Consider the following 57671-nt stretch of genomic DNA (forward strand, 5'->3'; position numbering starts at 1 on the left):
ACTATACCCAGATGGTATTCCCATTTATTCACAAGATGAATTACCAGAGTTGATTAAGGAATTACAAGTGGATGAATGTGTTTTTGCGTATAGTGATATTAGTTACGAGGATGTTATGAGCGTGGGGGCAATCGTGAATGCAGCGGGCGCCAACTTCACATTGCTCGGTCCAAACAGCACGATGTTAAAAAGTAATAAGCCCGTCATTTCTGTTTGCGCAGTGCGAACTGGAACTGGAAAAAGTCAGACGTCGCGAAAAATAATTGAAACGCTGTTGGAGCATGACTTGAAAGTCATTGCAGTGCGACACCCGATGCCGTATGGCGATTTAAATGCGCAACGTGTTCAGCGCTTTGCGACAGTCGAAGATTTAAAGAAACATCATTGTACAATCGAAGAAATGGAAGAATATGAACCACATGTGGCACGAGGAAATGTTGTGTATGCGGGCGTTGATTATGCAGACATTTTGGCAGCAGCTGAAAATGATCCAGATGGCTGTGACGTTATTTTATGGGATGGGGGAAATAATGATTTCTCTTTCTTTGAGCCTGATTTAGCTGTTACTGTCTTGGACCCGCATCGCCCGGGTCATGAGCTGAAATACTATCCTGGCGAAGTTTGTTTAAGAACAACTGATGTAGCCATCATTAACAAAGTGGATAGTGCGTCAAAGGAAGCCATTCAAATTGTAGAAAATAATATAAAATTTGCAAGTCCCCATAGCACGATTATAAAGGCTGAATCAAAGATTACAGTCGATCATCCGGAAAGTATTATTGGAAAACGCGTGTTAGTCGTTGAAGACGGTCCGACGTTGACACATGGAGAAATGAAAATTGGTGCAGGTACCGTCGCGGCAGAGCGTTTGGGAGCGAAAGAAATCATTGACCCACGTCCATTCGCGGTAGGTACATTAACCGAAACGTTAAATAAATACAAACATATTGGAAACGTCCTTCCAGCAATGGGATACGGCGAACAACAATTAAAAGATCTTGAAGAAACGATTAATAAGGCCGACTGTGACGCAGTGATCATTGGGACACCGATCGACTTAACTCGCGTCATTTCAATTAATAAGCCGTGTACACGTGTACACTATGATTTAGCTGAAATGGGCAGTCCGAATTTAAAAGATATCGTAACAGATTTTATCCAACACCATAAGCTTGTGTGAAGTGACTTTCAAAAACTCCTAAAAAGACTAGCGACCGATTAGTTGTGTACTGAACCCCAAACATACAACATTAGTAGCACAAAACCAAGGCCATGGTTTTGTGCTACTTTTTTTATAGAGGAAGTGAAGAAAAGCCGATCCCTGTCTGCCTTTGGGATCAATATAGAGTCCGCACCTGAAACAGGCTCATTTTCACATCCTTATTTGAACCAATTGAGTATGTTGGATCCGTAGAGAGCTTGTACAAGAAAGTGGAATCGATAAAGTTGAAGACTTCTATGATTGACTAGGGAGGAGTAGAGATTATGAATCAAAAATTAAATAATCATCTATTGGCAAATTAAAAACGCAACCTCAGAGAAAGCCTCATAAGGTTGCAATGATCCACGTGTATAAATAAGTTTTTTCCTTTGTACGTACCACGGACTTATGTGTGGTAATCCTTGGAGTTTTTCCGTAATTTTGCAATAACTTCCCTTGCGTAATTCCATATCAATTCTACGACAGCATTCATTTCCATGCTAATCCCCCAACCATAATATGGAAAAAATGTATGAAAAGTAAGCATTTTCACCTATAAAAATGATAATATCTAAAAAGTATAATCCTGAAAATAGATATGTATGGTATATTTTGGTTAGGTCATTATTACTACATATTAGGAGGGTTTTTTTGTGAAAGAAAAAGGAAGGATGGTTGAAAGGTTTGGTAAAGGTTTTGTATTTTTTATTATTGCAACAGTAATAGTTATTATCGCTTCTTCATATGTTGCACATAAAATTGGCTACCAAAATGCAACAACACTACTAGAAGATAAAAAGCTTACAATTGAAGAAATGGAAAATGAACTTTCAGAAATCAAAAAAGAACAAAAACAAAAATCTGAAGAACTTGAACAGTTAAAAGATGAATATCAAGAAGCAACAGCACTTGTAGATCAAAAAGATGAATTGCAAACAAACGTAGATCAATTACAAGTTAATACAAAGCAAAAAAGTGAAGAAGTAGCTTCTTTAGATACTCAAATAAAAGAAAAACAGAAGGAACTAGAGAAGTTGGAAAATGGCGTTGTTGAAAAAAAAGAAGAGCCTAAAACTTTAGCTGCCGGACAATTTGAAGTTGGAAAGGATATTCCAGAAGGACGATATAAAGTTCAGCCAAATGGTGGAAGAGGGAACTTTTTTGTCAACGATGGACTAAAGGTTAATGTAATACTTGGACATTTCTCCGATGAAATGTATCTTAAAGAATATGTTATAAGTTTAAGTGAAGGTGATATTATAAAAAGTACCTTACCTACAAAATATATACCAATTGAATAAATAGGGATCATTTTTATTCCAATAATAAGTGTGGGACTTCTTTTAGTTGCCCAGCTTTGGTCTTTACTTGGCGCCCTTATGTAAGGGCAACCAAAAACGGTGTTTAAACAAGGGTATGATCAGGTTCCATTAAAGATCATTAATATATTTCATACAGCGGGTAACAGCGAACTTGGAGGGGGAACCATGTACGAACACTATGCTTCTTGTATTGCTCTGTTTAAGCCTTTTGCATTAATAGGTGGAGGCGTTATGGGAGAGGGCAGGCGTACGTATGGTCTTTGATCCTTATTCAGATATGTATACATCAGATAAGTGAAACCCCAAGGCCTCCCGTTTTTCATCATCAGGCTTCAAGGGATCCGGCGGAATTCCTTTTTGCCATTTTTTCATTTAGTCAATAAAATCAAAAGCGAAACTGTGTAAGTAAGAGTCGTAATCACTCTTACTTCACAGTTTCATGTACATTCCCTATCCCTTTCTCAACAATAACATCTTACACTACGCTTTTTTAACTTCTAAATAATGAATTTGATGCCCATCTTTGTTTTGTACTTTAAATGTATAGCCTTCATGCTCTATTTCTGAATCGAGGTCTGCATCGATGCTTTGGGTCAGGAACCAACCGCCGATTGTGTCCACTTCTTCGTGTTCTAAGTTTGTTCCCAGTAAATGATTTACATCTTCAATTAGTAATTTTGAATCTAAAATAAAGTGATTTTCACTTAATTTGCGGATTTCGGGTACTTCGTTTTCATCAAATTCATCTCGTATTTCTCCGACAATTTCTTCAAGTATGTCTTCGACGGTAACTAATCCAGACGTACCCCCATATTCATCCATCAGGATCGCAATATGGATCCGTTCTTTCTGCATTTTTACTAGTAAATCATGTATGGGGATCGTCTCAATGACTCGAATGACGGGATTGATGAAATCTTCAATTTGAAACTCTTTATCTGTTTGTTGGGCCAGAAGGTTGGCCGCTAAAAATTCTTTCACATTGATAAAGCCTTTAATATGGTCTTTATCACCGTCAACGACCGGATAGCGTGTAAAATTTTTCACTTTAATCGTATTCAAAATTTCTTCATAGCTATCGTCAATCGAGATGGCCGCAATCTCTGTTCGCGGGACCATAATTTCTTTTGCGATTCGTTCATCGAATTCAAAGATATTATTCATATATTTGAGTTCATTCTTGTTGATTTCCCCACTCTTATAACTTTCAGACAGCAGTATGCGCAGTTCCTCTTCCGAGTGGGCTACTTCATGCTCTGAAGCAGGTTTTATGCCAAATAGTCCAATAAGCAAGCGGGCCGACCCATTTAGCGACCATATGAAAGGGTACATTAATTTATAGAACCAAATAATGGGTACGGCGAAAGCAAGGGTTACCGCCTCAGCTTTCTGAATCGCGACTGTTTTTGGAGCCAGTTCCCCCACCACTACATGTAAAAACGTTACGAGGGAAAAAGCGATTGCGAATGACAAAATACTTGTCAGTGATTCATTTAATTCAAAATGCTCGAATACAGGATGCAATAATTTTTCGACGGTCGGTTCTCCCAGCCATCCTAATCCTAAAGCAGTCATGGTAATCCCCAATTGACATGCGGATAAATATTCATCCAGATGTGTGACAACCCTTTTTGCAGCAAGAGCGCCTTTTTTTCCTTCAGCAATTAATTGATCTATTCTTGATGTACGGACTTTTACAATGGCAAATTCCGTCGCCACGAAAAATGCGGTTAAAGCAATTAATACAGCAATTAAAATTAAGTTTATGGTTGTCAATGAACAGCCTTACGAAAGTAAGACTTACACCTCCCAATAAAAGATCGTTCTATTCTTCAGCATTTCCTTGAAGAAAGATCATGACAAATTTCAATAGTTCAAATACAGCCATCAGTGCTCCCGCGACGTATGTCAATGCGGCTGCATTTAGTACTTTCTTTACACCGTGTTCTTCATCATTAAACAATATACCTTCAGAAAGCATTAAGTTTTTGGCGCATTTACTTGCATCAAATTCCACTGGGAGTGTAATTAATTGAAAAGCCACTGCTGCCGAGAAGAAGACAATGCCAATACCGATTAAAGATAATTGTTGTAAAAGAAATCCCCCAATAAATAAAAAGGGAGCAACGCCAGAAGCAAAATTCGCCATAGGAAAAATCCGGTGCCGCAGGACAAGAGCTGTATATGATTGTTGATGTTGAATGGCATGACCCACTTCGTGGGCTGCGACGGATACAGATGCGATAGAACGTCCATAATAAACTGGTTCCGATAAACGAACGACACGTTTAATGGGGTCGTAATGATCGGAAAGCATGCCGGGCACGACCTCGATCGGAACGTTGTGCAGCCCGTTGCTGTCCAGAATTTGCCGAGCGGCCTCCGCACCAGATAAACCCGTCCGGGTTTTCACCTCTGACCACTTATTAAAATTTCCTTTTACCTTAAATTGTGCCCAAATGGAAATCCCTAATGCCAAGAAAATGAAAATGTCCATTGGATGAAAAAACATGGAAGTATCACCCCCAAAGATTTAACTAAGCAATAAAAGTAATGTTTGTATCAATGACAAACTTTCATGAGAGATTTTTTTCTTAATATCGTCAAATTTCTTTTTGTCGGTTTTCTCTAATTGAGCCAGAATTTCAGAAACTTCCTTTTCCAACCCTTTTATTTTCAGTCGCAGTTCTAATACGTCAACTTCTTCTGAATATTTTGCAATGATTTCTTTCTTAATGTCATCTAGTGACATTCCATCTTGTTTTCGTTTTTCAATAAATTCAATTCTTTCAATGGAAGACGGGTCATAGTAACGGTAATTTGAAGCGGAACGTTCCGCTTTCAACAAACCAAGATTCGTATAATAATCGATAGTCCTCTTGGTAACATTAGTTTTATCAGCTAATTCACCGATTCTTAATTTTTCTGTCCCAACTAAACCCCTCCTAACCAAAACGTTATGGTTACAAGACAAATTATACAAAAAATGTTGCTTCCAGGCAATGTTTTTATCATGAGGGAAAATGTTTTTGAAACGCGAGTTTGAGCCTGGAAAACTCTTTTTTTTCAGGGAAAGTGTTGTAACAATACCAACCGCAAAGGTTGGCTCAATTTATTTATACGTATACCCTTTTCTGCGGGTTTCAATTTAAGCCGATTTGGGAGCGGCAAAAAGCGATGGGGGCTTGAATCTTCCTTCACGGTTGGCAAATTTTTGGTGAAGATTGCTTAGCTCCAATCAACGAGAGACTGGCATGTTTGAGGGTGCCTGCAGGGGCGGATTCCTTTAACGAAACTGTCAGTATGTAAGAGGAGGCACTTATATGTCTTTAAACAATCTGTCCGGCTATGTTGTTATAATAAGGGAGTGTTCAAAGAGTGATATGCTTCCAATGAGGTAGACGGAAAAAAAATATACTTCATCTTGCCTGATGGGGAGCGGTTCAGAGCGTATAAACGCCAAATTGGACTTGCTTTTTTAAAGAAATGGAAATTCACCCGGGAAAAATTTGCTTTCCCTTCACAGACCAAACAGTAAGGAGTTGCACTTTCATATGAACAAAAATGATATAGCCAACATTCGTAAACAATTCAAGCTTGATAATGATTTATTAAAAGTCAAAGATATTTTTAATGTCTACATCAGAAAAGAAAGCAGCGATATTTACCATCAAGAGAGCCAGCCGTTTTCCATGCTGGAACGGGAGCAGCAGGAGTTGTTCATGAACAATTTCAAGAAGGTGCTGACCGGAAAATTGGACGTGAAATTATTTGAAGTGAAGTTTCTGGAGCATGCAGAAGATCACACACGGTTTATTCTTCATGAAGGTCTGCAAGCGGACGATGTAGATGAATGGAAGGAGCAGATGTTGCGAATCGTTGAAAAGACGTTCAAGGATGTCCAGTACGAAAAGGATATGGTAGTCACCTTCATTCGGGGAGAGTATTTTAAACCGACGAAAAGAAGTCATGAGGAAGCGGAAGTAAGTGGCCGGGATGAGGTTTATATGCACCCTTTTATTCTCTGCAGCATGAATCAGACGGAGCAGCCGAAAAGAACGTTGGTGTTTGACTATATTGAGAAGGAATTTAAGTCGAACGTCGTAGTTGACTCCATTATCAATATGGCATCTCCGAAAGCGGGATTTTTGTTTCCTTGTTTCACAGACAATTCGGCTGATGTCAATCGCGTGTTATACTCGGCGGGCAAAGCAAACCAACCAGATTATCACTTTATCGAGAATGTGTTAAATGGTGAAGATATTATGACTGCCGAGGATGATAAAGCCGTTTTTGAGTTTGTCGTAAAAGAAGTGGTTGGAGACGAGGTGGATACCCATACGCTGTCCAACGTATACGAAGAAATCAACCGGATGATGGATGAAGAGGAAGGGGCGGAGGAAGAGGTTCCTCCAACATTGGATTATAAAGATGTGGAACGAGTGCTAAAGGTGAGTGGAGTGGAAAATGTCGATACGGATCTAGTGGAAATGGCTTTTCAAAAAGTCGTCGATGACGAGAAGTACGAGCTGAAAGCAAGTAATATTGTTCCGAGTTATACGTCTAAATCTATCAAAATTAATACAAAGGTGGCGAATATTTCTATCAGTCCAAAAGACTTAAAGTATGTTAGACAGGTTCATTTAAACGGCAAGCGCTGTCTGTTGATTGAAGTGGAAGAGGATACAATGATTGAAGGTTTTAAATTGATTCCAGAGACATCTTTGAGTCGCTAGAGAGAATAGATATTGAACAATCAAGGGGTTGTCTAAAAGGGTAAAGGCGTTAAAACTTAAAACCCGAGAATGTTGTTTTTACAGCATTCTTAGGTTTTATTTTTTTGCTTTTCAAGCTTAATATTACTTTTCGGATAGCTCCATATAGCTATGCCAACTGTTGTGGATGGCATTTTTACTTTGGGCAGGTAGGGGCATGTCGGGTATTCTGGAACGTATGGCGCTTCGGGGCAGATGGATCGAATGTAGTTTTAAATGAAAAAATATTTAAATAAATGTAATAAAATACGGAATCATTGACAAAATGGAGAGATTAAAATAAATTCTTGTATTAGGGAAACAAAATTAACTATAGTAAAATTTGATTCCCTTAACCAAGTTAGGGGGTGGCCTATTGATTCAGAAACAGTTAGAAACAGAAAATCGTCTGCAAGCTCGGAGAGTGAATTACAAAAAAAGTTGGCGAAAGTATGTATTTCTTTTAAGCTTTCTTGGTTTTATCTTAATATTCTCCATGATTTTGGCCAATTCAATAGGTCCAGTACCTATCCCTTTTCAACAAACCATTGCCATTATGTTGGATGCTCTCCATATCGAACAAGGATTGGATTACATAGAGAGGGATGCCATTGTTGTAATGGACATCAGACTACCGCGTGTAATTGTCGGCGCATTGGTGGGAGGAGCCTTGGGTACGGCAGGAGCCATTATGCAAGGTTTATTTCGAAATCCTTTAGTCGAGCCGGGCTATATTGGCGTTTCAAGTGGTGCGGCATTAGCCGCGGTCATGGTTCTTTTTTTTGGCTTAGTAAAATACAGTTTGTGGATTTTGCCCGGAGCAGCCTTTTTAGGTGCGCTTATATCAATGGGGATTGTGTTGGCAGTTTGGGAGATGAGCAGGAAAACATCAGTGTCGACATTACTGCTGGTGGGTTTGGGGCTAAATCTGTTCGTCTCGGCTGTTATTAGTGTTTTTGTTGCCAGTGCTCCCAGTGAGCAAGAGCTTCGCAGCATCGTCTTTTGGTTACAGGGTGGATTGGAAGGTCGAACTTGGCAACATGTTCAACTCATTAGTCCATTTATTCTTGCGGCTATAGTAGGTGTCTGTTTTTTCGCAAGGGAATTAAATATGATGTTGCTCGGTGATGATCAAGCAAAAAGTACCGGAGTGAATGTCCGAAGAACAAGATATATTTTGTTAGGCTTAAGTGCCCTTATGACCGGTACGGGTGTAGCTGTCAGTGGGACAATTGGCTTTGTCGGCCTTGTTGTGCCACATGTGATTCGCCTTTTATTCGGTGCCGATCACCGCTTTTTACTTCCTGCCAGCGCGCTCGGTGGAGCGGCATTTCTTGTTTTGGCGGATACTGTTTCACGTATGGCTTTTGAAAGGGTTCATCTGCAAGTGGGGGTTGTTTGTGCTTTAATCGGAGCGCCGATCTTTTTAATGCTTGTTCTCCGTTCAAAAAGGGGGAGTGTCTAATGAGTATCTCGTGCCATCAACTTGTGGTTCAAATCGGAAAAAAGAAAATTCTAAAATCGGTTTCTTTTAGTGCGATAAGGGGCACTTTTATTGGTCTGATTGGCCCAAATGGCTCTGGAAAATCGACTTGGCTGAAAGCTTTAGGCGGATTACTAAGTTATCAGTCTGGTACGATCCGCATTCAAAACAAGAAAATCAGCTCATATTCCGCCAATCAATTGGCAAAAATGATTGGTTATGTGCCTCAAGATACAACCATTGGATTCGATTTTCGTGTGAGAGACATCGTAATGATGGGGAGACATTCCCATATCCCGCGTTTTGGTTTTGGCCGTTTCACCGATTATGAGCGGGTGAATGAAGCGATGGAAAGAACAGCGATTACCCATCTCTCTGAGCAATCGGTGACAAGCTTATCCGGCGGGCAAAGGCAAATGGTGTTTATTGCCAAGGCTTTGGCGCAAGACCCGTCTATTTTATTATTGGATGAACCTACTTCGGCACTTGATCTTCATCGGCAGCTTCAAGTGCTCGAACTGGTGCGCGAATTGGTTGACGAAGGAATGATCGCTATTGCCGCTTTACACGATTTAAACATGGCTGCCAGGTTTTGCGATCAATTAGTTTTATTAAAAAACGGAGAAGTGCAGGCCGCGGGGGAGCCTAAAGCTGTATTGACAAAGAAAAGGTTACAGGAGAGTTATCATGTTGAGACTGCTATTCGCCATGATGAACTCATTCATGCCCAGACCGTCACAGCGTTAAAATATCAGCCTCCCGAACAGGAAATCATAAATGAAAGAAAGAATGGAGTTGGGTAATGGATGAGAAAAATCATATTTTATGGATGTACGCTGCTCGTGTTATTTTTTGTGAGCGGATGTGGGCAAAATGAACAAAAGACGAACAGTGAACCGGCAAATCAACAGAAAGATGCGGAGAAAGAGTCTTTTTCGAATGATAAAGAAAAGGGTCAGGAGGGTGAATTCCCGCGTACGGTTGATGTTTACGGAGAAGAAATCACAATCGAAAAGAAGCCGGAAAAAGTTGCGGCATTATCTTTAAATGTAGCGGAAATTGCAGTGGATTTACTTGGTGCGGAGCACATTGCAGCTATAACAACAAGCGCGGAAAATGATCGTTTATCCCATATCACCGAAGAACTCGATCAGATTCCCCATAAAATTGCAGGCGCCACCTCATTAGATCCGGAAGTTGTTTTGTCGTATGAGCCTGATTTGGTGCTTTTAACGTTAACCCATGGGTCTGAACAGGATGCGAATAAGATGTTGCAATCAGCGGGTGTGCCACTAGCGTCTTTTGACCGTTGGATGACGGTGGAATCTTTAATGGAGAATTATCAACTTATTGGCGAATTGGTTGGTGAAGAAGCAAAGGCGGAAAAAAGGGTGGCGGAGATGAAGGCGAAAGTGGAAAAGGTTCAAAAACAAGTGGCGGATCAAAAAGAAAAGCCTTCTGTTTTACTGCTTTCACAAGTAGGTTCTAATACAGGCCCTTATATTCTGGGTCCATCCAGTATTGCGTATGACATCGTAAAACTTGCGGGTGGCACACCGGCATCGGATGTACTCAACTTGGATAAAACAACGCCTGCTTCGATAGAGCATATAATCGAAATAGATCCGGATTACATTGTTCTCGTTGAGTGGGGATCGACAAGCGGGGAATTTTCCGAACTGTTGGATTCACCGGGGTTTAACACTTTGCGTGCTGTTGAATCAGGCAATGTAAAGAATATCCCGGCAAAATCTATTTCCCAGCCTAATGCTTATGTAGTAGATATACTGGAGGAACTGGCAGAATGGATTCATCCAAACCAATGACCAATGCAAGGATGTGTATAAAATGATTGGTATCATAATTTTTGCGTATGGCGGTCCAACATCTATGGATGATTTACTGGATTATTATACTCATATCCATCATGGCAAGGCGCCGAGCGAGGAAAGTATAGAAGCAGTGAAAGAAAAGTATAGGCATGTTGGAGAAGCAAATCAGCTTGGAAGTATGACAAGAAGGCAGGCGCTGGCTTTAGAGCATGCTTTACAGCCTTGCTTTGAGGAACAAGTAAAGTCCTATGTCGCTTTTAAACATACGCCTCCTTTTGTGCGGGAAACGGTTGAAAAAATGGTGGCAGACGGGGTTGAAAAAATCATCACCTTTCCGATTAAACCACTGTATTCAAAAATGGGCATTCGTTACTACCAACGTCAAGTCCGAAAGACTTTGAACATGCTTGGGTGTGATATGCCGATTGTGGATGTTGAACACTGGCATCAACAGGAAGATTTTATCCGAATCTTAGCCCAGCGTGTTCAAGAAGCGTTAGATTGGTTGCCTAAAGACGAATTTCAAGCTTCTTCTGTTATTTTTACGGCCCATAGTCAACCAGGTCTTGCGAAAACGCATGAAATCTATATACAGCAGTTTTCCGAATTGGCAAAGTTGGTTGCGGAGCAATTGCATGTGCCGGATTGGGAAATAGCTTACCGAAGTGCTGGTGAAAAGAAAGAACTGTGGCTTGGCCCTGATGTAAAAGATGTCATTCGAGAAAAAGCAAGCCAAGGCATTAAAGCGGTAGTCACATGTGATTTATTATCAGTAACAACCAATTTGGAAGCTCTATATGACATAGGATTCGATTTACAGGAACAATGTCGAGAATGGAACATAGAGTTAGTAAGGACTGCTTTTTTGGATGATTCCTATGATTTTATCCAAGCCTTGAAGAAAGTGGTCGTGCAAAAAGTAACTGCAGAAGCAAAAGGTTGGTTACGCCCTAATGCCATATAGTTTGTTTGCCCAAACCCGAAAAGAATGTAGTTTCTTTATCGGGTTTTTACTTTCGTATTATTGTGGATGGCTAAAGGTACGGGGAACATTTTGGCGTAAAGAATGTGAATATCAAAGAGGCATATACAAAGTAATAGAATAGTAACATCTGGCGTTGGTGGGGTTTTATGGTAAAAAGCCACACATAGGAATTTTCTCTAATTGTGGTAAAAACGACTTTTTCCTATACTGTATTAGGTCTCGTGGGACTTTTACTTTTTGTATTATAACAGTTTAGTCATCAATTCTTCGAAATCAATCTTAAATTTAGATAATACAAAATAAAGATTCTTATCTCTAAAAGGCTCTTATGAACGATGATTAGGGTATAATAGAGTTAGAGAAGATTTGTGATTAGTTCGCGCTCTGCTTGTTCGATGCTCAAGTAAGAGCGCCTTCATTCTATATGTAAATTTCAGTGTATAAGGAAGGTCGAAATGAGCGATAAACAAACGAAAACAGACGTTATCTTAATTGGTGCTGGCATTATGAGCGCGACTTTGGGTTCGTTACTAAAAGAGTTAGCGCCGCAGTGGGAAATCAAAGTGTTTGAGAAACTGTCAGATGCGGGAGAAGAAAGCTCTAACGAATGGAACAATGCGGGTACGGGCCATTCCGCACTTTGTGAACTTAATTATACACCCGAAAAATCGGATGGATCGATCGATATCCGCAAAGCAGTAAAAATTAATGAACAGTTCCAGCTATCAAAACAGTTTTGGTCTTATCTTGTAAACAGCCAGATGATTCACGATCCGCAGGACTTTATTAGGCAAATACCCCATATGAGTTTCGTAGAAGGGGAAAAGAATGTCGCATTCTTGAAAAAACGTTTTGAGGCACTGGCAAACAACCCTCTTTTTCAAGGAATGGAGTTTTCCGATGACCCGGAAAAATTGAAGGAATGGGTTCCGCTCATCATGGAAGGCCGCACATTGAATGAACCGATAGCGGCAACAAAAATCGACTCGGGCACGGACGTCAACTTTGGTGCATTAACACGCATACTATTTGACCACTTAAAGCGAAGGGGCGTCGAAATCAATTATAAGCACTATGTGAAGGATATCAAACGTAACAGCGATGGCTTGTGGGAAGTGAAGATGCATAATATGGACAGTGGCACAATTGAACACCATACTGCAAAATTCATCTTTATCGGCGCCGGAGGAGGAAGTCTTCCATTACTTCAAAAAACCGGTATTCCCGAGTCAAAACATATTGGAGGTTTTCCTGTAAGCGGACTGTTTATGGTCTGTAAGAATCCGGAAGTGGTAGAGCAACACCACGCAAAAGTGTACGGTAAAGCAAAGGTCGGCGCTCCTCCCATGTCGGTTCCGCATCTTGATACAAGATTTATCAACAACGAGAAGACATTGCTGTTTGGACCGTTTGCCGGCTTTTCGCCCAAGTTCTTAAAGACGGGTTCAAATATGGACTTGATCGGTTCTGTTAAACCGAATAATGTCATCACGATGTTGGCGGCAGGGGTAAAAGAGATGAAATTAACAAAATATCTGATCCAGCAAGTGATGTTATCAAACGAACAGCGCATGGAAGAGTTGCGCGAGTTTATTCCGAGCGCCAAAAGCGAAGATTGGAACATCGTGACAGCTGGCCAGCGCGTGCAAGTCATCAAAGACACCGAAGCCGGCAAAGGAACGCTGCAATTTGGCACGGAAGTGGTGAATGCGGCCGATGGTTCAATCGCCGCGTTACTTGGTGCTTCTCCTGGTGCTTCTACTGCTGTTCACGTGATGCTTGAGGTATTGGAAAAATGCTTCCCGCAACATGTGAAAGAATGGGAGCCAAAAATCAAAGAAATGATCCCTTCTTATGGCGTGTCACTAGTGGAAAATCCAGATCTTTTCCAAGACATTCATGCTACAACAGATAATACGCTAGGTTTAGTGGATCATAGAAAAACAGATATGCTACAGGAAGCCTAAACTGCTGGGCCGAAAGTTTTTACCAATATAAAAAGCCGTATGGATACAGCATTTCACCTTGTATCCATACGGCTTTTCTCGGTTCTTTTGGGCGACGGACGGTATGCAGCCATTATTTAAAAACGGGAATTTTTTTCAACACTATACAAACGGGAATAGCCACACCAATCCCAATGACACTCTGAATGATGTCTCCGGGGATGGAAGCCAATGGTACAATCCAACTGCCATACAGCACCCGCTCCCAAACATAATAGCCGGCGATCATAGGAGGTACCGAAACAATCATGGCAACCAGGTTGAAAGTGATGCTGCTTCCTCGCCGCTCTCCCTTCCAGGCTATTTTTCCAACGATATAGCCTTGCAAACCGCGGGTTAAAAAGGTGATAGGCGCCCACAATGTCCAGCCCGATACTAGGTCAAACAGCCCCATTCCGGCGGCCCCGGCAATAGCTCCCTTTTTTGGACCGAATAAGATGGATGCGATAAAGAGCATGGCTGTTCCAAGGTGAACCAAACCGCCATTCGCTGAAATAGGCAGTTTAATATTTAATAAGAGAGTGGCCACGAATACGAGAGCTGTTAACATGGCTGTCAGGATCAGATCAAACGTGTTGGAGCGCGAATAACTAGTTGTTCTTTGCATCATAGACCTTCTTTCTCTCATTTTGTTTTATTGATAAGATTAGCAAAGGATTGACTCCGCTAAAAGTGCCACTTTTATAAAAATAGAAGGGGCCAGATTGCAAAAGAAGCTTGGCCATTCATGGAGATTGATTGTAGTAATGAGGAAGAGTAAGGTGGCCGTTGGCTATTTCAACCGTCCAAGCCAAACGGGCCATTCTTGGGCATTAAGAAAAGCTAACGAGGAAAAGGCGGTTGCCAACGAAACAAATCATACGATTTATCAGAAATCAGGAGGATGATGGGGTGAGTGAAACCGAGATACAACATCTTCAATCGTGACTCATTGGTTGTATCAACTCGTCCAGCCTGGATAGCAAGACTGATATTTTGAAAAAATAAATCCCGTTCGTCTTCATTTAATTGTATTATTTACCAAATGAATAGAGCTAATTTACTAAATATTTAAATATTACCTAATATTGTGTTGATTTAGAAATGAAAACGCTTTACAATAATGACTAATATACAAAAAATAAAAAAGGAAAGGAAGGAAATCAAAAATGAAAAAGTCACTCTACCTCGTTTTATGCATGTTGCTGTTTGCCTATTTTGTTGGGCCAATGGAGAGCTTGGCCGCATCCCCCCAACAGGAAAGCCCAAATGAAATCTATGAGCGCTTCGATCTACCAAAACTGGATAAAGATAAGACTCTCGCCTTGGAAGAAAGATATAAAAAAGATATCCAGAAGCTGCCGAAACAAAAGGATATTGATGCTGCCGAATTAAAACAGCTGGAAAGTAGCAATCTTAAAACCACCTCAGTCAGTTCTCAAGGAAACATATTAGAAGAACCAAATGCCCCTAAGTTAAACAGTCCCGTTGAATCAACTTCCCCTGATGTGACTTCTTTAGATGTTAGTCCACTTAGCGCTGATAACAGAGTAAAAGTAACGAATACAACTATAAGCCCTTATAATGCCATGGCACAAATCACCTTTAGAGATTCATCCGGGAGTTGGTATGTATGCTCTGGGTCATTTATCAACGAGACGACAGTTCTTACAGCGGCACATTGTGTATATGATTCATATAATGATGAATTTTTCTCATATTGGGCTGTTTCTCCAGGACAAAATGGTACAGAGTTGCCTTATGATGGGGTGGCTTCTACCACGGCTTATGCACCATTAGGTTGGATGTCATCAAACCCTCCAGATCCGAGCAGCGTATACTTTAAAGATGTACAATATGATTATGCGGTTATAAAAATTGATTCTACTCATTCACCAAAATTATCTCTCAGAAAAAATGCGGGTGTGAACGATCCGATCATTTCTCATGGATATCCTGCTGATAAAGGTACAGGAACGGGCTATTATTACTTATATAAAAGCTCCGGCAAAATAAATAATATTTCTCAAAATACGATCATCCATAGCTCTTCTGTCACTGGCGGTATGAGTGGTGGGCCGATTCTGAATTCCAATTCTGTGATTTCTGTCAACAGTACAGCAAGTTGGGGACCAAAGTTTGGACCATCTGAAATATACCAAATATATCAATGGATGTCTCTTTAGTGACGGCCAAAAAACACTTACATTATAACCCTACTCCAAAATTTTGGAGAGGGTTTCTTTCCATTATGAAATAGCAGATAGCTGGATTTTTGAAAAAATGGTTTTTTAATTGGTTATGTCGAAAGATATGTTTGTTGTGATGTTAAATCGTCTTTTGCCTCTTTGGTTTATGCGTCTGCTTGAAAAGGGTGTTGAGTGATCATAGCGTCGCGCTAATGTTCTTTTGGATATTTATGTTACATGATGGAATCATTTATTTGTTATAAGCTACATATAAATGAAGAAGAGAATCCTATGTGTTCCAAATGTCAACGATTGAAAAAGAGGAAGTGAGAGCCATCAAACCGTTTATGATATTTTGTTTAGCAATCTTGTTAGTTAGTTGCTCTACTTCGGGTAATTCGAAAGAACAGGAGGAACATTCGAAAATGAAGGAAATTACTTTGAAAATCATTGGTGGAGAAGAAAACGAATACTATTTGATAGAGGTATCAACAAAAGGAGAGCAATCTGACAGCAATTCTGCTGTGTTGCCTCAAGGGAGACTAGTAATGACAAATGAGGAAAAGGAAGCAACAATCAAGTTACATATGGATATTCCTTACACCATTCATGTGTCTAAATCGAAAGTGAAAACGGTAGATGAATTTATGGCTAAAAAGACATCTGGAGAGGTAGTAACCGGACCATTACTAAAAACCATCGAATTTACTCCTCGTCAAGACACAAGTACGCTAGAAATTCGTTTAGACAACGATCACAATGAATGATCAAAAAACAGGCTCCGTATGGCTGAAGTTGAAAGCAAAGGAAGGCTCCCGCCCATGTCCAAACTGCAAGATTGACTGTAATCTTGATTGTCTGTGAGAGAAATCATATATCGGACCAGCATTACATGTATCTATTCAAGCTGGGTGACTTCATGTTAAAATGAATTGTTCGCCCCGACCGATCGTGTGGCAGTGGACAAGCAAGCTGAATTATATCCATGGAAAAAACACTTAACCAGCAATTAAAACAATGTGTTGCATCCTGTAAATCGATGTGTTAGTATTTCATTGTACGTATGACCAAAATGTTCAATTGGTCAAAATGGTTTCCCGAATGGGGGTGAAAGCACATGGCCATTGATCGGAAGCAGCAAATTTTACAGGCGGCAACAAACTCCTTTTCCTTATTTGGCTACAAAGCTACTACGATGGATCAAATAGCCAAATTGGCCAATGTCGGCAAGGGGACAATTTATACTTTTTATAAAAATAAAGAAGAGCTGTTTCATGAAATTATTTCTACTTTAATCCTTGAAATGAAAGCGGCGGTTGAAAAAGAGATATATGATAATGCAACGTTTTATGAAAAGGTGGATCGCGCGCTTTTTACATTATTGGAGTTCCGGACTGACCATCAACTCATGATTAAACTCATACAGGAAGAAAAGGAAATGGGAACGCCGGCGGTAAAGGACGTCATCCAAAAGATCGAAAACACGATTATCCAGTACGTGGGAAACATTGTCCAAAAAGGGATTGAAAAAGGCGAGATTAAGCCATGCAATCCCGAAATCACGGCTTTTGTCATTTTGAAGCTTTATGTCGCGCTCATCTTTGATTGGGAGAAGGTCCGTGAGCCGTTGGAGAAAGAGGACATATCAAAACTGTTTAAATTATATTTGTTTAAGGGGTTATCCAACAGATAATCCTTATTTTTAAAACAATTTTGACCAATTGAATAAAGTGGTCAATGATTATTTTGCGTGAAATTGACTAGTTGAATATAATGGTCGTTTTTTCGGAAGGGAGAATAAATGGATGGAGAAATCTAGCTTTTTAACGGAATGGAAGCAAATCCTGACAAATAAAAAAGTGCTGATTCCCGTTATCGCTGTCATTTTTGTTCCATTATTATATGCGGGGATGTTTCTTTGGTCTTTCTGGGACCCATATGAATATTTGGGTGATTTGCCTGTTGTTGTCGTAAATGAAGATGTTGGGGCTGACTATGAGGGAGAGAGATTGGAATTAGGTAAAGAACTGGTCGATAAGTTGAAGGATAACGATGAATTCCAATTTCACTTTGTCCCCAAAAAAGAAGGATACCGGGATTTGAAAAACCGAAAATATTATATGCTGATCGAAATACCGAAGGATTTCTCGAAAAATGCGACGACGCTAATGGACGAAAAACCAAAGAAATTAGCTTTAAAGTACGTACCGAATGAAGCTTACAATTTCCTTTCTTCTCAAATCGGGGAAACAGCGGCAAAAGAAATCAAGGCCGAGGTTGCCAAAGCTGTTTCCACCACATATGCCGAAACAATGTTTGCCAAGGTTGAAGAAGTAGCGGAAGGTCTTGAAAAAGCGAGTGATGGCAGTAAAAAATTAGATGAAGGGGCTAAAAAAGTAGCGGATGGATCCAAAGAATTAACAGATAATCTTGAAGTGCTGGCATTCAGCTCCATTGAATTTGAAAATGGTATAACAAATGCACGCTCCGGTTCCAATGAACTTGCCAATGGATCACGGGAACTGGCGGACGGGATGAATCAATTGACAGATGCCAGTGAAAAACTTTACAGCGCGTCCACAGAAGTGCAACAAGGCTCACAAGCATTAACAGGCGGTATTTCCCAAATGAACAACGGGTTACAGGAAATGAGCGGGAAAATACCGGACTTGGTCGAGGGAACAGGACAGGTGCAGGAAGGGCTCAAACAGCTTCAAACCCAATTGCCAAAGCAAATGGCCACTACGATCCATGCGAAAATCCAGGCAAGCGGCCAGGAAATGAATCAAGGTTTGGATCAATTGAATCAGGGCATTAACGGGAAACTGCAAAATGACTTAGTGAATGGGCTGTCTGGGCAGCTTTCAGCAGGTGTGGCACAAGGAGTTGCCGATCAAATTGATAAAATGCAAAAAGAGCAGATGGATAAGCTTTCCGCAGCTTTATTAGATAATGGGGTTCCAAAAGAAGCCGTTCAAAAAATAATTTCCCAAGTAGGAGCCGCCTCCCCGACGAAAGAACAAGTTGAACAGACATTAGTGAATCAACTGCAACCTCAAATAGAAACCGGCGTCAATCAAGGAGTTCATCAAGCCACTGCGGGGATCGATGAGGCATTCGGCTTGTATAAGAGTGAAGTAAATAAAAAAATTGGCGGCTCAACCGCCGGACTGGAGAAAGAAATTCAACAAGCGGTTGATCCGGCATTGAATCAATTAGGAACGGGTCTTGGAGCTATACAATCTGGCCAGCTTGCGCTTCAGGAAGGGGTCAACCAACTGTCGAATGGAGCAAAAAATCTTAACGACGGGTCTTCCAAGTTAAGCAGCGGCCAACAAGAATATGTGAAAAACATGGAATTATTCACACGAAAAATGGGAGAAGCGAATTCTGGTGCCCACCAATTATCGGACGGCGCCAATAAATTACATGACGGAATGGGCCAATTGGCAGATGGCTCCTTGAAAATCAAAGACGGATCGCAAAAACTAGCTGATGGGTCCTCTAAGCTGTCAGAAGGAACAACCGAACTGCATGGTGGAACAGCAGAATTACATGAAAAATTGAGTGATGCGGCAGAAGAGGCGGGCTCGGTAGAGGCTAATGATGATACGTATGATATGATGGGAAATCCTGTTAAAGTGAATAAGGAACAGGTAAGTCCGGTTCCAAACTACGGAACAGGTTTTGCTCCATACTTTGTGTCGCTGGGATTGTTTGTCGGTGCTTTATTGATGACTATTGTCTTCAATATGAAGGAACCCGCAGGAAAGCCGCGTAATGGCATCTCCTGGTTCCTTGGCAAATTCGGCGTTGTGGCCGTTATCGGAGTGATCCAGGCATTATTAGTCGATGCTGTCTTATTATTTGGATTGGGAATGGAAGTAAAAAGTATTCCATTATTCCTTTTTGTATCCATCATAACGAGTCTTGCTTTTATGACATTGATACAACTTCTCGTCACCACAATGGGTGATCCGGGGCGTTTCATTGCGATTATTATTCTCATTTTGCAACTGACAACAAGCGCGGGAACGTTCCCGTTGGAGTTAATTCCGAAAGTTCTCCAACCGATCAACAACTTATTGCCGATGACATATACCGTTCAGGCGTTTAAAGCGGTGATTTCAAGCGGAGATTATGCGTTCATGTGGCAAAATATCGGTATTCTAGCCTTATATATCCTGGGCTGTGCCGCGTTAACAATGACTTATTTTATGGTCAAAAAGAAAAAAACAAACGGACAGCATTCAGAGGCTGCAGTATAGCGATCAAAGACAGGTATTATGACAATGTTGTAATACCTGTCTTTTTGTCAATATGTTGGTTTATTTAAAAGGTGGCTGATTATTTAAGCGGGAATGCGATCTGTTTTCTTCCTATTTTCCTTCGTGTTACACTCGTTAAAAGAGGTAAATGGAGGAATGGAACATGGAGCAATTACAAGGCAAAACAGTTGTTATCACAGGAGCAAGCAGCGGAATTGGCGCCGCCATTGCCAAAGAACTGGCGGCAGAGGGCGCCAATGTTGTTCTGGCCGCCAGACGTCATGAAAAGTTGAATGAAATAGAGAAGGAGATAAATCGGCAAGCTAGAGGGAAAGCATTTGTGGTGAGGACAGATATGGCCAACAGGGAAGAAGTAGAGGAAATGGTGAAAAAAGCGATGGAAGCATTTGGACGAATTGATATTTTTGTCAATAACGCGGGCCAGATGCTTTCGGCCACTGTCCAGTCCGGTAAAGTCGAAGAGTGGGAGAAAATGATTGACGTGAACATAAAAGGGGTGCTATACGGTATCAATGCCGTTTTGCCTTCCATGCTTGAACGCTCGGCCGGTCATATTATCAATATTGCTTCTGTTTCCGGTTTTGAAGTGACGAAGATGAGCACAGTTTACAGCGCAACCAAGTTTGCGGTCCGTGCTATTTCAATGGGACTGGAAAAGGAACTGGCCAGAACCGGTGTCCGTGTAACTAATATTTCTCCGGGCATGGTGGACACTTCATTGAGCACAAGTGTGTCCAACCGTAAAAAACTGGAGGCTGAGGATATCGCAAAAGCTGTGTTATACGCCGTTACCCAGCCTGATTATGTGAATGTAAATGAAATCACCGTCAGACCGGTTTGATGGAAAAGAAGCCGGGGGCTCCATTTCGCATTTTTCACGCAGCCTTTGAACGCCCCTTCTTGACTTTTCGCACTTGGCCCAGGGGCACTGTCACTTCATCAGAAGTCTTTGTTTAATTCTTGGAGTCTTTGGTCGATATGGGAAATGACGAAGTGACATTCTTCAATCTCAAACTTATTTCGCGCTTTTAAAAAATATTGAAGACATTTCACCGCATGTTTTCGCCATGCTGTTAATTCCTCAACTGTACATTGTTGTATCTGTTTTTTAACTCGTTTCCGGTCCATTTTGATCACCCTCCCAGAAAATTCAAATAAGGGAGTTGGAAGGCCTATTTTTCAATCGCACAAAAAGGTGCTGTCTAAAAAGTCCAACTTAGAGTCAAGAGGCTAAAACTTAAAACCCAAGAATGTTGATTTTACAGCATTCTTGGGTTTTATTTTTTTGATTTTCAAGCTCTAATATTACTTTTCGGACAGCTCTATTATTTTGTCTCCATTTCAAACACTTGCTGGACGTCTTTGTCGCCCCGGCCGGATAAGTTTACGATAATGATATCATTTTGATCCAGTGTAGGGGCAAATTTGGTCGTATAGGCGATGGCGTGCGCACTTTCCAGTGCCGGGATGATGCCTTCAACTTTTGACAATAATTTGAAGGCTTCCAGCACTTCATCGTTGGAAACTGTGTAATATTCCGCTCTGCCTGATTCTTTTAAGTAGCTGTGTTCAGGGCCGATTCCCGGATAATCCAATCCCGCAGCGATGGAATAGGTTGGCTGTGGGTTGCCGTTTTCATCTATTAAGGCGAGACATTTGAATCCATGGAGCTCGGCAGGCACGCCTTTCGTCAAGGAAGGAGCTTGGTCAGGCTCGATCCCGATCAGACGTACATCTTGTTCGTCTATATAATGGGCAAATGCGCCTATTGCGTTGCTCCCCCCGCCTGTACAAGCGACAACCGCGGTAGGCAGTTTTCCTTCTTTTTCCAGAATTTGTTTCTTAGACTCTTCACTGATGATGGCTTGAAAATGTTTTACAATCGTTGGATAAGGATGTGGACCGACCGCTGATCCAAGTAAATAGAATGTATGGTCATAGTTTTGTACCAAATCGTTCAATGCTTCATCAACTGCATCTTTTAAACGACCCTGGCCTTTATCCACCGCGACAACCTTTGCGCCCAATAACTCCATTCTGAATACATTCAGCGCCTGTCTTCTCGTATCCTCCGCTCCCATATAAATGACGCAATCCATCCCGAACATCGCACAGGCGGTAGCAGTGGCCACTCCGTGCTGTCCCGCCCCGGTTTCGGCGATAATCCGCTTGACGCCCATTCGTTTCGCAAGCAAAATTTGCCCGATGGCGTTATTGATTTTATGGGCTCCTGTATGGTTTAAATCTTCCCGCTTTAAATAAATTTTTGCCCCGCCAAGTTTGTCCGTCAAATTTTTAGCGAAAGTGAGCGGATTTTCTCTGCCCACATATTCTTTTACATAATAGGCAAACTCTCTATTAAATTCTTCATCATTTTTGTACTTCTCGAATTGCTCCTCCAACTGGTCCATTACTTTCTGTAAGTCAGGAGGAACGAAACTTCCGCCAAACTGGCCGAAATAACCTTTTTGCTTCACTGTGCTCATCTTGTCTCAACTCTCCTCATAAATATAACATTTATATAAATAGTAACAGGTAAAGAATTCATTGTACATACTTCCCGGTTCCGTTTCACACTATTTTGTCAATAACTATCTAGCGCTAACATATGGAAAACAAATCCCTATAAGTTTCGTTTTACCGGAAAAAAAGATTTCAAACAATGCCTAAACGTTGTTTGAAATCTTTCTGAAGCTGGTCGGTATTTGTAAAGAAGGTATTTATAAATCTTTTAAAACATCATAAACATTCGTCAGTCGCTGAATCTCAAAGGAAGGCACGACCTCATTCCGTTCTTTTTGCTCGCGGTTGATCCAGACAGATTTGATTCCTGCGCGATTTGCTCCCAAAATATCTGTGTTTAAGTTGTCGCCTACCATGATGGCCTCATCATTATGCAAGGACATTAGTGACAGAGCATGCTCAAAGATTCCTTTATCAGGTTTCCCTTTCCCATAATCGCCAGAAATGATAATTTCCTCAAAGTATGGTCTCAATTCTGGGGTGATGGTCAATTTTATGTTTTGCAAGCTTGGTGATCCATTGGTAATCAGCACGAGCCGATAATCTTTTGTAAGTGTATCTAACACTTGAAATGTATCGTCATAAACAAACGGGACTTTCCGGCGGTTTTTGGGAAAAAGTTCTCCCAGTTCAGACCCCAAATCCGGATCATCTATACCCAATTGTTTCAAACCGAGTGTCCATGCGTCTTTTCGATATGTGGGAACAATGTTGCTTAATTTTTGAAAGTCTGCTGTTTCATCCTTAAACTCTCCCCATAACCCTTCAAAAGGATTGATCCCGATCATTTGGGTAAACGGATATGTTTCATAAGAAGAGTATAGCGCTCTCGCACTCTCGCGAACCGCTTGTTCCAAATGCTCCGGGTCTAATCCACAGCGTTCTTCAGCCGTTTTACATGTCGCGGCAAAAGCCTCTTTCACACTTTTTTGATCCCATAACAGGGTATCATCTAAATCGAAAAAAATAGCCTTGATCATGATATTCCTCACTTTTATTTTTTCATTCACCACTAATCTCATTGTACCTATAAAGCAGGCCAAATTCTAGTCCCGGAACAAAGCAGCCGCAACGCTTTTTCCATATGTTTCATCTTTAGGCCGGACAAAAATATGGTTGGAGCTGAATGTTACCAAATAGTCAAGGTTATAAATTATACAATATAAAGCTTTTTATCCTATGGATTTATATTTTATATAAATGATAGGTGTGTTTTTGGAGGTTTTTATTCAATTGCTGATTTGGAAAAGCGGGTATCTGAAGGAAAGTTTTGTGAAGATTTATATTATCGATTGAACGTTCTCTGCTTCGAAGTGCCATCTTTACGACAAAGAAAGCAAGATATACCATTATTGGTAGAAGATTTTGATGAACAGGATCGAGGAAAGAGTCGGATTTTACCCAATGCAGCTTACAAGCAAAGGAATGTCCATTTTATCCACATATGATTGGCCCGGGACATTCGGGAATTGGAAAACGTGTTAGAAAGATTCATGAACGAGAGTACTTCATCCGTTATTCCGGATTTATTAGTGATGAAGCAGATGCAAACATTACCGGGGTCTTCTTCCCAGAATAAAATAGTTCTTTGCCATCCTTGGCTTCTACTTCACTTCTGCCTTTAAAGGTTGTGGATTAAAAAAACATTACATTACTATGGCAGTTCGTTGGAAAGTAAAAAGCAGGCAGCCCGCTCTTTGGGAATCTCGATTTCAACGCTTTATAACAAGATAGAGATTATCAACTAGAATAGTTATTTTATATAGAAACAAGCTAAATATGGAACGGAAAGGCGGTATTATTGGTGGAAAAGCATTTGTCTCTGTTGATTATGGGTGGTGATCAGCGCTATGTTGAAGTCATTAATCAATTAGCTTCCAAAGGGATCGATATATTTGTAGCCGGATTCGACCAATTGATCTTCTCTCATTCCAACATACATAATGAAAAGCTGGATCAAGTCGACTTTAGGCGAATTGATGCCATTTTGCTTCCTTTGGGCGGAACGAATGCCCGCGGTGAAGTAGAGGCCGTCTATTCGGAGAAATCTTTGAACGTGTCGCCCGATATGTTAAAAAAGACTCCTGAACATTGCATTGTGTATACGGGGATTTCAAATGAATATTTAGACCGTATTGTGAAGCAAGCTGATCGCAAGCTTGTCCGTTTAATGGACCGTCACGATGTTGCTATTTTAAATTCCATTCCTACAGCCGAGGCCGTATTAAACATTGCCATAGAAGAAACAGACTATACGATTCACGGTTCTCATGTGATGGTGCTGGGATTTGGCAGAACGGGTGTTACTTTGGCAAGGCTATTCTCCGCTGTCGGGGCGCAAGTGAGTGTGGCCGCAAGAAAGGATGCCGATCTAGCCCGCATCACTGAAATGGGGCTGCGTCCGGTTCACTTTGACCATTTAGCCGATTATATTGCTAAAACCGATATTTGTATCAATACAATTCCCCAACAGATTTTGGAAGCGGCGATCCTTTCAAAAATGAACCCGGCGGCTCTGATCATTGACATAGCCTCCAAACCAGGGGGAACGGACTTTGCATTTGCAGAAAAGAAAGGCTTAAAGACCATCCACGCTCTTGGGCTTCCAGGGAAAACGGCTCCAAAGACAGCCGGAAAAATAATTGGCACTATATTAGACAGGCTATTAACACAGTCGTCCTAAATATGCTTGCCGCCTAATGGTGGCAGATATTATATATTGCCGTTAAATTTCATATCCTATCGGCAAGCAACGGCCCCCCGGAAAGACAGCCGGGCACAGGCTGTATGAGCAAAGATCGCGGATGTATATCGAGAGAAATTCAAAGACGGCGGGTCTTTTTAAGCAGGCAAGATGGCAATTCACAGCATTCTGATACAATTGTTTTCTTATTTCTTTACTTTTGAAACGGTCATCCCATCCCCAATTGGAATAAGCAGAGAACCAAAGTTTATCCCGCATGTAAGGTGCCATACACACCACATCAAGACCTGAGTTGATACAAAAGGTCTAAGTGGGAGAAAACGGCATCTACATGCCCGAATTCGTTCAACTAACATTCAGTAGGAGATGGAAGAAAACGCCTACTGAATGAAGTTTCACTTTATTAAATTTTTCCATGAATTCAGTATAACGCTTTGCTTTAGCTCCCGGATCTGCTACACTGCCGCCCGCAAGTACGTTATCAGCGACGATCAAAGCATCTGGTTCTGCCAGTCTGATGCATATTTCAAGTAGTTTTTATAATTAACTTTATCTGCATCCATAAAGAAAAAATCAAATCGCTTCTGATCGACACGAGTTTTTCAAGGCTGGTCCTGTCATACAGGATACTTGATCGCCAAAGCCGGCTTTAGATAGATTGCTGTGTGCCAACTCAGCGTATCTCTCCTCAAGTTCAAGGGAGGTTAATGTTCCATCTGTACCGAATCCCCTGGCAAGGCAAATCCCGCTATATCCTCCAAGGGCTCCTATTTCCAAAATGTTTTTAGCCCCGGAAATGGATATGAGCATGGTTAAAAGCTTTCCGGAGGAGGAGGGATACTGTCGAGGGCAGTCCGTTTTCTTTTATGGATGAAATCACTTCCACCAAAAGAAGATTTTGGTGATAAAAGACTGAATCGATATAACGGTTAATTTGCTTCATGACATTCCATTCATTTCTGATGTTTTTCAAAGGTACTTACGATCCGAAACAGAAGTTTCTGCATTTCCGTCATGTTTGAAGCCCCCAATAATGGCGGAGCAAATAAGCTATCATTTTACAAGGAGGATGATGTCGAATATTTTCCAGCAAGCCCTTCACGATGGCAGGGCTGAAATTCGGCTCCAATAAATGTTCTTTTAACAAGCTTAACGATTCTTTTTCAATCGAATCTTCCATTTCTTCGATTTTTTCTTCCATCATTTCAAGGAGCTGTTCCTTTGTTATATTTTCATTTGTCGGACTTTTTAATGTTTGAAGCAGTTCTTGCGAAATAAAAGGGATGGTTGTGTATTTAGCGAGTATATTTGTTTTCTCGACGAGTGATTGGGCCAATAGTTTTACATCGAACGGCGCATCACCAAATAAAAGAAGTTGGGAATAAGTATTGATGAGTCCTTTGACACAATAGATAAGATCATATTTTGACTTTTTGATTGTTTCACCATAGTTCCGTTCCAGCAAGGTTAAAATCATTTTCTCGAATGATACTTCATAGGCATACATTTTATTCATAAATGTATCGTTAATTGTGAGTATTTGCTCTTTCAGGAGCAGTTTGGCAAAGTCATGATGTTTTTGAAAAGAATGGAACAACGTCTCATAAAATTCATATAAAAGAGCGGGATTTTTCGTGTTTTTGACCAGATAGTCAATATCTGATAAAATTTTCCTCAAAAAGTGATCAAGTAAAGCCAATATTAATTCATTTTTTGACTTGAATGATAGGTAAAATGCTCCTTTGGAAATGCCGCAATGTTCTGTTATTTGTTGAACTGATGTGGCCTCAAATCCTTGCTTCGCAAAAAGCTCCAATGCCTTTTCCATAATTAATTGTTTTTTCATCATAAAGCGATCGCTCCCAGGTATTTATTGACAAATGACCAATCAGTCATTATTATAAATAAATGTAAGAAAATAGTCAATTTAGGGCAGGTGGGATAGTGAAAGGGTTAGTCAATTTTGTCTTAAAGAACAAACTTGCTGTATGGCTGCTCACGATTATCATTACGGTATCAGGCATTTATTCAGGGACTCGAATGAAAACAGAGACGATTCCCGATATTTCCATTCCGTTCTTGATGGTTACGGGGGTATATCCCGGGGCTACTCCTGAACAGGTGATGGAAGATGTCTCCATTCCGATAGAAAAAGCAGCGGAAAACCTCGAACATGTAAAAGCTGTTTATTCCAGTTCCTATTCAAATATGGCGAGTATCGAGCTGGAATATGAATACGGCACTGATATGGATGAGGCAAATCGCGAATTAAAATCAGTGTTGGATAATCTGGAATTTCCAGAAGAGGTAGAGAAACCGACAACATCTGCGATCAGCATGAATATGATGCCGATTATGGCTCTTAGTATCAGCAGTTCGAAAGATGATATTGTTGAATTAACATCAACAGTAGAGGAAAGTTTGCTGCCGAAAATTGAAAAACTAGATGGTGTTGCTTCAGCCACCATTACCGGCCAGCATATTGAAGAAGTGGACCTTATATATGATCAAACGAAAATGAGTCAATTCGGTTTGACGGAAGATAAGGTCAAGGAAATGATTCAAGCCAGTAACATGGCAGTTTCATTGGGACTATATGAGTTTAAAGAAGGCGAGCAGGCTGTAGCGATTGATGGCAAATTTATGACCATTGACGAGCTAAAGGAAATGTTGATTCCTGTTACGCCCACACCTTCCAATTCATCACCATTTGTAAAGCTTGGCGATATTGCGGAAATCAAGACAGTCGGAAAGGTTGAATCGGTTTCCCGGACAAACGGAAAAGATGCCATAGCCATCCAAATTGTCAAAGATCAGCAGGCAAACACCGTTGATGTCGTTAATAAGGTCAAGAAGTTAGTCAAAGAGGAAAAATCGAAGTATGAGAATCTTGTGATTGATACAACGCTTGACCAGGGAGAACCAATTGAAGAATCCGTGGCAACGATGATTGAAAAGGCGTTATTTGGCGGATTAATTGCTGTATTGATTATTCTTCTCTTCCTAAGGGACTTCAAATCAACACTCATTTCCATTATCTCCATTCCGGTTTCTATTTTCATGGCATTGTTGCTATTAAATTGGATGGATATCACATTAAATATTATGACGCTTGGGGCGGTCACCGTAGCAATTGGGCGAGTCATCGATGACTCGATTGTTGTTGTGGAAAATATATACCGTCGCTTGCATTTAAAAGAAGAAACATTAACAGGCCGTGCTCTTATACGTGAAGCGACAATTGAAATGTTCAAGCCGATTTTGTCCTCAACATTAGTGACGATTGCTGTATTTGCACCGATGATTTTTGTCGGCGGCATGGTCGGTGAATTGTTTATGCCATTCGCCTTAACGATGGCGTTTGCGCTGGGAGCTTCATTACTTGTGGCGATTACGATCGTTCCGGCTTTGTCGCATTTCTTATTTAAAAAGAAATTATACGGTGAAAAAACGGAAACGAGCCACAAAGGGCCAGGCAAGTTGGCAAATGGGTATAGAAACTTTCTTGAAAAAGTGCTCAACCATAAAATCATAGCATCAGTGTTGGCGACCCTCTTACTGGTGGGCAGTTTGGCGCTAACGCCACTCATCGGTTTCAGCTTTATGGGAAGCGAAGAAGAAAAGGTAATGTACTTAACGTACACACCAAAAGCGGGAGAGCTTCAAGACAAGACATTAGAAAATGTAAGAGAGCTTGAAGAGAAAATGCTGAAACGCGAGGATATTGATATTGTTCAAGTGTCCATTACGGAAGCTGGCGACGAGACGGCAATGATGATGGGCGGCGGCTCAGGCGGCGCCTTAATGTACCTGATTTTTGATGAGGAAATGGAAGACTTCCCGGAAGCAAGGGAGGAAATAGAAAAGTATGTAACATCACTTGACCAATCAGGCACATGGAAAAGCCAGAATTTCTCTTCGGGATCAGGAGCTACCAATGAAGTAAGCTACACTCTTTACAGTGAAGATTTAAATAAACTGAATGAATCTGTAAAACAGGTAGAGGACATCATGAAAAAACATGATGGATTAAAAGATGTTTCGTCCTCTGATGAAGAGGCTTATGTTGAATATACATTCCGAGTCGACCAGGCAGAATTACTGAATTATGGGTTGACAACAGGCCAACTTGTGATGATGCTAAGCCCGCAAAAAGCAAAAGATGTTTTAACGACGGTGGAAAAAGACGGGGATTCCTTAGATGTCATTGTTCAACAAGAGCAAGATGCTAAACCGGAATCGATCGATGAACTCCTGGATAAACAAGTACCGACTGCGCAAGGCAACACAGTGCCTCTTTCCGAACTTGTCAACGTGAAGAAAGGGACTACGTTTAATACGCTTGCACGCAGTAAAGGCGAGTATTATGCAACGGTTTCGGGGACAGTAAAAGGCCAAGATATTTCAAAAGTAACATCCAAGATTGGTAAAGAAGTAGATAATCTGGATTTACCTAAAGGCGTGACAGTCGGAGTTGCCGGTGTACAAGCCGATATGCAGGAGACTTTTACACAATTGGGTATGGCCATGGCAGCGGCAATTGCGATTGTGTATTTTATCCTTGTAGTTACTTTCCATGAAGGTGTCGCACCGTTTTCGATCTTGTTTTCATTACCGTTTACCGTCATCGGATCTTTGGTCGGGTTATTTATTGCCGGTGAAACGATTTCGGTCTCTGTTATGATGGGACTATTGATGCTGATCGGGATTGTTGTGACGAACGCCATCGTTCTGGTCGACCGGATCATCCGTATGGAGCGCTCCGGATTGACGATGCGCCAGGCGATATTAGAAGCCGGAGCAACTCGTCTTCGCCCAATTCTCATGACCGCCATCGCTACAATTGGCGCGTTAATCCCATTGGCACTGGGAAATGGCGGAGGCGGCCTAATCTCAAGAGATTTAGGGATTACCGTTATCGGTGGATTAACAAGTTCGACGTTGCTAACTTTAATAGTTGTACCAATCGTGTATGAAGTATTATCCAAGTTATTCAAGAAAAATCGTAGACAAATAGAAGAAAATTAAGAAATGCGGCCCTGAGAGCAGGTAGAGATTACTTGCTTGCAGGGCTTTATTGCAGTCCGCTAACCTGCGCACTAGAGTTCCACTTTAGGCAGAAGTAACAATCAGCTTTTCCTTTCATAACATCTTCCTTTTCAATTCCTATTTACAAGAAAGCTAGAGAAGATTCATGTAAGACTCAATTACTGCCGCGACTTCTTCCGCTTTTACTTGATCATGGCAAGGAAGGGCTAACGTATGTTCTTGTAAATAACGGGCATTTTGCTTCGTTTGTCCGTACTTGCGCTGATAGTAACTCGTTGCACTTAAACAGTAGGTGCCAAAAGTGGATTCTATCTTGTGTTCGCGTAAATAGGCGATTAACGATCCAAGTTTAACCTGCTCCGGGATTTTAAAAACAGCAGACTGGACATTATGAATCACATTATCAGCAATCTTTTGGTTAGTAAAACCTAAAGGCTCCAAAAGCTGACGATATGTTTCCTTTAACTGGTTCCTTCTTTTAACAATTGAATCAAGCTTTTGTAACTGTTTCAAGCCCATAAGAGCTTGAATATCAGGCAGGCGATAATTGTAGCCGTAATCGACAAAATCTAATTGTCCGTTTGCCGGGACAGCACCATGATTTAACTTTCTTTCGAGCCAACTGCTCCAACGGTCACTATCTGTAACAATCGCTCCACCTTCCCCCGTAGTTAACAGTTTTCTTGGATGAAAGCTAAAACAAGTCAAATCGGCGATTTTTCCTGACTTGACGCCATTCTCACTGCTGCCTAGTGCACAGGCGGCATCATCAATTAATGGGAGCTGATAATGGTCACACATTTGTTTAATCTGATGAATCCCGGTTGGATTGCCGAGTGCGTCAACAAAAATAACGGCCTTCGTTTTCGGTGTTATTTGCTTCTCTAACTCTTCTGGCAGCATATTAAAAGTATCTAAATCGACATCAGCAAAGATTGGCTTTGCTCCAAGCTCTTCAACGACATTCGCGGTAGCTGGAAATGAAAAATCAGAAACAATGACTTCATCACCTGGCTGAATATTGACTAAGCGAAGGCAGGTCGAAAGGGCTGTTGTTCCAGATGTTGTTAAAAAACTATGGCGAGCACCGACATACTGTTTCAAGCTGTCAGTGAATTGTTGAACGAACGGCCCTTTCGTTAATATGCCGGAAGAAAAGATTTGTTCAAGCTCATGCTGAACCTCTTCAAAGCGAATGTACGGTTCAACTAATCGAATCATCTGTGTTCTTCTCCTTTTTAGACATTTGGCGATTTTTAATGACTTTTGCGGGAACGCCGACAGCAATACTGTAGGGAGGGATCGTTTTATTCACGAGGGCGTTTGCGCCAATTTTTGAGTTGGCTCCGATAGTAACGCCGCCAAGAATGGTCGCGCCGATACCGATATTACAGTTTTTTTCGATGATAATAGGTGAAGAAACGAGAGGAGAAAAGACAATGGCTTCATCAACATCATCTGGGTCAATGTGAAAAGAGGCCAACATTCGAACCGCGGGACCGATCCCGGCAAATTCGTTAATCTCGACCCCGCCAGCCCCATGGATAAAGCATTGCTGGCCGATCCAACTATTTGAAGCGATCCGCAATGTATCTTTGTAATAACCTTTAATAATCGTGTCATGGCCGATGTAAACATTGTCACCAAGATGAACATTTTCAGGATGGAAAATGCGCACGCCGTCTTCAATAATGACATGTTCACCACAGCTGCCAAGCTCGTCATATGAGAACGTTCCATCTCCTTCTGACTTCCACTTTTTCAACCGGTAAACCTCCAATCGCTTGATCATTTCAATTTCATACTGTTTGCTGTTCGCTGAATGCCTTCTTCCAAGTCTACTTTTGCTTCAAAACCAAGCAGTTTCTTTGCTTTTCTCACCTGAGGAATGCGTAGTTCAATGTCAGCTGCCGTCCGCTTGTCATATTGAATGTTTGATTGAGAACCGAGGACACGGATGATCGTGTTCGCTAAACCATAAATCGTAATAATCGCCCGTTCATTACCGATATTAAAAGATTCTCCAACGGCCTCATCGACGGTTAAACAGCGAAGAATCCCATCGACCATATCGTCCACATAACACCAGGCTCGAATTTGGGTGCCATCACCATGAATCGTGATTGGTTCATTTTTTAGGGCTTGCTGAACCATTGTTTTAATGGCGCCCTCGCCAACCTGCCCCGGCCCATAAACATTAAAGGGGCGAACAGCTACAGTGGGTAACTGGTACTGCTTGAAATAAGAATAAGCAAGATGCTCCACGGCTAGTTTGCTGACAGCATAGGTCCATCTTGCTTCTCCGACAGCTCCTAAAATGGTGTGAGTCGTTTCGGTTGAGCGGAACGCTACTTGGCCAAACACTTCACTTGTGCTAAAACAGATCACACGTTTTAAATTAGGGAGGGAAGCGGCTGCTTCCAGAACGTTGGCGGAGCCGATCATATTGACTTGCATCGTTTTAACAGGATTTTTAATGACAGTGTCAATCCCGGCAATACCAGCAGCGTGGACGATGTAATTGGCCCCTTCCACTGCTTGTTTCAATGCTTTCAGATCAAGAACATCACCGGTTATCGTTTGTAAATTTGGATGATCTTTATATGGTTTACACTTTAATGCGTTTCGGGAAAAATTATCGAAAATCGTTACTTTGTTGTGATCAATTAATTTTTCAATGAGCGCTGATCCGATAAATCCGGCTCCACCTGTTACGAAAATATGTTGATCTATTATTGGTGCGGGCTTTAAGTCATTATTCATGTTGTCACCTGCTTGCTTATGTTTTTCGCTTGACTTTATTATTTTATGAAAAGAATGGATGGAGAAGAACGATGAATCGTGAAAAGGGCTGCCTATCCTTTTTCAGAATCGATGATTGCTTCATAGATCTTAAGAAGTTTAGCACTGTTTTTGAGATAGTCATGGTGCGCCTCCACGTATTCTCTTCCTTTCCTTCCTATTTCAGGAAAGGAATCCTGGTTATTTAAAAGAAAGCGCAGCTTTTCAACTAAGGTATCGGGGTTGGCTGAGATAAGCGGTAATGTTTTTGGATAATAAGAAGCCATGAAGTCACTAATATAACAAATCACCGGTTTCCCTAGCGCCATCGCTTCAATCGCAAATAAGCCGTAGCTCCCTAAATGAAGCTGATCGATAATCAAATCGGCCTTTTCATAAATTTTTTTAGCCTCTAGATGATTCATGCGTTGAACTAATTGGAAATCGAATGCGAATTCAGTCCGTAATTGTTCAATGGCTTGTAAAATATAAACAGTTCCTTTGATTTGCGGGTTGGTTGGAGCATGAACGATAAGTGGTCGTGCTTTCTTTTCCAAAATAGTTGGTGCATATTCGGATAGATCGATCATTTGTGGTACAAAAAAAACGTGCTGATAGTAAGGCTTGACATAGTAATGCATTTCATGATCTGGAGCAATGCAATATGGAATGTTTTCAGCGAGAAACTCCAGTTTACGGGAAATCCAGTCGTCATTGTTCATTTTTACTTTCGCATAGCGATTAATTTGCAATGCCTTATTTAAGGAACGAACTTCACTCCCCCAATGCTCCATAATGATTGGTTTCTCAGCAGTTCTAAGTTGTTCCAAGTCGGAATGGTCAGTTAGTAAACTCGTCGAAAAATGAAAATGGAATAGATCGAACTCGGGAATGAGCTGATTTTGAATATAGTTTACTTTGTCGCTGCTTTCTACTTTTTTCCAATCCTTTATTTCATACTCAGAATGATAGCCTAAATAACTATGATAATTGTTAATGATTTTTGAGGTGGCTCCGTTTTTTTCTAATCCCTTGGAAGATGTATGCAATTGATTGGCAATTTCCATCGTGCCTTGAAGTACTTTTAATCTCGATCCAACATCCGTTTCTTTCATAGCTTTTCTCCCATCCTTTGTTTTAAAGATAAGAAAGTTCAAGTATTTGTTGTCTAACGCCAGCGCCTATGCCTAGCAGTCTTTGAGGCGCAACCTATTCGACTGCGCGGTGGAGAATCGAGGGAACCCTTACACGAGGCCATCGCTTGCGCTTGCGATGGGGTCAATATCGGCTCTTTTCATTGTCATGTTTCCAGCTGCGAGTCCCAGGCGCGTGGATGAAGACAATCGCTGATGAAGGCTAAGGGCGCCTTTTTCAGCGATTGTCTCGCTTTACGCTGATTTCACTTCTTATCCTTATCTCATTGCGATTAGCTCCAGTTTGCACGTTGCTAAACCGGTGCATGTGTTTTGTTATATTGTATGAAACAAACATCCGGAGGATATAGGCAAGAGAAACAAGGGGAGATTTTGTATCGAGCAGGAGAATGGGAAAGAAGAGTGGAGTAAATAGGATGGAATCAGTTACATCCTTTAAATCCGTGATGAGCCAAGTATGGCGGAATGTTGCCTCATCATACATTGGTTTACTCTCCAAGGTAAGTGCTTGGTGCTATTAAAAACTTTCCGGGAAGAAGCCTTGAAGGCCAAAAAAGTCTCTTTCCAGCCAATGTGTTGAACGGAAGGGGTGAATGCAAGTTCAAATTCGGAGTTCAGCTCTTTTGTCTATTTCACATTTCATTTCAGAAACATTATTAATATTTTGAAATTGCTATTTATTGCCATAAGTTACAATTGATAAAAATGAACAAAAAACTATAATCAAACATGAGACGATTAGTTTAATGATTTCTTAAGAAAAATAAGGGGGGGTGTTACTTGCTGAAGAAAGTAAAAAATTTCGAAATGCTGTACTGGAACGGTAACGGTATTGAAAATGGGTAAAAGAAGCAGGTAAATCAATTTGGCGTTAAAATGAATTTATTGAAGATATTTCCGGATATGATTTTATTTCTTGGAAAAGTATATTCCTAGGAGAGGAGTATACTTTTTTTTATTTTAAACCACTAGTGTTGCAACTAGGTTGCATACGATAATTTCAGACACGTCTGAAAAAGAAAAAAACCTTTGTAAAGGACGGATAGGTGATAGCCTGCCCAAATCTACTACAAAGGAAATCCCTATGGACAAACATACGCTATTTACGTCAGTTTGGTAAATGGGCTGAAGCGATTACCTTTGAATTAATTGATGAAGAAGCAGCATCTGCAGGTAAACCATATCCATGGCCGAGTTTACTGCACGTTATGTATATGATAATATACATTAAAGAAGGTGATAAAAGATGGAGAAACCAATCGTTTATAACAATGTTAAAAAATATAGAATATTGAGGGATATGACACAACAAGAATTAGCAGACAAGGCTCTTGTTCATCGCCAAACTATAGTTTCCATAGAAAACAAAAGTTATACACCTTCAATTGCTGTAGCTTATGCGATTAGCATTGCATTAGAAAAAGATATAAAAGAAGTATTTTACATAAAAGAAGGGGGTGTGACTCAGTGAGCATATTAAGAATTCCGAAATTTATAAATATTTTGGTCAAATTACTGTTTATATTGCTTTTTACTTATGCCGCATTTAACTTTTTTGTTAACGGGGTATTATTTAAGGGGGTTCTGTTTTCAGCAGCGGTTATATTATCTGTCTATTGGTTGGCCAAAGAAACGTTTGTTGCTATTAAAAAGAAAAGCATATTTAAAAAAGAAGTGGTTTTAGATAAGTTTCTTATGGAGAGATTAAAAACATCATTAAGTTTATCTTATCTTTACTTAATTGTTCATTTAAGTATCTCTATGTTTTCGTCAGAAGCCAACAACCTTCTAGCATTTAAAGAATCAGCTACATTTGCATTGTTTGTGAGTTTTACTATATTTATGTTTTCTCAAGTATTTCAAGCATTTATTTATTATAGTAAAGAATAGGTTGATTAAATATGCATTTGTGCCACTTTATTATATGAGTTGAAAAACTCCAATAAATAGTAAGGTGTTTTTTTTATGAGTAAAATTGTAGCATTATCTGTTGCTCAAAAATCGGAAGTTTCAAAACGGATGGATGAACGTTTCGTTTAAACGGTAAAATCGGTTTGAATTTGAGGTTGTCAGACATTTTTATCAGATTTCTCCTACCGCAAACTTCTTTACGTAAAACCGCAATGAGGATTGCGGTGAAATTCGAAATAGATAGACTATAATATAATTAGAAAGGGAATGAGTCATAGTAACTGAAGCTGTAATTAGGCCTTGGGAAATGATTTTCTTGGCTTTGTGGTAAAAGGGGGTAGGGATTAGGCATAAAGATGGAGCCCCATGACACTTGATATATGTTTTTACAATTAAATAAATGGACATTTTAGAAATATAGCGATCAAAATGAGCATGAAAAGTTTAGGTGAATCAAATGGAAATTATGAAGGTGGAAGGGCTTACTAAAGTTATTAAAAAGAAAACACTCATTTATGATATTTCATTTTCTATTAAACAAGGTGAAGTTTTTGGATTTCTTGGACCCAATGGTGCTGGAAAGACAACTACGATTCGGATGTTAACGGGGATGATTAAGCCAACAAGTGGAAACATTTATATCAATGGCTGGAACATAGAAACAGACTTTTCCAAAGCAATGAGGCATATGGGAGGGATTGTGGAAAATCCCTCACTCTATTTGTATATGAGTGGTTGGGAAAATTTGAAGCAACGTGCTCGACTTTTAGATTCAAACCCGACAGACAAAGACTTGTCTGACATCGTTGAACTTATCGGCTTAAGCTCTCGCATTCATGAAAAAGCAGTTCATTTTTCACTTGGGATGAAGCAACGTTTAGGGATTGGGCTCGCACTTATCGGGCGGCCTAAAATGATCATTTTAGATGAGCCAATTAACGGTTTAGATCCACAGGGAATCATTGATGTTCGGAATCTTATCCAATACCTTTCACGAGAGAAAAATATTTCCGTTTTCATTTCCTCACATATTTTAAGTGAATTAGAACATGTATTAGATAGAGGAATCATCATTCATGAAGGAAAAAAAGTGACGGACATTGAAAAAAAAGATCTTCAAGAAGCTGATAAACATACGTATCAGATTGAATTTCAGACCGATCTAACGAAAGAAGAGATCGAAGCTATCTTTCATCTTCACAAGGTACAAATCATACATATGACAGACAGCCATATTCATTTTTCAACAAATACGAACGGCGCACAACAAATACTCTCAAGTTTCATTAATCGAAAAATAGTCATCACCCACTTTTTAAAAAAGGAAAAATCATTAGAGCGTATCTATTTAGAAGCAATTGGTTCTAAGGAGAAAAGTGTATGAAAGCAGCCATAAAAAATGAAATAATAAAGCTTTGGTTAAGAAAGAAAATTGTTGTTCTTTTAATAATTAGTATTGGAATGATGATTCTTTCGGCAACACTAAGCCACTTTGATTCAAAAGAAGTTAAAATGGCTTCCAATGAGATATATGAAATGGAAAAACAATCGCTCAAAAGTTTATATAGTAATAAAGAAATAGACTCTACATACATAGAACGTTCATTGGAAATCATCGATACAAAAATGGTTCACAATATACCTGCGGAAGGTTATCAAACAGGGGCAATGCTATTATTTGAAGAAATCACGGGAGGATTTTTTATTTCAATCATTTTACCTTTTGCAGTCATTATTTTGTGTAGCGATATGATTGTAGGCGAACAAACTACAGGAAGTTTAAAGTCGCTATTGTTTTCTCCCTTGGGAAGAGGCAGATTGTTATTCTCTAAGATTCTAGCAGTTTTTTTTGTTTTACTAGGCCTATCTATATTTTATTTTTTTCTGGAATACATCATAACAGGAACGCTTTATCGTTTCGGTGGATGGACTGATCAAATTGTGTTGACCCTTATAAACCCTGGTATTTACTCAGTGTGGCAAGGAATCGTATTAGGGTTTTTGCTTTTAATAATTTCAATGACTTTCTATATTTTATTAGCAATTTTCTTTTCTGTTATTTTTAATAATGTCATGAGTTCAATTTTAGGATTTATCACTTTTGTATTAATTCAGTATACTTCCCCGCTTTATATGGAAAAAATTCCTTATCTATATTACTCCGTTTTCCCTAACGTAAAATTAGCGCTGTTTTTGGAAGGGGAAGGAGCAACACAACCATATGGTGTGAGTCTTATTACGGCGATTGTCGTCATCGGACTTGCAATAGTATTATTATTATATCTATCAATGGTGATTTTTAAGAAAAGAGATATATTTGTGTAAAACTTTTTATGATCAAAAACGATAAAGGAAGTAGTGTATGGATTGTGTAAGTGATTGGAATAAGGTGTCCAATAATTTTATAAAAGGAAAAAGGATTGAATACTCGCTTATTTTCGTTGCGACTTTTCTTGTTACGTTTATCTTGTACCTATTTTCATTTCATAAGTTTATAAACAGCATGTTGATTTACATAATGATTTTCATTACGGTCTTTTTTTTCATAAGCTTGCTAAGGTTAAAAAGACTTTATCACTCCATTTCATTTAAATGCTCAAATAAATTGATTTTCTATCAATCTGGCATTGTTATAAAAAATAAAGTCATTATTCCTTGCCGTAAAGTGTATCAAACAAAAATAAGGCAAGGGCCGATTTTGAAGAAGTATCATTTAGTTTCTTTAGAAATCATTACTGCAGCAGGTTCCTTAGAGATTGACTATATAAAACATTCAACAGCAGAATCTATTATCAAGTACATTGAATTAAATGGAAATCAAGAGGAAATAAAGAATGAGTAAGATGCATCCATTCCTTATTGTTTCTTATGCGGTCAAGCTGGCGATAAGATTGATCCCTCCTTATTTATTAGTGTTAATTTTTCGTTCCAGCGCAGGTTTAAAAACGATCAATGAACATATTAGTGGGACCATTATATCCATTCTTGGTTGTAGTTTCATTATGTTCGGGTTCGTGAAATGGTGTACTTTGCGTTACAGTATACAAGATGATCAAGTAATCGTTAAAAACTTTTCATTTTTGCAACACACGGTAGAATACATTGACGAAAGAAAGGTCGTTAATTGTGTGACGACAAAGTGGTTTCCAAGTAATATGCTGGGAATTTCTGATTTGCGAATTCAGCTGGAAGGGGATGAAGATGAGGCAACCATTTCTCTGCCCGCGATAAGAGAGCAAGATCGACTCGCAATTGTTAACGCCCTAAAAGCCGAAGAGACCAACTCTGATTTTGTAAAAAGATTTCAAGTAACATCAAGAGAAGTCCTCGGAGGCTTAATCACCAGAGGACTTATATTTACACTTTTCGTGATTTTTCTATCAACCCTTGTTTCAAATATTTCCGAATCCAAAACTTGGGAAGGATACTTTTCTATCGAATTTTGGATACAAGGAATCGCCAATTTGCCAGGCTCTGTCTATATGTATGCTTCAGCTCTCTTAATCATGTCATTGATAGCACAGTATTCCAAAGCAATCAATTTCAATCTTCAAATGGATGATCAGCAAATTAAAATAATGAGCGGAGCATTCTCCAAAAAAATTGTCAGTATTTACATCAAAAATATAAAGGGTTTGATGGTTCAACAAACCCTCGTTCAAAAATTATTTAAAAGGTCGACCCTTTATATAGAAACAATTGATCAAGAGCAAAGAAAAATCCTTTTACACCCTTTTGTAAAAAATGAAGACATCCCTATGTTTATAAAGTTGTGTTATAAAGAGGACATCCATTTGAAAGAAGAGAAATGGAAGAAGCAAGGCGGGAGGCATGCTGTACTCCTCATCTATTTAACTGCATTTTTCATTACGGGTTTGTGTCTCTACATGTTAGCTGAAACCTTGTTCCCGATCGGGATACTTGCCTTACTGATTTTATGTAGCATAAAGGTAATGGAGCATTGGAGTGTAAAATTTCAATTTGAAGCGGACCATTTAATTGTTGAACAAGGAGTTTTCATCAAAAAGACGCATATCTTGCAAAACGCTCATCTTCAATATGTAAAAACAAGGAAAATGCCTTGGCATCACCTGGCAATTCGACATGTACAGTTAGGTTATTTTAATAACTCTGTAAGAAAAAGGATCAAGCTAAAGTCCATTCATAAAAATCATCTCCATTTGCCATTGCTGTAAAAGTACTAATTAATATGGAGTATTAATTAGGAGGCAGTTTAGATGAAGCCGGTTTATCGAATTAAGAATAATCTTTTTGAGTTAATTTATGATAAATATGATACACAAGCGAACCTAGCTAAAGAAATTCAAACAGATCCCTCGTATTTGTCAAAAATATTATCAGGAAAGCAAAAAGTAAGTCCGAGAATTGCTTATGTCATCGCCAAATCCTTAGGGGTATCGGTCGGGGATTGCTTTTACATTAAAAATTCCAAGCGAAAAGGGAGTTGAAATCAAATGGCAATCAAGGATATTCGTTTCATTGCCGCTTTGTCATGGAGCCCCGGCGGGTATCACTTATTGCAAAGGGCTTTGCAAAAGCCTATAGCTTCCGCCAATCCATGTATAACAAACACTGCGTTGATGAATTACTAGCAGTCATATAAACATCGGCACGTTATAAGCAATTTGTCACTTTCCATACAAAAGATGCATCCAAAAGAGTATAATACATAAACAAAAGCAAGATTATAAAGTGAAACTTCATTCAGTAGGAGTTTTCTTCATCTCCTACTGAATGTTAGTTGAACAATCGGGCATTTAGGTGCCGTTTTCTTCCACTTAGACCTTTTGTATCAACTCAAGGCTCTTGAAGTAGGAGTAGTACGGCACCTTACATGCGGGATAAAAATGGCCACTATCAATTTTGTAAAACAAAAGGAGATGCAATGAGTAGATATAACCAAACAGGTTGGAACTTTGACAATAGCTATGCACAGTTGCCGAATTTGTTTTATACGAGCATAAGCCCTACCCCTGTCCACTCGCCCAAATTGGTTATTCTGAATGAACAGTTGGCTGAGTCTTTGGGGTTGAATGTGGGAGCGCTTCAAAGTGGTGAAGGAGCAGCGGTGTTTGCCGGAAACAGCATACCGGCTGGGGCTGAGCCGCTTGCACAAGCGTATGCGGGACATCAATTCGGCCATTTTACTATGTTGGGTGACGGGCGGGCAGTACTATTGGGTGAGCAGATCACACCGCAAGGTGACAGGATGGATATTCAACTGAAAGGTTCAGGCAAAACGCCTTACTCTCGCGGGGGGGATGGCCGGGCGACGCTGGGACCGATGTTGCGCGAGTATATTGTCAGCGAGGCGATGCATGCGCTTGGTATTCCTACAACCCGCAGTCTGGCTGTTGTGACAACGGGGGAGCTCATCTGGCGCGAAACGAAGCTTCCGGGTGCCATTTTGACACGTGTGGCGGCCAGCCATCTGCGGGTGGGAACTTTTGAATATGTTGTCAGATGGGGCGGAGTCGATAAGCTTCAAATTTTAGCCGATTATACCATTAAGCGGCACTTTCCGGAGATTGCAGATGATGAAAACAAGTATCTCTCTTTGCTTCAGGAAGTGATCAACCGCCAAGCGGAGCTGATCGCCAAATGGCAGCTTGTTGGTTTTATTCACGGAGTCATGAACACAGATAATATGGCTATAAGCGGAGAAACAATTGATTATGGGCCTTGCGCTTTTATGGATGTTTACGATCCTGATACTGTATTTAGTTCTATTGATACCCAAGGCCGGTATGCTTACCAGAACCAGCCGATCATTGGAGGATGGAATCTTGCCCGGTTTGCTGAGACGCTATTGCCGCTCTTGCATGAAGAACCAGAGCAAGCGGTAAAAATGGCGCAAGAAGAGGTTTCTGGATTTTCGGAGCTGTTTCATTCCCATTGGCTTGCGGGAATGAGGGCTAAACTCGGCATTTTTAATGATGAGCCTCAGGATGAAAACTTGATTACCGAGCTCCTTGATTTGATGAAAGATCATCGCGCGGATTATACGAATACTTTTCGGGCATTAACGATGAACCGGTTGGAAGGAATGGATCTTTTTAAAACAGAAAGATTTACCCAGTGGCAAAAAAGATGGCGGGATAGGATGGAAAGGCAACAAGAATCAACCGCTTCCTCCCAGGAGCTCATGAGGAAAAGCAATCCTTCCGTCATTCCGAGGAACCACCGCGTAGAAGAGGCGCTGGAAGCGGCAGTGGAAAAAGAAGACTACAGCGTGCTTGAACGTTTGCATAACATTCTTTCCACCCCTTATGCCTATACAGAAGAACAAGCAGAATACTGTACGGTGCCTGCTTCAACGGCTCCTTATGTCACCTATTGTGGTACTTGATGTCTTTATCTTCATAAAGTAGGATTGCAGACCCGTAAATAGTACATGGCATGAATCGAAAGATTTGGCGATGGATTTGGTGACATGGTATATTCAACTAGGAAGCTTAAATATACTATACGAGGAGAGTTGACATGCGGAACTTACAGGGGAAAAATGCTTTAATTACAGGAGCCGGCAGAGGGATTGGGCGAGCAACCGCCATTGCTTTTGCGAAAGAAGGCATCCATGTAGGTCTAATTGGCAAAACGTTTGACAACCTTGAAAAAGTGGCCAAAGAACTTGAAGAATACGAGGTCAACGTAACTGTGGCAGTAGCGGATGTATCGGATCATGACTCGGTGATGGCCGCCGTCGACCATGTAAAATCGGAGCTTGGTCCAATAGATATTCTGATCAACAATGCGGGAATTGCCAAGTTTGGAAAGTTTCTAGACCTTACTCCTGAGGAGTTCAAACGAATTATTGATGTCAATGTGATGGGAATGTATTATGTTACAAGAGCGGTTCTGCCAGATATGATAGAAAGGCAATCCGGAGATATTATCAATATTTCTTCTACTGCCGGGCAAAAAGGCGGGCCGGTTATGAGTGCATACAGCACATCCAAGTTTGCCGTGTTGGGTCTTACCGAATCCCTCATGTATGAGGCAAGAAAACATAATATCCGTGTTACCGCGTTAACCCCGAGCACTGTCGCCACTGATTTGGCGTTTGCGGAAAACTTGACGGATGGTAATCCGGAAAAAGTAATGCAGCCGGAAGATATCGCTGAAGTCATGGTTGCACAATTAAAATTGCATCCCCGCGTCTTTATCAAATCAGCCGGATTGTGGTCGACCAATCCTTAACTGTATAAAGGGAGGCAATCCAAGCCTGAACCATCGGCAGTTGGATTGCCTCTTTTCATTTCATATAATCGGGTAAAAAAGTAACGATTTCAGGGAAAATCACAACGAGCGCCAAACATACAATCATCATAAGCAACATCGGGATGACCCCTTTGAAAATACGCTGAATGGGTACATCTTTGGCAACCCCGCTAATAATATAAACACTTAAACCGAGCGGGGGAGTCAATAAGCCGATATTCATGACGAAGATCATAACGACTCCAAACCAAATACCGTCAAATCCCAGCATTGTAATTAACGGGTACACGACTGGCAGCGTTAAGACAAATATGGCGATCCCTTCCAAAAAAAGACCTAAAATGAAATAGGCGATTAAAATGAACACCAATATGATCATTGGCGACATATCTAGATTGGATACAAACTTCGTAATGACGACCGGAATTTTGCTTAATGCCAGAAATTTGCTGAAAATATCAGCGCCGATCAAAATAAAGAAGATCATGGCAGTTAATCGGGTCGTCTCATTTAACGATGATTTAAAATCGTCCCATTTTAATCTTCGCGTTGCAACTGCTAATAAAAATGCCCCAAAAGCTCCGACACCGCCGGCTTCCGTCGGTGTAAAAAACCCAAAGTAAATTCCTCCGATACTTAACGCGAACAGAAAAAGAAATGGCCAAACACTTGATAAGGACTTTATTTTTACTTTTAATGCTTTTTTTCCAGTTACCGGAGCTACATCAGGATTTCTTAGCACGATGATGTAGATGGCCAGCATGAATAAAACCATCTGTAGTATACCTGGAACGAGGCCGGCGATTAATAACTTGCCGATTGGTTCCATCGTTAGAATACCATAGAGCACAAGGATGACACTTGGTGGAATCAGGATGCCGAGGGTGCCTCCGGCGGCAACGCATGAAGTGGATAATGCATCATCATAACGGTATTTTTTCATCTCGGGCAACGCGATTCTCGCCATTGTGGCGGTTGTTGCGTTGACAGATCCAGAAATGGCCGAAAACAAAGCACTTGTGCCAATCGTTGTCATCGCAAGCCCGCCTTTTACATGCCCGATCCATGAGTCTACGGCGGTGTACAAATCATTTCCAAATCCACTATAAGACAAGAACATCCCCATTAAAATAAATAAGGGAATGACGCTTAATGAATAGGAGCTTGCCGTCGAAAAGGGAGTAGTTCCCAATTGAACAAGTGCCGACTCCCAACCCCTGATCATGGCTAGTCCGAATGTGCCGACAATGATCAGTGATACACTGATTGGCACTTTCATGAGAAATAACAGCAGTAACGTAACAATCCCTAAAATACCCAACAATTCCGGACTCATTTCTTATTCACCACCAAGCTGAAATGTGTAATCGCTTTAAATATGGCTGTAAGCGCAAAGATCACAAGTGTAAAGGAAATCACAAATAAAAAAGGGTGAATAGAAAGAGCCAAGTCTGATGTCGTTGTTTTCCTCTCCATGAAACGGAGCCCGTTGTCAAAAATATGCCTCGCCATAAACAACAGTGTAAACGTTATGACGATTTCAATAACGCCATTTAAAACATGTTTCGCTTTTGTTGACAATCGGTCAACGAGAAAATCAATCGTAATATGATCCCCATGACGATGTGTAATAGCCAATGCAAAAAAAACAAGCAGGGCCGCACCGAGTTCCGTCATTTCATACGTTCCTTTTAATGGTTTGTTCAAAAAATTTCTGCCTGCCACATCCAATGTGATCAACACCATAATAAAAATAAGAAACATATTTGAAATGAACTGTTGAATATCCACTATCTTATTTAATATTTTTTCCGCCTTCTCTACTATATTGGCCATGGTTTAAGCCTCACTCCTGCTTGTTGCTTAATTCAACTGCTCGATCATACACTTTTTGTCCAGGCAACCCTTTTTCATCAACGTTCTTAATCCATTTTTCAATGGTAGGGTTGATATATTTTCGCCAATCTTTCAATTCCTCTTCACTTAATTCGTGAATTTCAATCCCTTTTTCTTTGGCTTGTTCAATGGCGTCTTGTCCGAATTTATCAAAAACTTTTCCTGTTTGCTCGGCCATTTTCTTACCGGTCAATTCTTTCATCGTTGCTTGATCCTCTTCGCTCAGGTCATTCCAGATGTCTTCATTCATGACAACGAACATGGTAGTAGAATAAAAGTTTCCAACCGTCGCATAGTCAATGACTTCATCCAATCCCCATGTTTTAATAGCTTCCCAGGGTGCAATGGTTCCATCCACCACGCCGCGTTCCAAGGCTTCAAAATTTTCGTTCATGGGCATGGATACAGGTGTAGCTCCAAGTGCTTTTAACCACTCACTTGTTTCAGCCGAAGGGGAACGAATTCTCATGCCTTTCAAATCATCCACACTTTTTACTTGTTTTCCGACCGTAAATAGTTGACCGGGATCCGTCGTATACAGCCACAAAGGAATCGTTCCGGCATATTCATCATCGAATTCGTCAAATTCGTTGTATAATTCCCATAAATGATCGGAGCCCTCCACCGCGGACTTCGACATAAATGGCAGTTCCATCACAGAGGTTAATGGAAATTGATTGGGTGTATAACCATGAACGCTTAAAGCCAAATCGACTGAACCGGTGGCAGCGGCATCAAAATGTTCATCCGGCGCCGCCAAAGAGGCTCCGGGATAAGAATTGATCTTTATCCTGCCATCTGTCGCTTTTTCTAGTTCAGTGGCAAATGTCTGAATTTCCTCTTCCATAAAATGTGTGGGTGGGAAAAAGTGTGAGAAGTCAAATTCATGTTCTTGGCCACCTCCGTCGCCATTCCCGCTTTTGTCTTTTTTAGCGTCTGTACTTTCACTTCCTCCACCGCAGGCAGACAGAAAGATTAAGCTGATTAATGCCATGAGTTGAAAAAACCACTTTATTTTTCTATGGGCCATAAATTGCAAATCTTTTCACTCCCCCTAATATTGAGATTTCAAATGTGAAGCGTTTTCATTTAGGACAAAACTCCCCCTCCTTTTTTATCGATTTTCTATAATCATATATTATTTAATATATGTTATCAAGTTTTTCTAGCATATTTTTCTATATTGTGAGAAAAAAAGCTATAATATGACAAAAGAGATTGTCAAAAGATCCCTAAAGACCAATAGATGGTTATTCTTGTCCAACGGAGAAAAAACAAAAAATGGTCACCCGACCCGGTTATTCGTGCATGGAATAGGAGGGTGGCCAATAGATTGTATATTCTTATAATGAAAAGCTTTGGACAGCGTCTTATGTTTTTCTTATGATAAAACTCAAATGTCTTCCAGATGTCTTGTCTTGACGATAGGAGAATCCACCCTTGTTCAAATAGGTACAAGTCCGGTCAAGGGTGATGTGCTCAGAAGGGATGCCGATGAGTTCACATTGTTTTTTGACGGTAAGCTGGTTGTCTATATGATATTTTTTTGTTTCGGCATTGAAATAAATAAAGTCATCAGCATAACCGAGGTCTTTGAATTTTGTGTACACATTCTCATCAACTTCAAATTTTTCCTGGCTCAAAGCTGCGCCAAGATGAACACGAAAATCCCCCGGATGACAACCCTCCGCGTGTATGACGTGCTCAAACATCTTCAAGGTAATTTCTTTAGTCGTGCCCCTCCATCCGGAATGAATAACACCAATGAGACCGTTTGCCTCATTGTAAAACAGCACTGGGACACAATCGGCAGTAAAGCAGCATAACAATACATTCGGCTCATATGTGTACAAGGCATCCGTATTCGGAATGGCCGTTTCAGGTCGGTCGGCACCGCGCCCTTTGTCATCGGCCGTCACCTGATGGACATTGGCGCTATGCGTCTGATGAGCGCACACAAAGTCATCCAACCGGCAGTTTAAAAAGGCGGCCAACTTCTGGCGATTTTCTACAACATGATCAAGGTTTTCACATACATGGAGAGCCATGTTGTTCATTTCAAGCCTGCTTTTATCTTTCATCGTCATCCCTGCCATGAAACGGTCATTGCTTGTGTACATGTTTATTTTCATACCTTCACCTTCTTTTATTTTCATATTCGCCAAATGTCGAATCTGATCCTTGGAAAAATCAGTTTTGCGTCTGTTTCTGCCACATGCATATGGAGCGAAAAATAAGCAAGTGCGTCAACAACGAAATGATATCGACTCACATACAATCTTTTTCATATGCAACAATAGAAAATCTGAAAACGATTCTGCCTAATGACAGGAACCTCTTTTTTTCACGGGTGTTACGAAAAGGATCATTACAAAAAATGAAAGGGGAAAATCGGAACATGTCAAGCTTTAAAGAGACAAAAATATAATCAACATGCTATCGTTTTACATAAAGGATATACCTGCTAAATGGCTAAGTGTTTATGGGTCTAAATGGCGGTCAACTTCAAATGGAGTGGTTCTTTAACATAGAGACATATGCTTATTTATCCTTTGGTGAAACAAGTGCCACTTTAAAGTTAGAATCGTCGTATATGATTTCGAACCTGTCTATTGAATGTGCCAAAGATGCGAATGGATTTTTTTCTAGTGTCGTTTTTTTGATGTCTTTGATTGGGATTTTCTTTAATCGGTCCTTGTTGAATGGTTCGTTATGTATTTTATATCCAGTAGATATGAACAGGGTTGCAAAAGGTATGGTGAACAAAAGTGTTTCAAGGTCTTTTCCAATGAAAAGCGGACTAAAGCAGGCAATGATACAGCCCCAATAGAGAATAGATAACCATGCATCCTTTTACGATATCAAAATATTCGAGCTTTCTTTTTAGTGTGGGTTCGGGAGTTAGGACATGACCTTAAGGTAGGGGCCCGTCATTTTTTCAAACTTTACACTTAAAATTATAGCATAATGAATGGAATGACATGAGAGAAATCGAGAAGTGCCCCTCATTGATGTGAAGCCGAGTGCTGTATAGATAATGTTCCGGTTTCTGAAGATTAATGTTCGTGAATCGGGGCTCTGCATGCTTCTGCCATGATTGGTTCCGCTGCCATAAGTACCCATAGCTGCAAGTCAGCTATTTTAACAATAAAGGAGGATCACCCTCTTATGCCCAAAACAATTTATCTGCACACATAGTCACAGCTCCAATGTTTTAATATAATAGAATTTAATAGTTTGTAAGAATTTACAGGGGGATGGAAAAATGGAGAAAAAGTTTGATCGGGAAAAGCTAATGGCCAATCTGTTTAAAGCACGTTTTCCTTTCCTTTATATAGCTACATGGGAAGAGGACAGAGTGCTTTCACTCATAGAATCGATTGCTTCCAATCAGGCATTAATTAAAACAGAAAGAAAAGTCATCACATGGAAAATTACGACCGGGATTGAAGGAGAGGCTAACGGAAAAGGAGATACAAAATCTGCGCTTAAAGCTTTGGAACTTATTGAGAATTATCAAGAGCCTGCTATTTTTGTCCTGCATGACTTTCATATTTATTTTGGGGACGAAGGACGCACTCCAGACCATCAAATTATCCGTAAATTAAGGGATATCAGCTTGAAGTTGAAACGCAGTCCAAATCCTAAAAATGTTGTATTTCTTTCTCCTGTACTAAGGCTTCCGCATGATCTTGAGAAAGATATTACAATCGTCGATTTTGACTTGCCCACTTTTCATGAGATCAAACAAATTTTGGACGATCTTATTGAGGTTAATAAACAAACCGGACGAATTGCAGTTAATCTGAGTGAAGAGGAAAAAGAAAAACTTGTAAAGGCAGCACTTGGACTTACGTTGTCTGAAGCGGAAAATGCTTTTGCACGCGCAATGGTAGAGGATGGACAACTATCTATTCATGATGTAGAAGTGATTTTAGAAGAAAAGGAACAGATCATCAAAAAGACGGAGATTCTTGAATTTGTCAATAGCCACTTGAATATGGATGACATTGGGGGGTTGGAAAATTTAAAGCGCTGGCTGCGAAAAAGAAACAAGTCGTGGCTGGAGTCTGCCCAAAAATACGGTCTGCCGGCTCCAAAAGGTGTGCTCATAACAGGTGTGCCTGGATGTGGGAAAAGTTTAATCAGCAAAGCGATCAGCGCGATGTGGCAGCTTCCTTTATTACGACTGGATATAGGAAAAATTTTCAGCGGGATTGTCGGGAGCAGTGAAGAGAATATGAGAAAAGCAGTTCAAACGGCTGAAGCCATTGCACCTTCTATCTTATGGATTGATGAGATTGAAAAGGGATTCAGCGGTTTAAATTCATCCGGCGACGGAGGTACGGCCAGCCGTATTTTTGGCCATTTTTTAACGTGGATGCAGGAAAAGGAGAAGCCGGTTTTTGTCATAGCGACAGCCAATAACATTTCGAGCCTGCCTACGGAATTGCTGCGAAAAGGCCGATTTGATGAAATATTTTTTGTCGATTTGCCGACGCATCGAGAGCGGGTCGAAATTTTCAAGGTTCATTTACAGAAAAGATTAAAGGATCCGAACGTTACCGGAGACTTTCTAATAAATGATAACAATTTACATCAACTTGCCGGATTGACAGAAGGATTTGTCGGGGCAGAAATTGAACAGGTAGTCATAAATGGATTATTTGAAGCATTTTACGAAGAAAGAAGTGTTACACTGTCTGATTTTGAAAAGATATGTAAACAGTTTATCCCGCTGTCAGTGACCCAGGCTGAACAAATCAAGGGAATCCGTGACTGGGCCAATGTCAGGGCTGTAGCTGCAACCCCGCGCGAAGACCGAGAGGAATACACGGAAAGTAATGAGGCCGCAGGCATCGGTGATATCATGGCATCACGTGGCGGAAGGACGATCGACTTTTAATCTGATTGAAAGGTGGAAAATGCCCATTGAGTATTGAACTTGTACTGATCCCGGTAGGAATTGCACTGGCACATGCTGCGGGCTCGTTAATCGAGAAAAAAAGCGGCCATACATACAGCATCCAAACAGTCATGAAGAGACAGCATTTGCTGCAAAAAGCCATTGAACAATATGGCTGTAACGTTTATGAACTTAATGAAGATAATTGTCAGGCAGAAGTAGGGGATATTAAAATCTTTTTCCAACAAAATGACAAGGGAATTTTTGAAGCAGTATTTGATGAAAGTGTAGAAAAGGAACATGCATTGGAGTTTATTGATAACCTGCACGTAGAGTATAAATATTTGATCCAGCAAGAGACGTACCAGAAGCTGCTGCAACAGGCCCAGGAAAAAGGGTTGGAATTGGAATCGGAAGAAATTCAGAAAGATCGTTCCATCTTATTAACATTCAATGTAAGTGAGTGGTCGGCAGGTGAGAAAAATTGAGGGATAAAAAATTACAAATAAAAATTACAGAGGACGGCCAAGTTTTTGCCGAGACAATCGGCATCAAGGGAAAGGATTGTTTGGAGTATATAGAGATGCTTGAACAACTGCTGGATGCTGAAACAATAGACTCTAACTATACAGAAGAATACTATCAAACAGAGATCCAGTCTGTTCGCCAAAATAAACAGTTTATAAAGGAGGGCGATTAGTCGATGGCGATCACCAGCAAGGGAAAAGGGTGGGAGTTGAGAAACTCAATCTGGATGCTTTGGGCCATCCTGACATTCGGATTTTTTAATTATGTTTCTTTTTATTATATTTCTTTTCGCGTGAAACAGAAAAAATGGTTTTTTGCCGCTCTGCTATATTCATCGATATTTATCACGACGATGGTTATTAACAATATTTTTTCGGAAGAACATTGGATGTTAGATGCAGGGGCTGTTTTTTTGATAGTCGGATGGGCTGTTTCGATCATCCATGTATTTAAAATAAGACCAGAGTATTTGTTAAGGCTTGAAGCCAAGACGGCAAGCGGCCATAAAGAACGGGAGATTCAATCGCTGAGGAAACAGATAACGCGGGAGTATGGGGGTACTGTTAAATCTCCGTCCACAGTAGCGCCTGTTCAACAAACAGTTAAGGAAAAACCGGAAGATACGATTCAACTGATTGATATTAATACTGCTTCCGAAGATGAAATTGCAGGAGTTCCGGGAATCGGCGCTTTGTTCGCCAAAAAAGTGGTTGAGGCCAGAAGCAGGGCGAACGGCTTTACATCGTTTGACCATTTTGTAGAAGTCCTCGCCATTAAACCGCACTTGGCTGAAAAGATGAGACCTTTCCTTGTTTTTCCTGAAGAAACGGAAAATAGTTCCTTGGAAAAATCAGAGGGGAGAATTGTTGACTTCTAATGAAACTCGTTATTCATCGTTACTTGTCTTGTACAACTGTTGAAGGCCCTGGAAAAAGATTCTGTCTTTGGGTGCAAGGCTGCTCTATTCGCTGTGAAGGTTGCGGGGTGCCTTGGACATGGTCAAAACAGAATGGAAGCACGATCACGGTTGAGGAGCTTTTTAAGGAAATCGAAAAGAGCAAAGAAGAGAATGATATAGAGGGTGTCACATTTCTTGGCGGCGAACCTTTCGATCAAGCGGAAGCTCTTGGAAAGCTTGCTGGCATGGTAAAGAATGCGGGCTTGACAGTGATGACATTTTCCGGTTATCTGTACGAGGAGCTGAAACATAGAACGAAAGCCCGAAGCCTGCTCGCCTGTACAGATTTATTGATAGATGGGCCTTTCGTGAAAGAAAAGCTTGATTTAAGCCGACCTTGGGTTGGCTCCTCTAACCAGCGGTTTCACTTTTTATCACCTGCCTATAAGCACTTGGAAAGCGACCTTTCCTGCATTGACAATAAAATTGAAATTCGAATTTCAAAAGACGGGACTATTTCAGTTAACGGGATGGCAACGCAGGAAGCATTAAATGAGTTATTTGATGTAAGTGAGTTTAAAAAAATCAAAACGGTATAAAAGAGGTTGCCCAAAGGGGTATGGCTTTTACTCGCGGTTATTAGTTCAAATTGCTTTGGATAAATAATTGTGGAGTTTGGCTGCATGTTCTTTTGAGGCGGCTTTTTTTTCGTGTCACTTCTTTTGGGGAAAATTTGTTTATAAGTATTACATTTAGTGCAATAATAGGCTGTAAGTATTATATAATAGGCATAAAGGTCTATGACAACAATTTGATGATTGGAGCCTTGTATGATGGTAAGGAAACAGATGGAATACATACAGCATGAAAAGAATGCAACCCTCATTACATCATTAGGACAGAATGAAGTTTTGCGACTTGTTGCTGTGGCCATATCCGAAGAAATCCTTCAATGTAATGCCGCTGGGTTTACGTCAAGAAGATGGAACATACAAAAGAATGGCTGGTTATGGCGTAATGCTCGAAACAATGATCTTTGATCCAGAAGAAGATCTTATGATTCAACGAATCATGAACACAAAACAAACTTTATATATACCAGATATGTCCATGGATCACCATCTGGTTTCGGATTATGTGGAAGCGTTTAACATCAAATCATTATTAGCTTCACCCATTTTCTTTGAGGATGAATTATTCGGCCTCATTTTTTTGTTTAATGATAGAACTCCTATGTGTCTATCGGAACCCGAAATCCAAGGGGTTGAAGTGTATGCGCATATGGTTTCTGTAGCCATTCGGAATGCCGGTATATTTAAACACCGGGAGCTTATTGCCGAGGAGCGGCTCATGCAGGGAGTGCTGCGCGATTTATGCATGTCTACATCATCTGAAGATAGTTTGCATACGTGTTTTTTCTACTTGGGAAAGGTTTTACATACTTGGCAACTCGCGGCTTATCTCTTGGATCCATGTGACCAACATACCATTACCCTCATAAAAACATGGGGTGATAAATTAGAATTGGGGCAGAGCCTGACAACGTTGATTCAAGATGTTGTAAAAGCAAAACAAATCCTGTTTATTGAAGATGTGCGTGAAGATGAAAGGCTTAAAGGACAGTGCCATATGAAAAGTATATTGTTGATTCCTTTCGCTTCAATGGGGCAAGTGGCGGGGGTAATAGCCGCTTTCAACGTTTACCCCGATGTCCAAATCCCGCTGGCCCAGTCTATTGTGGATGCGACCGCTCTTACGCTTTCAAATGTACAGTATGTGGATAGACTGGAGAATATGGTGGAAGAAAGGACAAAGGAACTCGCTGCTGCTAATGAAAAAGTGACAAGCATCATTGATGGAATGACAGATGGTTTCTTCACTTTGGATCAAGAGTGGAAATTTACTTATATCAATAAACATCAATTTTTACCCCAAAACAAGACTGTGACAGAAGTATTGGGCAAGAGCATATGGGATATTTTTCCAAAGGCAGTTGGTACGGCTATGTATAAAGAATTTCATCGGGCGATGAGGGGAGACATTCCTGTCCATTTTGAAATGCGTTCAGTTTATGAAGATGTTTGGCATGAAATCGTAGCCTATCCATACGATGACGGAATCTGTTGTCTTTTCAAGAACATAACGGAAAAGAAGAAATACGAGAAAGAGCTCAGAAGGTTATCCAGCTTGGATTTAATTGGACAAATGGCAGCGGGTATCAGCCATGAAATCAGAAATCCAATGACGACGGTGCGGGGTTTCTTACAGTTATTAAAAATGGAAAATAAATTTATCCAATACAAACGCTATTTGGATTTAATGATAGAAGAGCTCGATCGTGCCAATGCGATTATTACGGAATTCCTTTCAATCGGAAATACAAGGACATCTGAATTACAGATGCTTGATTTAAATACCATTGTTCACGATATCGTTCCCTTAATCAAAATCGACGCGGCCAGTCAAAGCCAAATAATTGCTGTTGAGACGGGAGATATTCCGCAACTTCTCTTAAATCGTAATGAAATTAGGCAATTATTAATGAATCTTTACAGGAATGGCTTTGAAGCGATGAACGAAGGGCAAGTGCTGACCATTAAAACATATAAAGAAGGGAACCATGTCGTTCTTGCCGTGCAGGATCAAGGAGCGGGAATCAGTCCTGAAGTAATGGAAAAGCTGGGAACACCCTTTTTTACAACTAAAGACAATGGCACCGGTTTGGGGCTCGGTGTGTGCTATGCCATTGCTGCCCGTCATAATGCAACAATCGATATTGAGACAGGGTCTGAAGGGACGACGTTTTTTATTAAGTTTCAGGCAAATTAATTCTTGCGTAGTTTCAAAATATGATCATGACAATACATACAAACTTTTAAAAGAAATATAGATATCTCGACCTTTTTAAAGATAAGATGTTGGATTCATAGGATTTATTTATACATTTATTGCGATTATTGTACGGCTATCAAGAGTAAAAATTGGATAAACATGCTGGGGGGTTCAATAAGTCGATTATTCGGCCTATGGACACCCCCCTCTGCTTTTAAACGTTGTGAGCTTTATTTGTATGTTACTTTTAAAAGATATATCCTTTGCGGGCGGTCCTTAATGGTTTATGGCTATTCAATGATGTAGATGGATTCCATCGTATCGTCGGAAGGGCTTTGAAAATATGCGCCCATCGCATAAAGGTGTCTAATCGTTTGTATATGAGATTGGTTGATTTCCTCTCCGGGTGTAAGGAGCGGGATGCCGGGAGGATACGGAAGCACTGTTTCTCCGCAAAGGGAGCCGACTGCCTCGTCCAAAGCGGCTTTTCGGCGGGGCATATGAAAGGCGTCCCGCAAGGAAACCTTCGGTTGATATAAAGTGCCTTCTGGATCAAAAAAAACCAATTCCTTTTTTGGCGGTCTGGCTTTTTCAGACCAATGTTGTAATGTTTCATCAACCTTTTTGATGGAGGATACGACTTTATCAATATCGCCTTCTTTTTCATGGAGCGAAAACAAGAAAACAACATGGCGTGGGTCACTCATTTCGGCGGTTGCGCCTTGCTCATAAAACAGGTCCAGCAATTGATATCCGGAAACAAGTTCATTTTTACACGAGACAATCCACTTCAAAGGATCTCTGGCATATACTTCCTGACTTCCTCCCCATATGGAAAGTATTTTGAGATTCTCAGAAAGAGTTTTTCTGCGGTCTTCCAAACGCTGTACGGTTTCTTTTAACTGTTCCCTGCCGCGCTCTACTAAATGGCGTCTTGCAACATCCAAGGAAGCAAGCAACGGATATGAAGGGCTTGTGGACTGAATCATACCGAGTACTTGTGCCAACCGTTCACGGGAAACGAGCTGGCCTTTCATATGGAGCATGGAGGTCATATGCATGGAGGTTAACATTTTATGCGTAGACTGTATGACCAAATCGGCTCCTTTCGAGAGGGCGGACGGCGGAACTGTTTCCGCTTGGCCAAAATGGGCGCCGTGCGCTTCATCCACAATGAATGGTACGCCGGCTTGATGACAAATAGCCGCTAATTGGGTAAGGTCTTGACTCATCCCATAATAATTTGGATTTGTAATCCACACTCCTTTCACATCAGGGTATTTCTTTAAAGCCTGTTCAATATAATATGGTTCCGCCACCATTGCTGCTTTTGTGGTGGACTCCATTGCCGGAGCAATGTAGATCGGCTCGGCCCCGGCCAACAATAAACCGTGAAATACAGATTTATGCATATTGCGTTGAACAAGAATTTTGTTTCCCGGCTGACATAAGGAGAGCGCTATTCCGACGTTTCCTATCGTACTTCCTCCCACAAGAAAGAACGTATGATCCGCTCCAAACGCATCCGCAGCCAAACGCTGCGCCTTTTTGATCGCATTTGACGGATGATGCAGATCATCAATCCCTTTTGATTCAGTGGCATCGATAGACAATAGATTGGAAAAATGTTTTAAAGAATTTTCGTCAAAGACGCGTCCATCCTTATGACCTGGTACATGTAATGAAGTGCGGTTCTGTTCCTCATATAAACAAAGCATTTCATAAAGAGGGGCTTCCATATGTAAAGATGTACTTGTTTTTATATGATGATTCAAATGACCATCTCCTCTGTTTTATAGTAGAAACGATGAAAAAATATGAATTTTCTACCTTTTCATCGTGCTCATTATAACCTATTTTCGGTAGGAGGTGAAAGAGGGAGTATGTTTTTGGGGGAGAGAATGAAGACGTGGAAAACAGCCATATTACGCGGGAAAGGACTTGGAACGGGCCCATCACGGCTTGACTCCTCGTGCCAGATTGGAATGGAAGCGGGAACAATTGTAATTGAGGGGAAAGCTTCACTTCGCTTTTCAACTAGATAAATCGCTTGAAAAATAAAGTGAAGCCAAGAGGTTTCATAATGTTCTGAGCTATTCCTAGTCTAATAAATCTTTGTTCTTTTTGTAGGATCGCTTTAATGAAATATAGTTTGATAAAAACGCAACCAATCCGACCGTAATCAGGAGTCCGATTACATCCGCCAACTGCTTCTTCAGTGTTGATACTCCCATAAACAAGATGTATAAAATGAAAAAAATAACAACAAAAATAAAGGTTTGGTAAATCAACGCTTTTCTTTCTCTTTGAAACTGTCTGGCCGTTACTACATTTTCGTATTCCATACCAGAGAGCATATACCTTGTCGCTATATAAAGAAGCGGGGTGCAGAACCCTAATCCCCAAAGGATGTTAGCGTCAAAATGCCAGATAGACAATAGTTCTATAAAGGCAATGGCACCGAAAAGTATCATCGAGGTGACAGCTGCTTCAGCCATAAAGTAGACTATTTTCAAGCGTTTGTATTCATCTTTCGGCAGAAAAAACGTTAACCATGATGTAATCAATGTGACTCAACCTCCCAAAATAATTCATCCAATGTTTTTTCCAATGCTTTGGCAATGGCAATACAAAGTTGCAGGCTTGGATTATATTCGCCTTTTTCGATCAATCCAATCGTCTGCCTTGTGACTTTCACTTTTTTTGCCAACTGGATTTGTGTCATGGATTTTTCTAATCTCGCCAACTTCACTCTGTTGTTCAATGTATCACCTACATTCATTGCCTGATGTAATATATATATTACTTATGTAATTTATATGTTACATCACTTCGGTTATGAAGTCAATTGGTTTTGACATTCACACTTTCCATATATGCCTTTTATTAAATGGAAAAATTGGTATGGAGTAAGCGCCAGTGATCAGGTTTTGTAAAAAGGTGTGAAGGCGGATAGGGAGGGAGGACCCGTGGGGTTAGTTGTTTTTTAACAATGTGTAAGAGAGCAGCATGTAGATGCCACTCTCTTTGTGGGAATTATTGGTTTTTTCCTGGATGGTCATAAACATGCTCAGGATAGTCGGTAATGATTCCATCAACATTCAGTGAGAACAATTCGTAAGCTTGCTCCTGCGATCTGGAAGTGTATGGATACATTTTCATTCCGACGGCATGAACGCGGTCTATAAGCTCCGGTGTCACAATACT

The 57671-nt window shown here is 40.5% G+C and carries 51 protein-coding genes and 2 pseudogenes (2 of these 53 cut by a window edge); 31 read left to right on the top strand and 22 right to left on the bottom strand.

Translation table 11 applies throughout. From position 1 onward, the window contains the following. Together MHB50_RS20270 and MHB50_RS20275 are read left to right on the top strand one after the other, a co-directional pair. Positions 1 to 1180, top strand: partial view of a cyclic 2,3-diphosphoglycerate synthase gene (locus MHB50_RS20270; RefSeq protein ID WP_339160663.1) — the 3' portion only. The gene continues 161 nt to the left of window position 1, outside the view; the window shows 1180 of its 1341 coding nt (coding positions 162–1341); its start codon lies beyond the left edge, outside the window; the stop codon is at positions 1178 to 1180. 674 nt (positions 1181 to 1854) lie between these two features. Next, positions 1855 to 2502 (top strand): hypothetical protein, encoded by a 648-nt coding sequence (locus MHB50_RS20275; RefSeq protein ID WP_253191900.1) that lies wholly within the window; start codon positions 1855 to 1857, stop codon positions 2500 to 2502. A gap of 501 nt (positions 2503 to 3003) precedes the next feature. Here MHB50_RS20275 and MHB50_RS20280 read toward each other — a convergent pair. The 3 genes from MHB50_RS20280 to MHB50_RS20290 are packed head-to-tail and all read right to left on the bottom strand — an operon-like array spanning position 3004 to position 5506. Further along, positions 3004 to 4299, bottom strand: coding sequence for a hemolysin family protein (locus MHB50_RS20280; protein ID WP_077112680.1), 1296 nt, complete (start codon positions 4297 to 4299; stop codon positions 3004 to 3006). A gap of 49 nt (positions 4300 to 4348) precedes the next feature. Then, positions 4349 to 5035: a zinc metallopeptidase gene (locus tag MHB50_RS20285; protein ID WP_340084616.1), complete on the bottom strand. Its 687-nt coding sequence runs from the start codon at positions 5033 to 5035 to the stop codon at positions 4349 to 4351. A 21-nt stretch (positions 5036 to 5056) separates the two neighbouring features. Further along, positions 5057 to 5506: a MerR family transcriptional regulator gene (locus tag MHB50_RS20290; protein ID WP_339160671.1), complete on the bottom strand. Its 450-nt coding sequence runs from the start codon at positions 5504 to 5506 to the stop codon at positions 5057 to 5059. A gap of 571 nt (positions 5507 to 6077) precedes the next feature. On the opposite strand from MHB50_RS20290, the gene MHB50_RS20295 reads away from it, so the two are divergent. From MHB50_RS20295 to MHB50_RS20320, 6 genes are all read left to right on the top strand, one after another. After that, positions 6078 to 7259, top strand: a complete 1182-nt coding sequence (locus MHB50_RS20295; RefSeq protein ID WP_077112676.1) for a DUF4317 domain-containing protein — start codon at positions 6078 to 6080, stop codon at positions 7257 to 7259. A gap of 394 nt (positions 7260 to 7653) precedes the next feature. Then, positions 7654 to 8742, top strand: coding sequence for an iron ABC transporter permease (locus tag MHB50_RS20300; protein WP_339160675.1), 1089 nt, complete (start codon positions 7654 to 7656; stop codon positions 8740 to 8742). Further along, positions 8742 to 9563: an ABC transporter ATP-binding protein gene (locus MHB50_RS20305; protein WP_339160677.1), complete on the top strand. Its 822-nt coding sequence runs from the start codon at positions 8742 to 8744 to the stop codon at positions 9561 to 9563. The genes MHB50_RS20300 and MHB50_RS20305 overlap by 1 nt, the downstream gene beginning before the upstream one ends. Before the next feature lie 3 nt (positions 9564 to 9566). Further along, on the top strand, positions 9567 to 10586 hold the full coding sequence (locus MHB50_RS20310) for an ABC transporter substrate-binding protein (RefSeq protein WP_339160679.1): 1020 nt from the start codon (positions 9567 to 9569) through the stop codon (positions 10584 to 10586). 22 nt (positions 10587 to 10608) lie between these two features. Next, on the top strand, positions 10609 to 11556 hold the full coding sequence (gene hemH, locus MHB50_RS20315) for a ferrochelatase (RefSeq protein ID WP_339160681.1): 948 nt from the start codon (positions 10609 to 10611) through the stop codon (positions 11554 to 11556). Between the two features lie 476 nt (positions 11557 to 12032). Next, a complete protein-coding gene (locus MHB50_RS20320; protein ID WP_077112668.1) occupies positions 12033 to 13544 on the top strand; it encodes a malate:quinone oxidoreductase in 1512 nt (503 codons plus the stop codon). 112 nt (positions 13545 to 13656) lie between these two features. On the opposite strand, the gene MHB50_RS20325 is transcribed toward MHB50_RS20320, so the two are convergent. Beyond that, on the bottom strand, positions 13657 to 14190 hold the full coding sequence (locus MHB50_RS20325) for an ECF transporter S component (protein WP_340085375.1): 534 nt from the start codon (positions 14188 to 14190) through the stop codon (positions 13657 to 13659). A 97-nt stretch (positions 14191 to 14287) separates the two neighbouring features. Between MHB50_RS20325 and MHB50_RS20330 the strand changes: the two genes are divergently transcribed. The 6 genes from MHB50_RS20330 to MHB50_RS20355 all read left to right on the top strand — a co-directional run bounded on the left by MHB50_RS20330 (position 14288) and on the right by MHB50_RS20355 (position 20881). Continuing rightward, positions 14288 to 14470 (top strand): hypothetical protein, encoded by a 183-nt coding sequence (locus MHB50_RS20330; protein WP_340084617.1) that lies wholly within the window; start codon positions 14288 to 14290, stop codon positions 14468 to 14470. A 261-nt stretch (positions 14471 to 14731) separates the two neighbouring features. Next, positions 14732 to 15748, top strand: coding sequence for a trypsin-like serine protease (locus tag MHB50_RS20335; RefSeq protein WP_340084618.1), 1017 nt, complete (start codon positions 14732 to 14734; stop codon positions 15746 to 15748). 428 nt (positions 15749 to 16176) lie between these two features. Continuing rightward, positions 16177 to 16518: a hypothetical protein gene (locus MHB50_RS20340; RefSeq protein WP_340084619.1), complete on the top strand. Its 342-nt coding sequence runs from the start codon at positions 16177 to 16179 to the stop codon at positions 16516 to 16518. Between the two features lie 350 nt (positions 16519 to 16868). Next, a complete protein-coding gene (locus MHB50_RS20345; protein ID WP_339160690.1) occupies positions 16869 to 17444 on the top strand; it encodes a TetR/AcrR family transcriptional regulator in 576 nt (191 codons plus the stop codon). A gap of 112 nt (positions 17445 to 17556) precedes the next feature. Next, the gene (locus MHB50_RS20350; protein ID WP_340084620.1) at positions 17557 to 20019 is read left to right on the top strand and encodes a YhgE/Pip domain-containing protein; all 2463 of its coding nucleotides are present in this window, start codon (positions 17557 to 17559) and stop codon (positions 20017 to 20019) included. Positions 20020 to 20182: 163 nt separating this feature from the next. Next, a complete protein-coding gene (locus tag MHB50_RS20355; protein WP_340084621.1) occupies positions 20183 to 20881 on the top strand; it encodes an SDR family oxidoreductase in 699 nt (232 codons plus the stop codon). A 98-nt stretch (positions 20882 to 20979) separates the two neighbouring features. Here the strand turns inward: MHB50_RS20355 and MHB50_RS20360 are convergent, their stop codons facing one another. The 3 genes from MHB50_RS20360 to MHB50_RS20370 all read right to left on the bottom strand — a co-directional run bounded on the left by MHB50_RS20360 (position 20980) and on the right by MHB50_RS20370 (position 23543). Next, entirely contained in the window at positions 20980 to 21168 is a 189-nt protein-coding gene (locus MHB50_RS20360; RefSeq protein ID WP_339160699.1) for a hypothetical protein, read from the bottom strand. Between the two features lie 197 nt (positions 21169 to 21365). Further along, the gene (gene trpB, locus MHB50_RS20365; RefSeq protein WP_340084622.1) at positions 21366 to 22526 is read right to left on the bottom strand and encodes a tryptophan synthase subunit beta; all 1161 of its coding nucleotides are present in this window, start codon (positions 22524 to 22526) and stop codon (positions 21366 to 21368) included. A 234-nt stretch (positions 22527 to 22760) separates the two neighbouring features. Beyond that, a complete protein-coding gene (locus MHB50_RS20370; protein ID WP_340084623.1) occupies positions 22761 to 23543 on the bottom strand; it encodes an HAD family hydrolase in 783 nt (260 codons plus the stop codon). Between the two features lie 824 nt (positions 23544 to 24367). On the opposite strand from MHB50_RS20370, the gene dpsA reads away from it, so the two are divergent. Then, on the top strand, positions 24368 to 25246 hold the full coding sequence (gene dpsA, locus MHB50_RS20375; protein ID WP_139345669.1) for a dipicolinate synthase subunit DpsA: 879 nt from the start codon (positions 24368 to 24370) through the stop codon (positions 25244 to 25246). Between the two features lie 420 nt (positions 25247 to 25666). Here dpsA and MHB50_RS20380 read toward each other — a convergent pair. Continuing rightward, positions 25667 to 26210, bottom strand: a pseudogene (locus tag MHB50_RS20380) (O-methyltransferase); the annotation flags it as partial. A gap of 69 nt (positions 26211 to 26279) precedes the next feature. After that, positions 26280 to 27116, bottom strand: coding sequence for a TetR/AcrR family transcriptional regulator (locus MHB50_RS20385; RefSeq protein WP_340084624.1), 837 nt, complete (start codon positions 27114 to 27116; stop codon positions 26280 to 26282). 95 nt (positions 27117 to 27211) lie between these two features. Between MHB50_RS20385 and MHB50_RS20390 the strand changes: the two genes are divergently transcribed. Beyond that, complete coding sequence (locus tag MHB50_RS20390) at positions 27212 to 30295, top strand: efflux RND transporter permease subunit (RefSeq protein ID WP_339160706.1); 3084 nt, start codon at positions 27212 to 27214, stop codon at positions 30293 to 30295. 153 nt (positions 30296 to 30448) lie between these two features. Here the strand turns inward: MHB50_RS20390 and MHB50_RS20395 are convergent, their stop codons facing one another. The 4 genes from MHB50_RS20395 to MHB50_RS20410 all read right to left on the bottom strand — a co-directional run bounded on the left by MHB50_RS20395 (position 30449) and on the right by MHB50_RS20410 (position 34212). Beyond that, positions 30449 to 31537: a DegT/DnrJ/EryC1/StrS family aminotransferase gene (locus MHB50_RS20395; RefSeq protein WP_340084625.1), complete on the bottom strand. Its 1089-nt coding sequence runs from the start codon at positions 31535 to 31537 to the stop codon at positions 30449 to 30451. Next, positions 31521 to 32081 carry an acyltransferase gene (locus MHB50_RS20400; RefSeq protein ID WP_340084626.1) on the bottom strand — a complete coding sequence of 187 codons (561 nt, stop codon included), beginning with the start codon at positions 32079 to 32081 and terminating at the stop codon, positions 31521 to 31523. Before MHB50_RS20400 ends, MHB50_RS20395 begins: the two co-directional genes overlap by 17 nt. A 23-nt stretch (positions 32082 to 32104) precedes the next feature. Further along, a complete protein-coding gene (locus MHB50_RS20405; protein WP_340084627.1) occupies positions 32105 to 33079 on the bottom strand; it encodes an NAD-dependent epimerase/dehydratase family protein in 975 nt (324 codons plus the stop codon). 92 nt (positions 33080 to 33171) lie between these two features. Then, entirely contained in the window at positions 33172 to 34212 is a 1041-nt protein-coding gene (locus MHB50_RS20410) for a glycosyltransferase (protein ID WP_340084628.1), read from the bottom strand. Positions 34213 to 35497: 1285 nt separating this feature from the next. Here MHB50_RS20410 and MHB50_RS20415 point away from each other — a divergent pair. The 8 genes from MHB50_RS20415 (at position 35498) to MHB50_RS20450 (ending at position 43383) form a co-directional block, all read left to right on the top strand. After that, the gene (locus tag MHB50_RS20415) at positions 35498 to 35722 is read left to right on the top strand and encodes a helix-turn-helix transcriptional regulator (RefSeq protein ID WP_340084629.1); all 225 of its coding nucleotides are present in this window, start codon (positions 35498 to 35500) and stop codon (positions 35720 to 35722) included. After that, a complete protein-coding gene (locus MHB50_RS20420) occupies positions 35719 to 36141 on the top strand; it encodes a hypothetical protein (RefSeq protein WP_340084630.1) in 423 nt (140 codons plus the stop codon). The genes MHB50_RS20415 and MHB50_RS20420 overlap by 4 nt, the downstream gene beginning before the upstream one ends. 478 nt (positions 36142 to 36619) lie before the next feature. Then, the gene (locus MHB50_RS20425; protein ID WP_340084631.1) at positions 36620 to 37546 is read left to right on the top strand and encodes an ABC transporter ATP-binding protein; all 927 of its coding nucleotides are present in this window, start codon (positions 36620 to 36622) and stop codon (positions 37544 to 37546) included. After that, positions 37543 to 38487, top strand: a complete 945-nt coding sequence (locus tag MHB50_RS20430) for an ABC transporter permease subunit (RefSeq protein ID WP_340084632.1) — start codon at positions 37543 to 37545, stop codon at positions 38485 to 38487. Before MHB50_RS20425 ends, MHB50_RS20430 begins: the two co-directional genes overlap by 4 nt. 509 nt (positions 38488 to 38996) lie before the next feature. Beyond that, positions 38997 to 40358, top strand: coding sequence for a PH domain-containing protein (locus MHB50_RS20435; RefSeq protein WP_340084633.1), 1362 nt, complete (start codon positions 38997 to 38999; stop codon positions 40356 to 40358). 42 nt (positions 40359 to 40400) lie between these two features. Beyond that, positions 40401 to 40631, top strand: coding sequence for a helix-turn-helix transcriptional regulator (locus MHB50_RS20440; RefSeq protein ID WP_077112629.1), 231 nt, complete (start codon positions 40401 to 40403; stop codon positions 40629 to 40631). A 437-nt stretch (positions 40632 to 41068) separates the two neighbouring features. Next, the gene (locus MHB50_RS20445) at positions 41069 to 42532 is read left to right on the top strand and encodes a YdiU family protein (protein WP_339160725.1); all 1464 of its coding nucleotides are present in this window, start codon (positions 41069 to 41071) and stop codon (positions 42530 to 42532) included. Positions 42533 to 42666: 134 nt separating this feature from the next. After that, positions 42667 to 43383: a 3-ketoacyl-ACP reductase gene (locus MHB50_RS20450; RefSeq protein ID WP_339160727.1), complete on the top strand. Its 717-nt coding sequence runs from the start codon at positions 42667 to 42669 to the stop codon at positions 43381 to 43383. A 55-nt stretch (positions 43384 to 43438) separates the two neighbouring features. On the opposite strand, the gene MHB50_RS20455 is transcribed toward MHB50_RS20450, so the two are convergent. The 5 genes from MHB50_RS20455 to MHB50_RS20475 all read right to left on the bottom strand — a co-directional run bounded on the left by MHB50_RS20455 (position 43439) and on the right by MHB50_RS20475 (position 48066). After that, positions 43439 to 44740, bottom strand: coding sequence for a TRAP transporter large permease (locus tag MHB50_RS20455; RefSeq protein ID WP_339160729.1), 1302 nt, complete (start codon positions 44738 to 44740; stop codon positions 43439 to 43441). Continuing rightward, positions 44737 to 45240, bottom strand: a complete 504-nt coding sequence (locus MHB50_RS20460; protein WP_339160731.1) for a TRAP transporter small permease — start codon at positions 45238 to 45240, stop codon at positions 44737 to 44739. Before MHB50_RS20460 ends, MHB50_RS20455 begins: the two co-directional genes overlap by 4 nt. A 10-nt stretch (positions 45241 to 45250) precedes the next feature. Next, positions 45251 to 46330, bottom strand: coding sequence for a TRAP transporter substrate-binding protein (locus MHB50_RS20465; RefSeq protein ID WP_340085377.1), 1080 nt, complete (start codon positions 46328 to 46330; stop codon positions 45251 to 45253). A gap of 340 nt (positions 46331 to 46670) precedes the next feature. Further along, entirely contained in the window at positions 46671 to 47432 is a 762-nt protein-coding gene (gene pgeF, locus MHB50_RS20470; RefSeq protein ID WP_077112621.1) for a peptidoglycan editing factor PgeF, read from the bottom strand. A gap of 409 nt (positions 47433 to 47841) precedes the next feature. Beyond that, positions 47842 to 48066: a PH domain-containing protein gene (locus tag MHB50_RS20475; RefSeq protein ID WP_268920958.1), complete on the bottom strand. Its 225-nt coding sequence runs from the start codon at positions 48064 to 48066 to the stop codon at positions 47842 to 47844. 499 nt (positions 48067 to 48565) lie between these two features. Here MHB50_RS20475 and MHB50_RS20480 point away from each other — a divergent pair, with 499 nt between their 5' ends. From MHB50_RS20480 to MHB50_RS20505, 6 genes and pseudogenes are all read left to right on the top strand, one after another. Then, on the top strand, positions 48566 to 50206 hold the full coding sequence (locus MHB50_RS20480) for an AAA family ATPase (protein ID WP_340084634.1): 1641 nt from the start codon (positions 48566 to 48568) through the stop codon (positions 50204 to 50206). A gap of 26 nt (positions 50207 to 50232) precedes the next feature. Beyond that, positions 50233 to 50694, top strand: a complete 462-nt coding sequence (locus MHB50_RS20485; RefSeq protein WP_205178990.1) for a hypothetical protein — start codon at positions 50233 to 50235, stop codon at positions 50692 to 50694. Next, complete coding sequence (locus tag MHB50_RS20490) at positions 50691 to 50906, top strand: DUF2997 domain-containing protein (RefSeq protein ID WP_205178988.1); 216 nt, start codon at positions 50691 to 50693, stop codon at positions 50904 to 50906. The genes MHB50_RS20485 and MHB50_RS20490 overlap by 4 nt, the downstream gene beginning before the upstream one ends. A 3-nt stretch (positions 50907 to 50909) precedes the next feature. Continuing rightward, complete coding sequence (locus MHB50_RS20495) at positions 50910 to 51611, top strand: helix-hairpin-helix domain-containing protein (RefSeq protein WP_205178986.1); 702 nt, start codon at positions 50910 to 50912, stop codon at positions 51609 to 51611. After that, positions 51611 to 52231: a 4Fe-4S single cluster domain-containing protein gene (locus tag MHB50_RS20500; RefSeq protein WP_205178984.1), complete on the top strand. Its 621-nt coding sequence runs from the start codon at positions 51611 to 51613 to the stop codon at positions 52229 to 52231. The genes MHB50_RS20495 and MHB50_RS20500 overlap by 1 nt, the downstream gene beginning before the upstream one ends. Positions 52232 to 52480: 249 nt before the next feature. Further along, positions 52481 to 54461: pseudogene (locus tag MHB50_RS20505) on the top strand (ATP-binding protein). Positions 54462 to 54754: 293 nt separating this feature from the next. Here MHB50_RS20505 and MHB50_RS20510 read toward each other — a convergent pair. Further along, the gene (locus MHB50_RS20510; RefSeq protein ID WP_236017015.1) at positions 54755 to 56239 is read right to left on the bottom strand and encodes an aminotransferase class I/II-fold pyridoxal phosphate-dependent enzyme; all 1485 of its coding nucleotides are present in this window, start codon (positions 56237 to 56239) and stop codon (positions 54755 to 54757) included. A 126-nt stretch (positions 56240 to 56365) separates the two neighbouring features. On the opposite strand from MHB50_RS20510, the gene MHB50_RS20515 reads away from it, so the two are divergent. After that, positions 56366 to 56509 carry a hypothetical protein gene (locus tag MHB50_RS20515; RefSeq protein WP_171973941.1) on the top strand — a complete coding sequence of 48 codons (144 nt, stop codon included), beginning with the start codon at positions 56366 to 56368 and terminating at the stop codon, positions 56507 to 56509. Positions 56510 to 56563: 54 nt separating this feature from the next. On the opposite strand, the gene MHB50_RS20520 is transcribed toward MHB50_RS20515, so the two are convergent. From MHB50_RS20520 to MHB50_RS20530, 3 genes are all read right to left on the bottom strand, one after another. Continuing rightward, the gene (locus tag MHB50_RS20520) at positions 56564 to 57031 is read right to left on the bottom strand and encodes a hypothetical protein (protein WP_077112609.1); all 468 of its coding nucleotides are present in this window, start codon (positions 57029 to 57031) and stop codon (positions 56564 to 56566) included. After that, positions 57028 to 57228 carry a helix-turn-helix transcriptional regulator gene (locus MHB50_RS20525; RefSeq protein WP_077112607.1) on the bottom strand — a complete coding sequence of 67 codons (201 nt, stop codon included), beginning with the start codon at positions 57226 to 57228 and terminating at the stop codon, positions 57028 to 57030. Before MHB50_RS20525 ends, MHB50_RS20520 begins: the two co-directional genes overlap by 4 nt. Before the next feature lie 272 nt (positions 57229 to 57500). Beyond that, positions 57501 to 57671, bottom strand: partial view of a glycerophosphodiester phosphodiesterase family protein gene (locus tag MHB50_RS20530; RefSeq protein WP_077112605.1) — the final stretch only. The gene runs 681 nt beyond the window's last position; the window shows 171 of its 852 coding nt (coding positions 682–852); the start codon falls outside the window, past its right edge; its stop codon occupies positions 57501 to 57503.

The organism is Siminovitchia sp. FSL H7-0308, assembly GCF_037980985.1.
Lineage (GTDB): Bacteria > Bacillota > Bacilli > Bacillales > Bacillaceae_C > Siminovitchia > Siminovitchia thermophila.

Excerpts from the sequence above, each read along its gene's own strand:
- MHB50_RS20285 (WP_340084616.1), bottom strand. The coding sequence starts at position 5,035 with ATGTTTTTTCATCCAATGGACATTTTCATTTTCTTGGCATTAGGGATT.
- MHB50_RS20295 (WP_077112676.1), top strand. The coding sequence starts at position 6,078 with ATGAACAAAAATGATATAGCCAACATTCGTAAACAATTCAAGCTTGAT.
- MHB50_RS20305 (WP_339160677.1), top strand. The coding sequence starts at position 8,742 with ATGAGTATCTCGTGCCATCAACTTGTGGTTCAAATCGGAAAAAAGAAA.
- MHB50_RS20310 (WP_339160679.1), top strand. The coding sequence starts at position 9,567 with ATGAGAAAAATCATATTTTATGGATGTACGCTGCTCGTGTTATTTTTT.
- hemH (WP_339160681.1), top strand. The coding sequence starts at position 10,609 with ATGATTGGTATCATAATTTTTGCGTATGGCGGTCCAACATCTATGGAT.
- MHB50_RS20320 (WP_077112668.1), top strand. The coding sequence starts at position 12,033 with ATGAGCGATAAACAAACGAAAACAGACGTTATCTTAATTGGTGCTGGC.
- MHB50_RS20325 (WP_340085375.1), bottom strand. The coding sequence starts at position 14,190 with ATGCAAAGAACAACTAGTTATTCGCGCTCCAACACGTTTGATCTGATC.
- MHB50_RS20335 (WP_340084618.1), top strand. The coding sequence starts at position 14,732 with ATGAAAAAGTCACTCTACCTCGTTTTATGCATGTTGCTGTTTGCCTAT.
- MHB50_RS20340 (WP_340084619.1), top strand. The coding sequence starts at position 16,177 with ATGAAGGAAATTACTTTGAAAATCATTGGTGGAGAAGAAAACGAATAC.
- MHB50_RS20345 (WP_339160690.1), top strand. The coding sequence starts at position 16,869 with ATGGCCATTGATCGGAAGCAGCAAATTTTACAGGCGGCAACAAACTCC.
- MHB50_RS20350 (WP_340084620.1), top strand. The coding sequence starts at position 17,557 with ATGGAGAAATCTAGCTTTTTAACGGAATGGAAGCAAATCCTGACAAAT.
- MHB50_RS20355 (WP_340084621.1), top strand. The coding sequence starts at position 20,183 with ATGGAGCAATTACAAGGCAAAACAGTTGTTATCACAGGAGCAAGCAGC.
- MHB50_RS20360 (WP_339160699.1), bottom strand. The coding sequence starts at position 21,168 with ATGGACCGGAAACGAGTTAAAAAACAGATACAACAATGTACAGTTGAG.
- trpB (WP_340084622.1), bottom strand. The coding sequence starts at position 22,526 with ATGAGCACAGTGAAGCAAAAAGGTTATTTCGGCCAGTTTGGCGGAAGT.
- MHB50_RS20370 (WP_340084623.1), bottom strand. The coding sequence starts at position 23,543 with ATGATCAAGGCTATTTTTTTCGATTTAGATGATACCCTGTTATGGGAT.
- MHB50_RS20385 (WP_340084624.1), bottom strand. The coding sequence starts at position 27,116 with ATGATGAAAAAACAATTAATTATGGAAAAGGCATTGGAGCTTTTTGCG.
- MHB50_RS20395 (WP_340084625.1), bottom strand. The coding sequence starts at position 31,537 with ATGATTCGATTAGTTGAACCGTACATTCGCTTTGAAGAGGTTCAGCAT.
- MHB50_RS20405 (WP_340084627.1), bottom strand. The coding sequence starts at position 33,079 with ATGAATAATGACTTAAAGCCCGCACCAATAATAGATCAACATATTTTC.
- MHB50_RS20410 (WP_340084628.1), bottom strand. The coding sequence starts at position 34,212 with ATGAAAGAAACGGATGTTGGATCGAGATTAAAAGTACTTCAAGGCACG.
- MHB50_RS20415 (WP_340084629.1), top strand. The coding sequence starts at position 35,498 with ATGGAGAAACCAATCGTTTATAACAATGTTAAAAAATATAGAATATTG.
- MHB50_RS20425 (WP_340084631.1), top strand. The coding sequence starts at position 36,620 with ATGGAAATTATGAAGGTGGAAGGGCTTACTAAAGTTATTAAAAAGAAA.
- MHB50_RS20430 (WP_340084632.1), top strand. The coding sequence starts at position 37,543 with ATGAAAGCAGCCATAAAAAATGAAATAATAAAGCTTTGGTTAAGAAAG.
- MHB50_RS20435 (WP_340084633.1), top strand. The coding sequence starts at position 38,997 with ATGAGTAAGATGCATCCATTCCTTATTGTTTCTTATGCGGTCAAGCTG.
- MHB50_RS20440 (WP_077112629.1), top strand. The coding sequence starts at position 40,401 with ATGAAGCCGGTTTATCGAATTAAGAATAATCTTTTTGAGTTAATTTAT.
- MHB50_RS20445 (WP_339160725.1), top strand. The coding sequence starts at position 41,069 with ATGAGTAGATATAACCAAACAGGTTGGAACTTTGACAATAGCTATGCA.
- MHB50_RS20450 (WP_339160727.1), top strand. The coding sequence starts at position 42,667 with ATGCGGAACTTACAGGGGAAAAATGCTTTAATTACAGGAGCCGGCAGA.
- MHB50_RS20455 (WP_339160729.1), bottom strand. The coding sequence starts at position 44,740 with ATGAGTCCGGAATTGTTGGGTATTTTAGGGATTGTTACGTTACTGCTG.
- MHB50_RS20460 (WP_339160731.1), bottom strand. The coding sequence starts at position 45,240 with ATGGCCAATATAGTAGAGAAGGCGGAAAAAATATTAAATAAGATAGTG.
- MHB50_RS20465 (WP_340085377.1), bottom strand. The coding sequence starts at position 46,330 with ATGGCCCATAGAAAAATAAAGTGGTTTTTTCAACTCATGGCATTAATC.
- pgeF (WP_077112621.1), bottom strand. The coding sequence starts at position 47,432 with ATGAAAATAAACATGTACACAAGCAATGACCGTTTCATGGCAGGGATG.
- MHB50_RS20480 (WP_340084634.1), top strand. The coding sequence starts at position 48,566 with ATGGAGAAAAAGTTTGATCGGGAAAAGCTAATGGCCAATCTGTTTAAA.
- MHB50_RS20495 (WP_205178986.1), top strand. The coding sequence starts at position 50,910 with ATGGCGATCACCAGCAAGGGAAAAGGGTGGGAGTTGAGAAACTCAATC.
- MHB50_RS20500 (WP_205178984.1), top strand. The coding sequence starts at position 51,611 with ATGAAACTCGTTATTCATCGTTACTTGTCTTGTACAACTGTTGAAGGC.
- MHB50_RS20515 (WP_171973941.1), top strand. The coding sequence starts at position 56,366 with ATGAAGACGTGGAAAACAGCCATATTACGCGGGAAAGGACTTGGAACG.